Raw genomic sequence first — 53370 nt, 5'->3', positions numbered from 1 at the left:
GGAAGGCCGGTCACACGACCATCGACCGCATCATGGAGTCCGGCGCGCTCGGCGCTGAAATCGTCCTGAGCGGGAAGGTCACCGGCGCCCGCAGCCGGGTCGAGAAGTTCAACCGCGGCTACATCAAGCACAACGGTGAGCCCGCGGAGGAGATCGTCGACCACGGCCAGGGTGTCGCGGTGATGAAGCTCGGCACCATCGGCGTGAACGTGAAAATCATCCCGCCGAACGCCGAACTCCCCGACGACTTCGAAATCGCGGAGGACGCCGACATCGCGGACCTCGTCGTCGACGAGGAGGAACTCGAAGGCGAGAGCGTCGAGGAACTCCTCGAAGGCGAACCCGAAGACGAGGAACTCGGCGGTCCCGAGGGCGAAGCGCCCGGCGAGGACGCGACCGAGGACATCCCGGACGATGTCGCCGAGGAAGAAATCGACGACGCGGAGGTCGAGGCCGAGGAGGGCGCGAGCCCGACCTCGCCGCCGGACTCCGAGGAGACAATCGAGGAGGAACTCGACGAGCTCGCGGCTGACGTCGAAGCCGAGGAAGAAGACGTCGACGAGGAAGACTTCGACGACCTCGAAGCCGGTGTCGAGGAGGAAGCCGAAGAACTCCTCGAGGAAATGGACGAGGAAGAAGAAGAGGAGGGTGAGGAATAATGGCTATCCTTCACGTCGAAGAAATCCGTGACATGACGCCCGCCGAGCGCGAAGCCGAACTCGACGAGCTCGAAACCGAGCTCCTCAACGCGAAGGCCGTGCAGGCAGCGGGTGGTGCGCCGGAGAACCCCGGTCGCATCAGCGAACTGAAGAAGACGATTGCGCGGATCAAAACGATCCAGAACGAAGAAGAAGCGTAGCGGGATGCTCACGCCCGAGAACCTCCCGCGACACGAACTCGTCGGCCTCCACGTGGAGGTCGTCGATTCGACCGACCCCTCGCGGGTCGGTATCGCGGGCCGCATCGTCGACGAGACTATGCGCACGCTTCTGGTCGAGCCACGCTCGACCCAGCGGGCGAGCGCTGACCGACCGGAGGCGCGAGCCGAGGGCGAATCCGAAGGTTCTTCAGGTGTGAAGCGCGTTCCAAAAGTAGGAACGACGTTAGAGGTCAGACTCACAGATGAACCCGCAGCCGCCCCGAAGGCGGCTGGGACCGCGTCGAAACCCGCCAGTGGCGATCCAGATTCGGAGACCCAAACTACGGGCGACGGCGCGGCCTACGTTACGGTGGATGGAGTCGTTCTGCTCTCACGACCCGCGATGCGAACAGAGAAAGGAGTTAATTCACAATGGCGATAGGACTGAACGTATCCGAGCCTGAAGGCACCTGCGCTGACGAGAGCTGTCCGTTCCACGGAAACCTTTCCGTGCGCGGTCAGGTCATCGAAGGCGAGGTCGCCAGTACGGCCATGGACAAATCCGTCGTCGTCGAGCGCGAATACGACGTATTCGTGCCGAAGTACGACCGGTACATGAAGCGACGCTCCCGCGTCAGCGTTCATGCACCCGAGTGCTTCGACCTCACGGAAGGCGACACGGTTCGTATAGCTGAAACCCGACCGCTCTCGAAGACCAAATCTCACGTGGTCGTCGAACTCGTGGAGGGTGAAGACTAATGGAAGCAATCAAGGCAGACGTCACGCAGGGTCTTGAGAAGGGCTCGCTCATCCGGTGTGCGGACAACACCGGTGCGCGAGAGCTCAAGATCACGAGCGTCGCCGGCTACCAGGGGACGAAGAACCGTCACCCGAAGGCCGGCGTCGGTGACAAGGTCACCGTCTCCGTCACGAAGGGGACGCCCGAGATGCGCCGTCAGGTCCTCGAAGCCGTCATCGTGCGGCAGCGCAAGTCCATCCGGCGGCCGGACGGACAGCGCGTGAAGTTCGAGGACAACGCGGCCGTCATCATCGACGACATGGAAGAACCCCGCGGGACCGAGATCAAGGGCCCGATCACGCGCGAGGTCGCGGAGCGCTGGGGGAGCATCGCAAGCACCGCGACGATGATCGTATAGATATGTCTGAGCAACCACGCAAACAGCGAACTCGATCGGAGCGCGCGAGCCTCCACGAGCGACAGAAACAGGTCCGCGCCCACCTCGCGGAGGACCTCCGCGAGGAGTACGGGCAGCGTCACGTTCGCGTGAACGCCGGCGACACCGTCGAGGTGCAGCGCGGCGACTACGCCGGAACGGAAGGCGAAGTCACGAACGTCGACCTGCGCGACGCCTCCGTTTACGTCGAAGACGTGACGGTCGCCGCCGCGGACGGCGAGGACGTGCCGCGTCCCCTGGACGCGAGCAACCTCCTCGTCACCGAGCTCGACCTGGAGGACGACGTGCGCGCAGAACGCATCGAAGGTGACAACGAATGACGAAACACCAGAAACGACTCTCCGTTCCGAAGTCGTGGCCCGTCGAGCGGAAGACGGACACGTTCACGGCGAAGGCGACCGCCGGCCCCCACGGGGAATCCGGCGTGCCGCTCGTCGTCGTGCTTCGTGACGTGCTCGAGTACGTGAACACGAAGAAGGAAGCGAAGTACGCCATCAACAACGCGGGCGTGCTCGTCAACGGTGCGACCGTGAACGATGTCAACCGTCCCATCGGGATGTTCGACATCCTCGCGTTCCCCGACCGCGACGAGTACTACCGCGTGTTCCCCGACGAGGGCGGCCGACTCGGCCTCACGGCCATCGACGAGGACGCCGCCGGTTCGAAACTCGGGAAGATAGAGGGCAAGACGCTCGTCAGCGGTGGCGACGTCCAGCTCAACCTCCACGACGGCCAGAACATCCTGGTCGACGAGGACGAGTACAGCGGGACTGACTCGGTCGTCATCGACAACGAGACGAACGAGGTCGTCGCGCACTTCGTCTTCGAGGAGGGTGCGCTCGTCACCGCCGTCGCCGGCCAGCACGCCGGCGACATCGGCGAAATCGACGAGATTCAGGTCGCCCCCGGTAGCGCGGACAACACCATCGTGGTCGACACCGACGACGGCTCGTTCGAGACCGTGCAGGACTACGTCGTCGTCATCGACGAGAACTTCGTCGAGGGTGATGACGAATGAGTGAAGCCGAGTTCGACAACGAGATGCGCGAACCGCGCGTCGAGAAGGTCGTCGTCCACATGGGCGTCGGCCAGGGTGGCCGCGACCTCCAGAACGCCGAAGAGATTCTGGAAGAGATCGCCGGTCAGGAGTCCGTTCGCACCACCGCGAAGAGCACCGAACCCGAGTTCGGGATTCGCCAGGGCGACCCGATCGGCGCGAAGGTCACGCTCCGCGGCGACGACGCGGAGGACTTCCTCTCCCGTGCGCTCCCCCCCGCCAACCTCACCGAGTCCAAGTTCGATAAGACTGGGAACGTGAGCTTCGGCGTCGAGGAACACACGGACTTCCCGAGCCAGGAGTACGACCCGAACGTCGGGATTTACGGGCTTGACGTCACCGTCAACCTCGTCCGCGGCGGGTATCGCGTGTCGAAGCGCGATACGTGCACGCGACAAATCCCGTCGAACCACCGACTGACGCCCGAGGACGCCATCCGGTTCCTCGAAGCGAACTTCGACGTCGAGGTGGACGCATGAGCGACGAACACGAAGAAACCGGTCAGTCCCACGAGTGCCGCCGCTGCGGCCGCAATCAGGGTCTCGTCGGGAAGTACGACATCTGGCTGTGCCGACAGTGCTTCCGCGAGATCGCTCGGACGATGGGATTCAAGAAGTACAGCTAACAATGACAGGAAAAGACCCACTCGCCGACGCCCTCTCGGGACTCGATAACTCCGAGAGCGTCGGCCACCTCACATACACGGTATCGACCGCCTCGAACATGGTCGGCTCCGTCCTCGAGGTCCTCTACGACCGCGGGTACATCGACGGGTTCGAATACGTCGAAGACGGCCAGGGCGGCACGTTCGAGGTCGAACTGAAGGGTGCCATCAACGAGTGCGGCCCGGTCAAGCCCCGTTACTCCGCGGGCGTCGACGACTTCGAGAAGTGGGAGAAGCGATTCCTCCCCGCCCGTGACTACGGGACGCTCGTCGTGACGACCAGCCGCGGCATCATGAGCCACTACGACGCTCGCGAACAGGGCGTCGGTGGCCAAGTAATCGCATACGTCTACTAATGGCACGAATAGAACTCGAAATCCCGGACGACGTGACGGTCGAGGTCGACCACCTCGACGTGACGGTCGACGGCCCGGAGGGGTCCGTGACGCGACGCCTCTGGTATCCCGACGTTAGCGTGTCCGTCGATGGCGACCTCGTCGTTATCGAGAGCGACACCGAGAACCGCAAGACGACCGCGACGATGGGGACGTTCGAGAGCCACCTCTCGAACATGTTCCACGGCGTGAGCGCGGGCTGGGAGTACCGGATGGAAGTCCATTACTCTCACTTCCCGATGCAGGTGAACGTCGAGGGCGACGAAGTGGTCATCGAGAACTTCCTCGGTGAGCGCGCGCCCCGACGAACGCCTGTCCGCGGCGACACCGACGTCCAGGTGGACGGCGAGGAACTCACCCTCTCCGGCCCCAGCAAGGAGGACGTCGGGCAGACCGCCGCCGACATCGAACAGCTCACGCGGGTGACGGACAAGGACACGCGCGTCTTCCAGGACGGCGTGTACATCGTCGAGAAACCCACGGGAGGTGCCTAACGCATGGCTGACGAACCACAAGAACTCGAAGACATCTCCGGCGTCGGCCCGTCGAAGGCCGAGGCCCTCAAGGAGGCCGGCTACGAGACCATCGACGACGTGAAGGCGGCGAGCCAGAGCGAACTGGCCGACGTCGACGGCGTCGGGAACGCGCTCGCGGCCCGTATCAAGGCCGACGTCGGCGGACTCGAAGTCGAGTCCGAGACGGAGGGCGAGGTCGAGGAGGCCGAGCCGGCGGAAGAAGAAGAATCGGAGGAGGAAGTCGAGACGGAACTCGTCCCGCGCGGGCACGCGGAGAAGACGCCCGACCTGGACGAGGAGACGAAGCGCCTGCTCTCGCAGCGCGACCGTATCGGCACGCCCCAGTTCAACCGACAGGACCACCACAAGAAAAAGCGCGTCTCCACGTCGTGGCGACGCCCCCGCGGCACGCTCTCGAAGCAGCGCCGCGGCATCAAGGGCAAGGGCGACACGGTCCAGGCCGGTTTCCGGTCTCCGACCGCCGTTCGGGGCAAGCACCCGAGCGGGTTCGAGGACGTTCTCGTGCACAACGCGAGCGACCTCGACGATATCGACCCCGACACGGAAGCCGCCCGCATCGCCTCGAAGGTCGGCGGGCGCAAGCGCGAGACCATCGAGGACAAGGCGGAAGACCTCGGGATTCGCGTCCTCAACCCCACCTACGTGGAAGTCGAAGTGGAGGGAGACAATGAGTGACCTGAGCGCACAGAAGCGGCTCGCAGCCGACGTCCTCGACGTCGGTGAGAACCGCGTCTGGTTCGACCCCGAAGAACAGGGCGAAATCGTCGACGCCATCACGCGAGAGGACATCCGCGAACTCGTCGACGAGGGAATCATTCAGTCGAAGGACGCCCGCGGGAACTCCCGTGGCCGCGCACGCGAACGCAACGAGAAGCGCGCGTACGGCCATCGGAAGGGCCCCGGTACCCGGAAGGGGAAGGCGGGCGCTCGACAGAACGAGAAAGAACAGTGGGAGGCGAAGATTCGCGCGCAGCGACGGACGCTCCGCGAACTCCGCGACGACGGCGAACTCACGCCCAGCCAGTACCGCGACCTCTACAACATGGCGAACGGTGGCGAGTTCGACAGCGTCGCACGCCTCGAAACGTACATTGACGAACACTACGGTGAAAACTAATGGCAACTGGACCACGCTATAAGGTGCCGATGCGGCGACGCCGCGAGGTCCGGACCGACTACCATCAGAGGTTGCGCCTCCTCAAATCGGGGAAACCCCGGCTTGTCGCTCGCAAGAGCAACAACCACGTCACGGCGCAGCTGGTCGTTACCGGACCCAACGGCGACGAAACCGTCGCATCCGCGACGTCCGAAGACCTCGCAGAGTACGGCTGGGACGCCCCAACGGGCAACCTCCCGAGCGCGTACCTCACCGGCCTTCTGGCCGGGCAGCGAGCCGTCGACGCCGGTTTCGAGGAAGCGGTCCTCGACATCGGTCTGAACACGGCGACGCAGGGGTCGAAGGTCTTCGCGATGCAGGAAGGCGCCATCGACGCCGGCCTCGACATCCCGCACAACGACGACGTCTTTGCCGACTGGCAGCGTACTCGCGGTTCGCACATCGCGGAGTACGCGGAGTCGCTCGACGACGGCCTGTACAGCGGCGATTTCGACGCCACGGAACTGCCCGAGCACTTCGACGACGTGCTCGAAACGATTACGGAGGACTAACATGAGCTACGACAGCTGGCAACCCAAGACACGCCTCGGTCGCCTCGTCCAGGACGGCGAGATCGACACGATGTCGGACGCGCTCAACACCGGCCTCCCGCTCAAGGAGCCCGAAATCGTCGACACTCTCCTTCCGGGGATGGACGACGAAGTGCTGGACATCAACATGGTTCAGCGCATGACGGACTCCGGCCGCCGCGTGAAGTTCCGATGCTCGGTTGTCGTCGGGAACCGCGACGGCTTCGTCGGATACGCCGAGGGGCGTGACGACCAGGTCGGTGGCGCCATCGAGAAGGCGATCGGTATCGCGAAACTGAACATCATCGACGTTTCCCGCGGCTGTGGGTCGTGGGAGTGTGGCTGTGGGCGTCCGCACACGGTCGCGCTCAAGACGACCGGGAAGGCCGGGAGCGTCGAAGTCGAACTCCGTCCCGCCCCGCGCGGCCTCGGTCTCGCGGGCGGTGAGACGGTTCGGCACGTGCTCGACCTCGCCGGTATCGAGGACATCTGGACGCGCTCGTCCGGGAAGACCCGGACGACGGTGAACTTCGCGAAAGCGACGTTCAACGCGCTCCGGAACACGGCGGAGGCACGCATCCCCGAGCGCACGCGCGAGAAGCGCGAGGTGATCGAGTGATGCAGGCAGTCGTGCAGCTCCGCGGCGACGTGAACATGCGTGAGACCGTGGAGGACACGCTCGACATGCTGAACCTCCATAGCGTGAACCACTGCGCGCTCGTCCCCGAGACGGACACCTACCAGGGGATGATCGCGAAGGTCAACGACTACGTCGCGTACGGCACGCCCAGCGAGGACGTGCTCGTGACGTTGCTCTCGAAGCGCGCGGAACCCGCGGAGGGTGACGCGGACGTGGACGACGAGTGGCTCGCGGAGAACACGGAGTACGACTCCGTCGAGAACCTCGCGGCGGCGCTCCTCGACGAGGAGACGACGCTTCGCGAACAGGGTCTCTCGCCCGCCCTCCGTCTCCACCCGCCCCGCGGCGGTCACAAGGGAATCAAGCAGCCGCAGGCCGACGGCGGCCAGCTCGGCAAGCACACCACAGAGGAGCTGGACAGCCTCCTCGAGGAGATGCGATAACAATGACTGATAAGAAACGACGCCAGCGCGGCACGCGCACGCACGGCGGCGGCAGTCACAAGAACCGGCGTGGCGCCGGTCATCGTGGTGGCCGTGGGCGCGCCGGTCGCGACAAACACGAGTTCCACAACTACGAACCGCTCGGCAAACACGGGTTCACGCGCCCCGAGAAGGTCCAGGAGACCGTGCTCGAGATCTCCGTCCGCGAACTCGACGAGGACGCCGCGCTGTTCGCGGCGGACGGTCTCGCGGAGGAGACGGACTTCGGGTACCGGATTGACGCGCGCGACGTGGTCGAGGACGGTCACGAGGCCGACGCCGTGAAGGTGCTCGGCGGCGGGCAGGTCCGAAACCAGCTCGAGGTCACGGCGGACGCGTTCACCGCGTCCGCGGTCGAACTCATCGAGGAAGAGGGCGGGGACGCCGTCCTCTCCGAGCGCGCGGAAGAAGAGAACGAGGACTAACCGATGGGCTGGAAGGAGGCTGCTGAACCGGTCCTCACGCGGATGCCCGCGGTCCAGCGACCGGAAGGACACGTTCCGTTCAAGCGCAAGCTGGCGTGGACGGCTGGTATCCTCGTCCTTTACTTCTTCCTGACGAACATCCCCGTCTGGGGTGCAGGCGGTCTCGCGGGTAACGACGCCTACGGGCGGTTCCGGAGCCTGCTCGCGGGCTCGCAGGGGTCGGTGCTCCAGCTCGGTATCGGACCGATTGTCACGGCGAGCATCGTTCTCCAACTCCTGGGTGGGGCGAACCTCCTCGGGTTGGACACGAGCGACCCCCGAGACCAGGCGCTCTACCAGGGTCTCCAGAAAGTCCTCGTGATTGCGATGATCGTCCTCACCGGACTGCCGATGGTGTTCTTCGGGAACTACCTCCCACCGCAGCAAGCCGTCTACTCGGCGCTCGGCATCGGCTCGTTCGGCATGCAGGTCCTGATATTCGCCCAGATCGCCGCTGGTGGCGTCCTCATCCTGTTCATGGACGAGGTCGTCTCCAAGTGGGGTGTCGGGTCCGGTATCGGACTGTTCATCGTCGCTGGCGTCTCGCAGAGCCTCGTCACGGGCATCATCGACCCGTCCGCGGGTATCATCGCGACGTGGTTCAGCATCATCACCGGGTCGCTCTCGGTGCCGCCGCTGCTCACGTCGCAGGGCCTCGGATTCCTGCTCATCGACGCCGCACTGCTCTCCATCTTCACGACCGCGCTCATCTACGGCGTCGTCGTGTACGCGGAGAGCGTTCGCGTCGAGATTCCGCTCAGTCACGCTCGCGTGAAGGGCGCACGGGGTCGGTTCCCGGTGAAGCTCATTTACGCGAGCGTCCTGCCGATGATTCTCGTTCGCGCGGTCCAGATGAACATCAGCTTCGTCGGCCGCCTCCTGCACAATCAGCTCGGTGACGCGGGAATGCCGAACTGGCTCGGCGTCTACTCGGACGGCCAGGCGGTGAACGGGCTGTTCTACTTCTTCAGCCCGATTCAGAGCCGTGGCGAGTGGATGCCGTGGCTCGGGCAGAGCGCGGCCACCCACGAGGTGTGGGAGATCGCGCTCCGCGTCGGCGTGGACCTCACGTTCATGCTCGTCGGCGGCGCCATCTTTGCGATCTTCTGGGTGGAGACCGCCGACATGGGTCCGGAGGCGACCGCGAAACAGATCCAGAACTCGGGCATGCAGATTCCCGGGTTCCGGCAGAACGTCGGCGTCATCGAGAAGGTCATGGAGCGCTACATCCCCCAGGTGACGGTTATCGGGGGCGCGCTCGTCGGGCTGCTCGCCGTCCTGGCGAACATGCTCGGCACCATCGGCCAGGTCACCGGGACCGGCCTCCTGCTCACCATCTCCATCACGTACAAGCTGTACGAGGAGATAGCTGAAGAGCAGATGATGGACATGCACCCGATGATGCGCCAGATGTTCGGGAACGAGTAGTTCCTTTTTAACCCGTTTCCGCGATACGTAGCCTGCGGCTCGAAACTGTCTTTTGTGCGGGATTCGAGTCGACGTGTATGTACGACGTTCGGGGTGTTCGCTGAGTGCGCATCCTCGTTATCGGTGCGGGCGAAGTCGGGTCGAGTATCGCGGGGAGTCTCGCGGACGCGCACGAAATCGTCGTGTTAGACGTGGACGGCGACCGCGTGGACTCCCTGACGTTCGAGCACGACGTGCTCGCGATTCAGGGGGACGGCACTTCGCTGGACGACCTCGAAGCGGCGGATGTCGAGTCCGCAGACGTGGTTATCGCGAGTACGGACGCCGACGAGACGAACCTCGCGGCGTGCGGGACGGCGAAAACCGTCACGGACGCGTTCACCATCGCGCGCGTGGAGCAGCCCTCGTTCCTGCGGACGTGGCAGCGCTCCCGCGGCGTGTTCGGCGTGGACTTCATGGTGTGCACGGACCTCTTGACCGCGCAGGCTATCGTTCGCATCGTCGGACTGCCGACGGCGCGGGACGTGGACCCGTTCGCGAACGGCCTCGTGCAGATGGCGGAGTTCGAGGTCGACGCGGACAGCCCGATTGCGGGGCAGACGGTCGCGGAGGCGGACACGTTCGACGCGCTGACGTTCGCGGCGCTGGTGCGCGACGAGGAAGTCGTGTTACCGCGCGGCGACACCGTTATCGAGCCGAACGACCAGGTGGTCGTCATCGGGCGACCGGACCGCGTGGAGGCGTTCGCGGGCGCGGTGTCGCCGGACGCGGAGACGGATGTGGATGACGTGGTCGTGGTCGGCGGGAGCACGGCCGCCTATCAGGTGACGCGGCTGTTGGAGGAGCGCGGCCTGTCACCGACGCTCATCGAGCAGGACGAGGCGCGGGCGCGCGAACTCGCGGAGGACCTGCCGGACACGACCGTCCTCCAGCACGACGCGACGGACCGTGACTTCCTCGAACGCGAACACATCGGTGACGCGGACTTCGTGGTGTCGATGCTGGATTCGGACGAGAAGAACCTGCTCGTCTCCCTCCTCTCGAAGCGCGTCGGCGCGGCGCGTACGGTCGCGGTCGCGGACAACCCCCAGTACGTCCCACTGTTCCAGACGGTCGGCGTGGACGTGGCAGTGAACCCGCGGGAGGTGACGGCGGAGGACATCACGCGGTTCACGCGCGAGCGCCGCGCGGAGAACGTCGCCATCATCGAGCCCGAGAAGGCCGAAGTGCTCGAAGTGGAGGTCGGCCCGGACAGCGTGCTGGTCGGCCGGCCGATTCGGGAGGCGGTCGCCGACCTCCCCAAGGGGTTCGTCATCGGTGCTATCACGCGAAACGGTGAGTTCGTCACGCCGCGCGGCGACACGGTCATCGAGGCCGGCGACCACGTGATCGCGCTCGTGACGAGCGAGGCGCACGACGAGGTCGCAGACCGGCTATGAGGACGTGGGTGGAGTGGCGGGCGAGCGTCAGCCTGGTCGGCACGGTCGTGAAGTGGCTCTCGGTGCCACTCCTGTTCCCGCTCGCGCTCGCGGCCTACTACGGCGATGGCGTCACCGTGTTCGTGGCGACCATCGCGGTCGCGTTCGGCGTGGGCTGGCTTCTGGAGCGATTCGACGCCGACCCCGACATGGGGTCACGGGAGGCGTTCCTGATGGTTGCGTTGACGTGGCTCGCGGTGAGTGTCGTCGGCGCCCTCCCGTACCTCGTCGAGGCGCACGGCATCCCGGGTGTCGTCGCGGGGAGTCCGGATTCGACGCTCGCCGACCCCGTGAACGCGCTGTTCGAGTCGATGAGCGGGTTCACGACCACGGGCGCGACCGTGATGGGGCACATCTCGTTCGACCACCACTCGCGGGCGCTGATGATGTGGCGGCAGGTGACGCAGTGGCTCGGCGGCATGGGTATCGTCGTGCTCGCGCTCGCAATCCTCCCCCAGCTTTCGGTCGGCGGTGCGCAGCTGATGGAGGCGGAAGCCCCCGGCCCCGGCCTGGAGAAGCTCACGCCCCGTATCGCGCAGACCGCACGGCGGCTCTGGGCGCTCTACATCGGTATCACCGCGCTCGAAATCACCCTGCTCTACGGTGCGAACCAGCTCGGGTTCGCGCCGAACATGGGGCTCTACAACGCGGTCGCACACGGTTTTACCACGCTCCCGACGGGCGGGTTCAGCCCCGAAGCCCGCTCGATTGAGGCGTTCTCCGCGGTCGCGCAGTGGATCATCATCCCGTTCATGGTCGCGGCGGGGACGAACTTCGCGCTGTTCTGGCACGCCACCATCGGCGGCGGCCGCGAACTCCTCGACGACGCGGAGTTCCGCGCGTACGCGGGCGCGCTCGGCGTTCTCACCGCGATTGCCGCGGGGCTGCTGTTCACGGGCCAACTCACGAACGTCGAGAACGTCGGTCGCATCGCGGGCGCGGTCGAACCCGCGCTTCGGCACGCAGCCTTCCAGGTCGTCGCCATCGTCACGACCACGGGGTACGCGTCGATGGACTTCACGCTCTGGGGGGAGCCTGCGAAGTATCTCCTGTTCGCGTTGCTGTTCGTCGGCGGGAGCGCGGGCAGCACGGGCGGCGGAATCAAGATAATTCGCTGGATTGTCGTCGTGAAGTCCATCAAGCGAGAGCTGTTCAGCACCGTCCACCCGGACGCGGTGAAGCCCGTGCGGCTCGGCGGACACGCACTAGACGAGAAGTCCGTGCGGGGAATCCACGCGTTCACCCTTCTCTACCTCAGTATCGTGCTCGTCGGGACGTTCCTCGTCGCCGTGTTCGGGACGCACGGCGGCGAACCGCTCACGGTGTTCGAGTCGCTCGCCGCCACCGCCTCCACCGTCGGGAACGTCGGCCCGGCGTTCGGGTTCGCGGGACCGATGGATAGTTATCTCTCGTTCTCCGCGCCCGCGAAGCTTCTGATGGTCGTGTTCATGTGGGTTGGCCGGCTCGAAATTCTCCCCGTGCTCGTCCTCCTCACCCGGACGTACTGGTCGAGTTGAGGATAACTCAATATATAGGGAATGAATTGGTTCTTCTCGAATAATACTAGTGTTTTATGGCGAATGAGCAACAAAGGGTGGTATGGCACGAGTTGGCACGGAACGCGGTCGGCGTGTGCTCGCGCAGCGAATCGCGGACACGACCGAGACCTGCGCGGACTGCGGGTTCACGGGCACGCTCCTCGGGAGCGCGTGGCGGACCTCCGTCGGCCGGCACGCCCGCCGCGACACGACCGTCTACCGGCTCCGCTGTCCCGACTGCGGCGAGCGAACCGCGGTCGAACTCACGCTCTGAACGCCTCGAGCGTGTCCGTGGGGACGCTCGTCGAGGAGTACACCTTCACGAGGTCGTCCGCGCGCAGCGTCGTGTCCCCCTTCGGCGTGATGGTCGCGCCCTCGCGTTCGACTGCGACGACGAGCACGTTCTCACCGACGAGCCCGGCCTCGTTCGCCTCCTGGAGCGTCTTCCCGTCGAGAGGGGCGTTCGCCTCCACCGTCACCGCGATAACTTCGTCGTCGGTCCCGTGCCCGAACGGCTCCCGAGACGCGTCGTCGGCCGCGTTCGGACCGAACGGCCCGTACGGCCGGTAGTGTTCGTCCTGCAGTAGCGCCTCGTCCTCGATGTCGAGGCCGACGTTCGTCAGCTTCCGCGCGAGCCGCGAGAGGTCCTCTGTGTCCGTTCCCACCACCTTCACTGCGAGGTTCCCGCGGCCGCTCATCACCTCGCGCACCTGCACGACGCCCGGCACGTCGAGCGCCTGCTGGGCGAGGTGCGCGCGTTCCGACGCCGACGCCGTCGCCGTGATGACGTTCGTGAGGCGGCCCTCCACGCGCTCGTAGTCCACGTCGGCGTGGTAGCCGCGGATGACGCCCGCGTCCTCCAGCTTCCCGATGCGGTTCCGGACCGTCCCCGGGGAGACGTCCATTTCCTCGGCGATGTCGGGTGCGCTCGTGTTTCGAGCGTCCCGTTCGAGCGCGTGGATGATACGCCGGTCGATATCGTCGAACTCGTAACTCATACTTGTATCTCGTTCCGGATTACGGAATATCTGTCGGCGTCGGCCGCGACTTCAGTCAGTACGCTTTTTACGTGGACGGCCGTCGTCTGGCGTATGTCTGACTCTGCGGAGGTCTCCGACGACTCCCCCGACGTCGAGGCCGAACTCTCCAGGGACATGGGCCTCTGGGGAATCACGTTCATCGGTATCGGCGCGATGATTGGCGCGGGCGTGTTCGCCCTCACCGGCTTCGCCGCCGGTCTCGCCGGCCCCGCACTCCTGCTCGCGTTCCTCCTGAACGGCATTATCGCCTCTTTCACCGCGATGAGCTACGCCGAACTCGGCGCCGCATTCCCGCGGTCGGGCGGCGCGTACAACTGGGTCACCGAAGCCATCCCCCGCCCCTGGGGCTTCTTCACCGGCTGGACGAACTGGTTCGCGCAAGCCGTCGCGTGCGCGCTCTACGCCGTCACGTTCGGCTCCTTCTTCGTCGAGTTCCTCGTCATCCTCGGCCCGCTCCACCACGACTTCGTGCTGTTCGGCGTCATCACGCACTCCGTCCTGGCGAAGGCGCTCGCCGCGCTCGTCGTCGCGTTCTTCGCGTACATCAACTATCGAGGTGCGGAGGAGACCGGTCAGATCGGTATTGTCGTCACCACGATTAAGGTCATTATTCTCGGCGTGTTCGTCGTGTTCGGCTCGCTCGCGACCGTGAAGGACCCGACCTGGACGACGAAGTTCCTCGGCGAACGCGGTTTCTTCGCGAACGGCGTCACGGGCGTGCTCGCCGCGATGGGATTCACGTACGTCGCGTTCGAAGGCTACGACATCATCGTGCAGTCCGGCGAGGAAGTGAAGAACCCCGGGACGAACATCCCGAAAGCCATCTTCTACTCCATCGTCGTCGTCATCCCCATCTACATCCTCGTCGCGTTCGCCGCAATCGGCGGCATCGACATCACCGCCGACATCCTCGAAATCGCCGGCGTCTCCGGAACCCCCGCGGACTGGACGACCTGGCAACTTCTCGGCGAGATGGGTGAACTCGGCATCATTCAGGCCGCCGGCCAGTTCGTCCCCTACGGCCTCCCCCTCCTGCTCGTCGCCGGACTGACCGCGACGATGAGCGCGCTGAACGCGACGCTCTACGCGTCCTCCCGCATCGCGTTCTCGATGAGTCGGGACAAACTCCTCCCCGACCCCCTCGCGCGCATCCACGACGACACTCGCTCTCCCTACCTCTCCATCTTCGCGTCCGGCGGTATGATCGGCCTGATGGCCATCGTACTCCCCATCGAGTCCGTCGCAGCCTCCTCGTCCGTGATGTTCCTCCTGCTGTTCTCGATGGTGAACGTCGCGGTCATCGCGATGCGGAAGAACCGCCCCGACCTCGAACGTCCCTTCGAGGTGCCGTTCATGCCCGTCCTCCCGATTCTCGGCATCGTCTTCCAGCTGTTGCTCGCGCCGTTCCTCCTCACGTCGCTCGGCCTCCAGCCGGGTCTCGGCCCCGAGTCCGAGGGGTTCGTTGCGCTCGTCACGATGCTCATCTGGTTCGCGCTCGGCGTCGGCGTCTACTACAGCTACTCCCGTGAGCGCGAACTCGAACGCATGGAAGCACAGACGCCCGCGGTCGTCACGGAACGCGCGCCCGAGGACCGCGAGTACCAGGTAGTCGTCCCGGTGTCGAACCCGGAGAACGTCGAACAGTTCATGCGGACCGCCATCGACCTCGCGCAGGAGAACGACGGCGAAATCCTCGTGATGAGCGTCGTCACCGTCCCCCAGCAGACGCCCATCGCGGAAGGCCGGGCGTTCGTCGACGAGAAGCGCGAGGTTATCGACGAGGCGATGTCGTTCGCGGAGGACGAGAACGTCCCCGTCTCCGGCACCGTCCGCATCGGCCACGACGTCTCGACGGCCATCCTGAACACGCTCGAACAGCAGTCCTCGGACGCCGTCCTGCTCGGCTGGCGGGGCCGCGGCCGCCGGCGTGACGCCGTGCTCGGGAGTAACGTGGACGCCGTCGTCACCGGCGCGCCGTGCGACGTGTTCGTCGAGAAAATCGGCGCCGACGCGGACGGGTCCGTGGACTCCATCCTCGTCCCCGCAGCGGGCGGCCCGCACGGCGAACTCGCCGCCGAGGCCGCGCGCGCTGTCGCGCACTCGGAGGACGCGCCCGTCACGCTGTTCCGCGTTCTCTCTGACGGCGACGATGTTGGGGCGGACGTGCTCGACAACGTGAAGGCCGCGCTCGGCGACGTGGAGGTGACCGTGACGGAAGTCGAGGCCGATGACGTGGCGGACGCCATCGTCGAGGAGTCCGCGAACCACGACCTCACGCTCGTCGGCGCGACCCGCGAGGGACTGCTCCAGCAGCTCGTGTTCGGCGCGATTCCCGAGGAAGTCGGCCGCCGCGCTGAGTCCACGGTGGTGATGGCGAAGCGGAATCTCGGTATCACGTCCCGCGTCCGCCGCTGGCTGCGCTGGGAATAGCTTCCGCAATCGACCGCTTTATGCCCGTGCCGCGGGCACTCGAACGTATGACCGACGCCGACCCACGGATTCTCATTCTCGGCGCACCGGGCGCTGGAAAGGGAACGCAGAGCCGTCGACTCGCGGAGAACTACGGCATCGAGCACATCACCACGGGCGACGCGCTCCGCGCGAACAAGCACATGGAGACGGAGTACGGCACGCCCGCGGAGTACATGAACGCCGGCGAACTCGTTCCGGACCCCGTCGTGAACGAAATCGTGAAGGCGGCTATCGAGGACGCAGAGGGCTTCGTGCTCGACGGCTACCCCCGGAACGAGTCCCAGACCGAGTACCTCGACGACATCACCGACCTCGACGTCGTGCTCTACCTCGACGTGGCCGACGACGAGCTCGTCCGGCGGCTCACCGGCCGCCGCGTCTGCGAGGAGTGCGGCGCGACCTACCACGTCGACTTCAACCCGCCCGCGGAGGAGGGTGTCTGTGACGAATGCGGCGGCGACCTCTACCAGCGCGACGACGACACGGAGGAGACCGCGCGCGAACGCATCAGCGTCTACGAGGAGAACACACAGCCCGTCATCGACTACTTCCGTGACGCCGGCCTGCTCGTCGAAATCGACGGCGAGCAGACGCCGGACGAGGTCTGGGCGGACGTGGAGGACGTCGTCGACGACCACCTCGACGCGTAACCGCGAGCGAGTAGGGACAGGTTGATGAACGCCCGCTGCAGACGCTTTAGGTAGATGGCTCGAACCGAACAGACAGTCCGGTCGCTCGTCCGCGAGGACCCCGAACTGGCGGACGCCCTCGAGCGCCTCCTCGACCAGCAGGAGGAGGGCGACGAGGACGTTCTGAAGTGGCGGAACGTGAAGGAGGACGTGACGACCGGGCAGTGGGGTCGCCTCATCGAGAAAGGCGTGCTGGAGGACGCCGCCGACGGGTTCCGGCTCGCTGACACGGACGAAATCCGTGAGGCGCTCTCCGAGGACGTCGAAGTCGAAGACGACGAGGAGTCCAGTTGGTCGCAGTGGGATAAGATGGCGGCCGTCGGTGCCGTCGCGATGATGGCCGGCTACTCCATCAACAGCGTTCGGAACACCGTCGGCGGTGCGCTCGACGTGCTTCTCGGGCCGCTCGACGCGATGTTGCCGTTCTACCTCGTCATCCTCGTGCTCGCGACCCTCACCGGTCTCTACTCCACCATCCTCCAGGACAACCTCATGGACATGTCCGGGATGGGCGAACACCAGGAGCGCATGCAGGAGATTCAGGACGCCCAGAAGGAGGCGCGCGCGAACGACAACGACGAGCGCCTCGAACAGCTCCGGGAGGAACAGATGGATCTCATGGGCGACCAGCTCGGGATGTTCAAGCAGCAGTTCCGGCCGATGGTCTGGATTATGCTCATCACCATCCCAGTGTTCCTCTGGATGTACTGGATGCTGCTCGCGGGCCACGTCGACGGCGGTGAGGGATATCTCGTCCTCCCGATGTTCGGCAAGCTCGAACTCCTGGACGGCGTCGCCGGGTTCTTCCCGGCGTGGATCGTCTGGTACTTCTTCTGCACGATGAGTATCGGCCAAATCCTCCGGAAGGCGCTCAACGTCCAGACTGGTCCGGACACGGCCTGACGGCGGTTCACAACCTCTTTACTTCGCGCGGGCCGAGGACTGATATGTTGATTACTATCTCGGGCCCGCCGGGGGGCGGGAAGTCCACGAACGCCGCCGGGCTGGCGGACGCACTGGACTACGAGCACGTCTCCGGCGGCGATATCTTCCGGGCGCTCGCGGACGAGCGCGGGCTCTCCCTCGCGGAGTTCAACGAACTCGCGGAGTCGGACGACCAGATCGACCGCGACCTCGACCAGCAGTTGCGGGAGACGGCGCGAACGCACGACGACCTCGTGCTCGAATCCCGGTTGTCGGGCTGGATGGCGGGCGAGTACGCCGACCTGAAGTTTTGGCTGGACGCGCCGCTCGAAATTCGCGCGGAGCGCATCGCGGAGCGCGAGGACAAGCCCGTGAGCGACGCGCTCGCGGAGACGGAGGAGCGCGAGGCGTCGGAGACCGCGCGCTACCGCGAGTACTACGGTATCGACTTCGAGGACCACTCCATCTACGACCTCGCCGTGAACACGGCGCGCTGGGGGGAGGACGCGACGCTCGACCTCCTGCTCGCGGCCGCCGAGGGCTACAATCCCGACCTGGACGAGGGGTCGACACCCGTGGATGGCGTCACGTACGAGTTCTGATGCGCGCACCACCAACGGACCGGTCGGTCGAGAGCCTGCTCGAATTCGGGGTTGTGAACCTCGACAAGCCGCCGGGGCCGTCCGCGCACGAGGTGTCGGCGTGGGTGCGGGACTTCGCAGGCGTGGAGAAAGCCGCGCACGCGGGCACGCTCGACCCGAAGGTCACGGGCTGCCTCCCCGTACTCACGGGGGCTGCGCCCCGGCTCGCACCCGCCCTCCTCGAGGGGTCGAAGGAGTACGTCGCCGTGCTCGAACTGCACGACGACGCACCGGCCGACCTCCGCGACGTGGTCGCTGAGTTCGAGGGACCGCTCTACCAGAAACCCCCGCGGAAGTCGGCGGTCGCGCGCAGGCTTCGCGTCCGCGAAGTCTACGCGCTCGACGTGCTGGACGTTCAGGAACGCCAAGCGCTCCTCCGCATCGAGTGCGAGAGCGGAACGTACGTCAGGAAGCTCTGCCACGACATCGGGCTGGCGCTCGGGACGGGCGGCCACATGGGCCACCTCCGCCGCACGTCCACTGGCCCGTTCGACGACACGGACCTCGTGACGATGCACGAGTACGTGGACGCGCTCGCGGAGTGGCGCGACCGCGGCACCGAGGACTGGATTCGCGGTGTCGTCCAGCCCGCCGAAAACGCGCTCGTCCACCTCCCCCACGTCACCATTGCGCCCTCGGCCGCGCGCGAAGTCGCGAACGGTGCGCCCGTTTACGCGCCCGGCGTCATCGACCACGACGACCCTGACCCCGGCGCGCTCGTCGCCTGCTGCACCCCGAACGGGTCCGCCGTCTGCCTCGGCCGCGCCACAAGCGACATCGACGCCGATTCCGGCGAGGCCGTCACGCTCGAACGCGTTCTCGTCTAGGTGGCGCGCGAAACGAAGCCCTTAACCCCCGGCCACCCCTCGAAACACGTGTGGGGCCGTGGGGTAGCGGTATCCTCGGCGCATGGGGTGCGTCGGACCCGAGTTCGAATCTCGGCGGGCCCACTTTTCAGTATTCATTGCCACAGAGCGGCTGCGACGGATCCATGCACGCGGCCCAGAACCGTGTGTATTGGGCGTTTCGTCGGTCGTTTTACGATATTTGGTAGAAGGCTTTTATCAGTCTCGCCGGTATGTTCGGGTATCGCGTGTCCCGAAATACCGTCGCCGTTGTCGAGGACGAGCACTCCGTCCGCGACCTCTACACGGCCTGGCTCGCCGACACGTACGACGTTCGGACGGCCGACACGCTCGCTGCGGCCCGCGATATTATCGATGACACGGTGGCTGTCGTGTTGCTCGACCGCCGGCTTCCGGACGGTTCGGGTGACGACCTGCTCGCGATGATCGACGAGCGCGACCTCCCCTGTCGTGTCGCGATGGTTACGGGCGTGGAACCCGACACCGACGTGGTTTCGCTGGGGTTCGACGACTACCTCGTGAAGCCGGTCGAGCGTGACGTGCTCGTCGAAACCGTCGAGCGGCTTGTCGACCTCCACGACTACCCGGGGGACGTCCGTGCGTACTATCAGACGGCCGCGGCGAAGGCGTCCCTGGAGGCCGCGAAATCACCGGCCGAACTCGCGAGCGACGAGCGGTACGCCGCGCTCTGCGGGGAGTTCGAAGCCCTTCAGGAACGGGTGGGGCCGACTGCGGGGACGACGGATCCGAACGCGGTTCGCGTGCTGTTCCGCGACCTCGCCTAGGTGTCGCCAAAGCACTTCAGAACGAGTGCGAGGAAGCAGACTGCGCCGATAGCCGGGACGATGAGCGTCAACATCGGATGGCTCGCGATGTGCGCGGCCTTCGCCAGCCCCACCGCGAGGTAGGCGGTGATGAACACCAGCGCGGGCGCGAGGAGGAGCCACGCTGTCAGCGGGGAGCGCTGTGTCGCCGTTGTCTCTCCGGCGTCGGGTTTGACGAACGCGATGTCCGTGACGCCGAGGCCGTGGGGCGTGCAGCGTCGTTTCACCATCCACCACGCGTCCCGGGCGTCGCTCGGGAGTTCGTGCACGAACACGATGAGGTAGTCGCAGTCGCGGCCGACGGTTTCGAGGTGGCGGTGGATGCCCGCGTGGCCGTACGCGGCGAGGCCGTCAACGAGTTCGACGCCGATGGTGTTCTCTATGAGCAGGTCGCAGTCCCCGCTTCCGTTCTGCACGGTCACGGAAACGTTCCCGAGTGCTTGGCGGAGTTCTCCCCGAATCCACTGCGCGAGATGGCGGCCCTCCGGTGGGGACGCGAGCGCCTCCGCATGGAGCGCTTGCTTGACCGACTCGAACAGGACTGCGGCGTCGTCGGCCGGCCGCTGTTCGGGTGTCGGCGTGGCGCGTGCGTTCCGCGCGGACTGATTCAGGGTCATTGGTCGTCGCTCGCCTGAACATCTCTCACGGCTCGGCCAAGTGTTACTGCCGAACCATATCGAACGCGACCGCCCCTGACCCTAATCGTTTAGGTCGGCGTGCTCGCCGAACGCCTCCGCGAACACCGTGCCGAGCGCTTTCCGGAGGTGCTGGTGGAACGTCGGCGCGCTCACGCCCATCGCGTCCGCGACCTCCTCGCCCGTGTGCTCGCGCGGCCACGAGAAGAACCCGTGCTCGTACGCCGTTTTAAGCGCGGTTCGCTGTTTCTCCGTTAACGCCTCCACGAGCACCGTCGGCTGGGACGCTCGCTGGGAGCGCCGCACCAGTTCGATGCCCGGCAGGCGTTCCTCGCACGCGGCCACCAGCTCTCGCACGGACCGCGTCCGCGGCACCGTCACCGCCACCTCCAGTTCCTGGGGGGTCGCCGCGAGCGACTGCACGGACGCGCCGTGCGCCGCCAGCACGTCCACCGCCGGGAACTCCGACACCACCAGGCCGACGAGCGCGCGCTCGCGGTCCGCGTCGAACACGTCCGCCGACTCCACGGACACGAGCGCGTCCGCCGCCGCCGACACCGCCGCGGGGTCGACATCGGCCGCCGCGACGTACACGAGCCACGACCCGTCGTCCTTCGACACGACCTCCTCCAGGTCGAACGTCGCGCCCGTCCGCCGCGCCATCGCGGACACCGGCCCCGTCGCGTCCGGCACCCGGAACGCCACCTCCACGTCCCCACCCGTGACGAGGGCTTCCTTGCGTTCGGCCGCGTTTATCGCGCTCGCAACCGTCGCCGCCAGCTCGCCCAGTATCTCGCGCTCCTCGCGACCGAACTGGTTCGCGCGCCGGCCGTACACGACGAGCACGCCGTACGACCCGCCGCCGAACGACAGCGGGAACGCCGCCGCGGACGCCGCGCCCGCCGCGAGCGCGCGCCGCCGCCACCCGCCGCCCGCCGCCGCCACCAGCTCGGATACGACCACCGGTTCGTCGCGCTCGACCGCGCGCCACGCCGGCGACGCCGTCGCGTCCTCCACCGCGAGCGCGTCCAGTATCGACTCGCCCGCGCCCGCCCACGCCCGCGGCGACACCTCGCCGTCCTCCAGGGTGCCCGTCCACGCGAACACGTACTCGTCGTCCGCCGTCAGCGACTCGCACACCGACTGCTCCACGTCCTCCCGGCTCGACGCCCCCAGGAGTCCAGCCTGTGTCCGCCGCACCAGCGTGTTCGTGCGATTCACTTCCTCCAATCGTTCGGTTTTCGCCGCGAGCTCGCGCTCCTGCTCGCGCAGCGCGGCCTCCCGGTCGTGCCGGTCGAGCGCGGCCGCCGTGTTCGCCGCGAGCACCTCCAGCACCGTCACGTCCCCGTCGTCGAAGCCGTCCGCGTCCGAGCCCGCGACGAGCACGCCGTGCGACCCGACGGACACCACCAGCGTCTCGGGTCCGTCGAACACGTCCGCGGCCGCCACGGTGTGCGTCTCCTCCGCGACGAACGCCGCCCACACCGGGGAGTCGTCCCCCAGCACGGGCAGGTCGTCGGTCGACCCATCACCGGCCGCCGCGACGAGCGCGCGCTCGTCGGCGTCCCACCGATAGAACGCCGTCCGGGACAGCCCGAGCAGACTGTCCGCCGCCGCGACCGCGTGCTCGAACACGTCCATCGGCGTCTCCGCCGCGATGAGCGCGCGCGTCGTCTCGTGCAGCGTCGCCACCGCTTGCTCGCGCGCCACGCGCTCGCTCACGTCCCGCCCGACGCCCGCGACGTGCGTCACCCGGCCGTCGTCGTCCGTGATGCGGGAGAACGTGAACTCGTACGGCACCTCGCCGTTTTTCGCCCGCACCGTCGCGTCGACGCGCGCACTCCCCTCCGCTATCGCCATCTCGAACGCCTCCGCCGCGGCCGCCCGGTCGTCCGGCGCGACGAACGACTCCGGGTCCACCTCGCCCGGGTCGGAGACGCCCATCACGTCCTCCAGTCGGGAGTTCCAGTGCGTCACCGTCCCCGAGCGGTCCGCGACGAAGAACACGTCCCGCACCGCCTCCACCGCGTCCTCCACGAACGCCCGGCTCGCCGCCAACTCCCGCTGCGTCTCGTACGCCTCCGCCGCGTTCACCACCGTGTTCACGAGGATGTCGAACTGCCCCCGTCCGGGGCGCTTCTGCACGTAGTCCGTCGCGCCGAGACTGATGGCTTCGCTCGCCACGTCCTCGCTCCCCGCCCCCGTCAACAGCACGAACGGCAACTCCGGACGCTCCGCACGCACTTCCTTCAGGAGTTCGAGGCCGTCCACCTCCGGCATCTCGTAATCACTCACCACGCACGAAAACCCCTCCCCGAGCCGGTCGAGCGCAGCGCTCGCGCTCGTCTCCGCCACCACGTCCACGCCACTCCGCTCCAGGAACTCCACGGTCACCGACAGGAACGCCTCGTCGTCGTCCACGACGAGCACCCGGAGATCGTCGCTCATACCGCCCAGTACCTACCCGCCACGTAAACCCTTATTCTTCTCTGTGTGACACACACTCAGCGAAACCAACCACTCCATGGGGGCGTCGCCACTACGCCGAGTGAAAACAACGGGGAAGACTGCTGCGGGTGTGACCGCTACCGGTACTCAACACGGACCTATTCCGACCTATCCATCGCTACGTGTACGGATTGTCCGCAGTCGATAGCCGTGTAATCGTGTCGAACCGGTCGAAATCGTCGTCGAAACTGTAGACGTACTCGATTCCGACTCGGTTCATGTACGCCGCCGTTACAGCGTCCGCGAGTTCGAGATTTCGCTCTCGAAGGAATATCACCTGTCCGTCCGCCTGATCCGATTCGGTCGGATGAACGAGTTCGATGTTCTTGCTGTCTTCGAGGTACTGGAACGTTTCAACCGCTCTCCCCCAGGTCGTGTTCTTCTGAATCGACGCCAGTGCCTCCATCAGATTCTGTGAAAGCACGTGAACGAGCGGGAGGTCCCCCCGGTCGACCGCGTCCATAATCCCGCTCGCTCGGTCGTGGAACGCGTCACGGCGGCTTCGGTCCGCGAAAAGAACGTTCGCGTCGACGACAGCCCGAACCATTCAGTTCCGCGTGTACGATGCTTCAGTCTCGCCGAGCGCGTTCGTCTCCCCCATGTCGATAGGGTCGGGGCGCTCGGCGTCCCCGCGCGGCACCCACCAGAGCACGATACCGCTCGTCTTCCGCCGCCGCACCAGCCCACGCTCGTGAAGCGCGTTCAGGCGCGCCCGGGCGTCGTCCGTCGAGCAGCCGAGCACGTTCGAGATATCGCTCGTCGTCACCACCGGCGGCTCCATCGTCTCAACGACTTCGAGCACGTCCTCAGCGCTCACCGCCGTCGTCGATTCCGAGTCGGTTCCACTCATACCCGAGAGTACACCGGTATCGCGTAAAAGCATTCGCCCACCGACGGCGTTGCCACTACACCGAGTGAAAAACTGATGGGAGTGCTGCGGGTGTGACCACTATCGACTCGACTGTTAACGGGTGTCTCGTGGGTCACGGAGTGACCGCGGCGTTCAGTCGAACCATATCATCGAATCGGTCGAAATCATCATCGACTGAATAGATGTACTCGATACCCGCTCGACGCATATACGCCACAACGACTGCGTCGGGGAGCTCCAGTTCGCGGTGCCGACGAAATAGGGCGACGCCGAGTCGATAGTCCGCTTCCCGGAGGTCGATGATTGTGAACTGTGGTGCGTCTCGAAGCATCTCGATTGTTTCGAGCGCACGCTCGTAGCCGAGTTCGTTGTGAACGTGCTTGACGACCTCCAGGTAAATCACTCGGGGGACGTGAAGCGTCGGGAACCCGGGTTGTTTCGAGGCGTCAACGATAGCTGCACCCGTCCCGTGGTGTTCGTCGTTCTCGTTTCGCCACCCGTACAGAATGTTCGAATCGACGACCGCAACCATTCCTCTAACTCACTCCTCGCCGTTCGACTCGATCAGGTCGAGCGCGTTCGTCTCCGGCCCATCCACCGGACTGTATCGGTCGACCGCCTCCCGGGATTCGACAGTCTCCCGTCCCGGCTGCCACCAGAGGAGCTGCCCGCCCTTCCGCTGATTCTCCACTAGCCCCTGTTCGAGTAGTTCCGTCAGCCGCCGCCTCGCGGTATCACTCGAACACCCGAGAACGATACCGACCTCGGACGCCGTCACCGCCGGACCGTCAATCGCCGTCATCGCGTCGAGGACATCGCCGAGTGACGGCGTTCGGTCGTCGTCCGCAACCGAGGTCTCAGAACTCATTGTACCACCGATAGGTACCGTATCGACTTAGAGTTTTTCGCACTCCAAAACCCGTCTCGCGGCCAGTGCCCGAATCAGCGCTCACTCCACGCCGAGGTCGTCGGCAACCTCGTCAACCGTCAAGCCCTCCGTGTCGTCGAGTTCGTCAAGCCGTTCGACGATAGCTGCTCGCTCGTCGGGCAGCATCTCGTCGGTCGAACGCTCCGACTCGTCTTCAGTCATGCACATCGATACGCCGCATTCAGGGATAATCGTTCGGTCGGCGTCGCCACTACCCGAGTGAAAACAAAGAGAAGTGCCGCGTGAGACCGCTACCGGCGGTCAGTCGTTATTTTAGTTGTCGCGGCGGAGCGCGAGGAGCGCAGCGCCGAGGACCGCGACGAGCGCGAGACCGACGCCGAAGCCGGGCGTGCTACCGGACGAGCCGTCGTCACCTTCCGTCGTGGAGGTGTCACCGCCACTCGTCGTGGTAGTCGTCGGCTCGGACGTGGTCGTCGTGGACGTCGTCGTGGACGTCGTGGACGTCGTCGACGTGGTGGACGTCGTGGACGTCGTGCTCGTCGTCGACGTGCCCGTGGACTCGACGACGCTGCCCGTCGCCGTGGAGTCCGTCTTGGAGTTCGTCACCGTGTACTGGTCACCAGCGTCGATGCCCTCGGGCGACGTGAAGTCGTACGTACCGGACCAGCTGCCGTCAGCGCCAACCGTAACGGAGGCGCGCTTGACGAATGCCGGGTCGGTGTCCGAGGTGGACTGGAGACGCACGGTGAATTCCGTACCGGGCGCGTAGGTCGACGTACCGGAGATGGTCTGGTCCGCGGACGCGGTCACGTTGACCGAGTCAGCGAAGGAGACCGTCCCTTCCGTCAGACCGAATTCAGCGTAGACGGACTGCTCGGCGCTCGCTTCGGAGCTACCGAGGAGACGGTCGTCGGAGACCGTCGCCGTCACGTTGAAGTTGTCGTTCGTGTCGATCGAACGGTCGAAGTTCACGTTCTCGGGCTCGAAGGCCACGTAGTACGTGTCGTTCGCAGCGTCCGAGATGAAGTGAACGCCAGTCTGATCTGCGCTGAAGTTGACCGTCTTGGCGTCACGGTTGGTCTCGGGGTTGGTCTGCTCAACAACGACCGTGAGGTCGCCGTTGTCGACCGCGCTCTCGAGACCGCCGTTAGCCGAGACGACACCTTCGAGGCCCGTTGCATCGAGTTCCTGGACGAGGAAGTCCGAGGGGACGATGCTGGAGTCCTCAGTGAGCGAGCCGGCTTCCGCAGCGGCCGCGATGTCGCTCACGGTGGTGTCGCTGTCAATCGCACCGGCAGGTGCGGTCCACTGCGTGAGGCTGTTCGTGGCACGGTCCTGAATGAGGAGCGTACCGATGGAGTCCGCGTTGTCAACGGTCTCCTCGAACGTGCTGCTGTACTCGGAGGTATCGTAGTCAGTGCCGACCGTCGCGTACAGGTTGTAGTCGCCCGTGTCGAGGAGGTCGGAGAGCTGAGACTGGCTGCTACCAGCGTTGAAGGAGCTGACGAGGCTATCGTCGTCGTCCTTCACGTCAACGACCGTTCCGTTACCGCTGGAGCCGGCCGCGTACGTGTTGAAGAGAACCGTAACGACGCCGTCGTCGTTACCGTCCTCAACGGTGACGTTTGCCTGGTAACCGGACTCGTCGTCGTTACCGATAACGACAGTCGCGGTGTTGGCTGCGCCAGTGATTTCGACAGGGATCTCGACGATGTTGCCCTGTTCGACTTCGTAGCTACCGTCGTCACCGAACGCGACTTCGCCGTCAGCCGCTTCGGTGACGGTAACCGTTTCGGATTCCGCAGTTACGCCCGTGTTGACGTCAGTCGCAACGAGCGTGTAGGTACCTGCGGCGAGCGCACCGAGGTCGAAGCTAGCCTGACCGTCAGCGTCGACTTCGACAGTCTGGGTGGCAACGACGTCGTCGTCAGCGTTGACGGCTTCAACCACTACGTTACGGTTGATGTCGTCAGCGCTGACCGTACCGGTAACGTTGTTGTTCGTGTTGACCGACGTGGAGTCGGCGGTGATGCCGAGACCGAGGTCGCTCAGAACGAGCTGCTCGGTTGTGCTGTTGCCAGAGACGTTGTAGGTACCGGTCTCGAAGTCGTCCGTGTTGAGGACGTAGACGAAGCTGCCTTCGCCCGTGCTACGGGTGACATCGATGCTCGGACCATTAACATCTACGTCGGTGTTCTGGCTGTCGTTGAAGATTGCGACGTTCGCACCGGAGTACGCTTCGTTCTCGGTCACTCCGTCGCCACCGAGGTTAACGACGTTCGGGGCGAACGTGATGGACTTCTCAGTACTGGTCGGTTCGTTTTCGTCGCTGTCCTCAAAGCCGTAGACAGTGACGGTGTCAACACTGCTGTTGAGGCCACTTCCAGACACGGTGACTCGCGGGGAGTCCTCGGTCGGGGAGGAGAAGTTCTTGTGGGAACCGTCCTCGTAGGTGACCATCACTTTGTTTGCCGTGTCAATGGTCTCGCTGAACGCGAGCTCAAGCACGTTACCCGAGCCACTCTGGTTCGGGTAGACAGTTGCCTTCCGGAAGGTCGGCGCACCAGCGTCGTTCGACGGGTCGGAGTTCGAAACCGTGAACGTACCGACTTCCGCGGCGTTGATGTTGTCACCGTTGTCGTCCGTCACGGACGCCGTCACAGACACATCGGTGTCCTCGCTGACGGCCGGAGTGTTAACGTCAAAGTCAACCGTGACGTTAACTGGACCGTTCGGCGGGTTGCTGATGTTGTCAGACGTGGACCAGCTGGTGTCGAAGGTAATCTGGTTGTCTTGGACCGAGACCGTCCCGGAATCAACAGGCAGGGAGTCCCCGCTGCTGTTCACGATGACGATGTCGGATGCGCTGAGGCTGCTGCTGGCAATCTCTACACCACTGTCAAGCGTAATGGTGTGAGTGTCCGTGTTGCCATTGGCGCTGATGTTTTCGAATTCATACGATACCTCAATCGGACCTGCATTGTCCGTTGCCTCGTCCACCGGGCCACCCGAAACGTAGCCTGCGTTGAACGAGTCCGCTGCGGCTGCGCCGCCAGCGAACGCGATGGTGCCCGCGAAGACGGACATGACCATCAGCGCGCTGAGGAGCACGCCGCGAATCTTATTGTTTCCTGTCATAGTTTGTTTCTAGGGGTCGCACGTCGGCTTTCGGCTCGCTGCGTACTTGCTGACGCACATGGGTAGGGGTACACTCACTCTTTACGTAGCCTCCATTAAATGCTTTGTGTGTTTCACCATCGTTGCCGTGGGCCAGACGGCCGTCTCAGGCCGCGTAAATGCTTTGTGCAGAATCAGCGAAAATTCGTTTAAGTATGGTATTCGTTGGCGTGGGCGGGGAACACTTATTCCCGCCGTCCGAGTATCACCATGTATGAGCGCGACGACCGATGACGCGACCGATACGGGCGTCGAATTCACCTACGAGGACGCCGACGAGATGGGCGACGCCGCAACAGCGCGCGCGCCGACCGGACGTACGGGGGGCGAGTAAGACCTATGGCAGTCGTCACCAATCGCAGTAACGTGGATTCGACATCGACCGGAACCGATGAACGCGACGACGAGGCCGCCGTCCCGCTCGGGACGTTCCTCTACGAAGCACTCCCGGACTCGGACATCGACTCAGTTGAATCGGTCCGCGAACTCCGCGAGCGAGAATGACGCTCTTCGTCGACACGAATATTCTCATCGCAGCAACCGTCGGTGAACCGGAACGTGGTGAGGTGGCGCGGGACCTCCTCGATGCCGACCACGAGTTCGCGACCACGATATTGAACGTGATGGAGTACCGGACAGTCCTAACGAAAAAGAAGACGTTCGAGCAGGAGCGCGTCGAAGAGCTAATCGACGGTTTGTTCGACCGAATAGACGTCTACGCCCCGGAAACGGGAGACCTTCTCGAAGCGTACGCCATCCAGAGAGAGACGTTGCTCTACACGATGGATACCGTAATCCTCGCGACCGCGAAGGAAGTGGGCGGGCCGCTTATCACGTTCGACGGCGAACTACTCGACAACGGCGCTATCTCCCCCGAAGAAATCCTCTCCCCCTAAATCGCCTCGAATGACTGACTCCACGCCACCACTCCACCCGCTGGAACGCGAACAGCTTCGAACTGCATCGACCCTCGTCGTGACGGTGAACGCACCTGAGACGTTTCACGACACCGTCTCGGACGACATCAACACGCTCGCACACGAGGGAACAGTCGACTCGACGCCGACGCTCTCGTTCACCAGCTACGACGCCCTCATGGAGACCCTGACCCCTCGCGTCCTCGACCTCATCGAGGCCATCCGTCGGGACGAACCATCCAGCATCAACGACGCCGCACGAGTCGTCGACCGGGACGTGAAGAACGTCCACGAGGAACTCAGCCGGCTCGCCCGACTCGGCATCGTGTACTTCGAGGAAGACGGACGGAAAAAACGCCCCGTCGTCTGGTTCGACGAACTCGTCATCAACCTCCCGTTCGACACGGACACAGGCAAAACGGCGACAGCAACACCGTGACAGCCCTGAAAGAACCCCCGACCTCGTACACGACGCTCCCATGAAGACCGATGACGCGACCGATACGGGCGTCGAATTCACCTACGAGAACGGCCTCGTGACCGCACGAGACCTGGAAACCGGCGTCGCCGCGAGCGGTGACTCTAAAGCCGCCGCGCTTGCGATGCTCGCGGACGCCCTCCTCCTCCACGAAGGCGGGGGTGAACCCATCGAAGACCCGGACGCGTTCCTCCGCGAACTCGACATCGAACCCAGCGAACTCGACGAGGACGAGACGCCACCGCCCTGGCTCTGAATGACGTACGCCGACTTCTCCGGCCGCGAAATCGTGAAAGCGCTGCGCTCGAAACGATACCGGCCTATCGGGCGAACCGGGCGTCACGTCAAACTTCGATACGAGCATCCGGAGACGGACGAAGTCCGCATCGTCACCGTTCCGCTCACCGACGCGGACCACATCTCCCAGGATACCTATCGATCCATTGCCGCGCAGTGCGGCGCGGACGACTTCGACGCGTGGTGTACGTGGTTCGCGGACAACTGCTAACCTCTCGTTTCGGAACCGCCAGACGCGTGAGGTCGGTGGCTGTCCTCCTCCCCGTCGAGCTCGGTGTCCACGAGCCGAATCGCGTGTTCCAGAAGCGGCCTCGAGAAGTACAGCGACGTGTCCCGTTCCAGCGCGCGGATACGCGACTTCGTCTATCCCTCGTTACTCAGGCCCCACGAAACGTCGTCCTCGATGGCACTCGCGGCAGTATCGACATCCCGAACGATATCCGCTCCGAGTTCGTCGACGGCCTCCTCGCGGGAAATCTCACCGGTGAGGTACTTGCTAATCACAACATCCCGCCAGAGGTCGTCGACTCCTTTTTCGACCGCTTGCTGAATCACCGCCGATTCGTTCTCCTCGTTGTATCGTGCGATTTCGCGCACACGCTCGGAGACATCCGTGGACATATTTGGGGATACGTGCGCGGCCACAATAAGCAATGGCACCGTCCAGCGACAAAAACGAGTACGTCCCGCGCAGGGATACATCTCCGCCACGCCGAACGCTCGTCACGACAACTCCCGACGACGGCCGCCGAAACACCGAAGTATACGAATATGATATGAATACGTATGAGTGAGACGCGTCGCGTCGGCCAGCGCGGACAGGTGACGATACCGAAGGAACTCCGCGAACGACTGAACCTCAGCGGCGGCGACGACGTGGTCGTGCGTGAGGAGGACGGCCGCATCGTCATCGAACGCCCCGTCACGCGCGACGACCTCGCCGCCGGCTATCGCGAGCGCGCCGAACGCGACCGCCGACTCGCCGACGAACTCGACGACATCTCCACCGAAGCCGACCGCGGACTCGGCGACGCCCCCGGGTGGGAGTAGATGCGCGTCCGCCGCGGCGACATCGCCATCGTCGAACTCGACCCCACGAAGGACTCCGAACAACGCGGAACACGTCCGTGTCTCGTCCTCCAGAACGACATCGGAAACGAGAACGCCCCGACGACTATCGTCGCACCGTTCACGACCTCGTTCGGCGACCGACGCTACCCCTTCGAAGTCCTCGTGCGCGCGAGCGAGTGCGCGCTCCGCGAGGACGCCGTCGTGCTCTGCAGCCAGCTCCGCACCGTCTCAATCGACCACCGAATCACCGAGGTCGTCGGTTCCGTCCCCGACGACACGATGCGCGAGGTCGACACCGCACTCCAATACAGTCTCGGCCTCACCGCCCCCTGACCCGCCACGACCCAATCTCGTCCTGTATCGCGTCCCGCTTCAGGAGGCAGAACCCGAGGAAGATAACGGCGAACCCGGCGGCCGTTGTGGCGTCCAATGCCTCCCCGAGCACGAGGAAGCCCGACACGGCGGCGAAGATGGGCGCGACGTACGACACGAGGTTGATTTCGATGGGGCCGAGCCGGTCGAGGAGGTCGAAGTAGATGAGGAAGCCGAGTGCGGACGCGACCAGGGAGAGGTAGGCGAGCGCCGCGACGGCCTCCCACGTCCACTCCACCGCCAGCGGCTCGCCGATACTCAGACTCACGACGTGCATGAGGAGCGCGCCGAGCAGCATCGACCAGCCCTCCATCGTCTCGATGGGGAGGTCGGCGTCGAGGTACTTCGTGAGCACGCTCCCGAGCGCGAAGCACGCCGCCGCGCCGAACACCAGCGCCTCCCCCAGCAGACCGGACTCGAACGCCGCGCTTCCGGGGTTCGCCAGCACCACCACACCCACCAGTCCGAGCAGTAATCCGAGCAGGCCCGCGGGCGCGAGGCGCTCCTCCGGCAGGAACACTCGACTGAACCCCGTGGTCAAGACGGGACTCAGGCTCACCACCACGGCGGCGGACGCGCTCGTCACGTCCGGACTCGTCTCCCCGACGAACAACAGCGCGTGGTAGCCCGCGATGAGGAACACCGCACCCACCCCGACGAGCGCCCACTCCCGCCGCCCCGTCGGCCGCGGATGGTCGGTCGCGTACCACGCGTACGCGAGCATCACCACGCCCGCCACGTCGTACCGGAGCGCCGCGAACAACACGGGCGGGAAGTAACTCAGTCCGGCCTTGATAGCCATGAACGCCGCCCCCCACGCCGCGGCGAGCACGAGAAACAACGAGAGGTTCCGATACCGGGACACAGGGAGAATCGAACCGACGACAGCGTTAGGGTTTCGATGCGCGCTCGTCACGGAACGCCCGCACCACGTCCTCCCGCGTGATGATACCCACCAGCTCCCCGTCCTCCAGCACGGGCACCCGGTTCACGTTCGGGTCGTCCGTCGCGAGGATGTCGAGCACGTCGTCGATGGACGCATCCGGACTGACGGTCTCCACGTCCTGCGTCATCACCTCGCGGACAGCCTTCCCGGCGGCCGCCGCCAAATCGAGTTCCGCGTCGAGCTCGTCCCACGACAGGTCAATCGCGTACTCCACCGTCTCCAAAAACGGCGGGAGGCCGACCGGAATCCAGAGCGTGCGGTCGCTCGGCTCGAACAGGTCCACGAAGTCTCGCTGCGTCACCACGCCCACGAGCTCGCCGTCCTCCATGACGGGAAACCCGTTGAACTTCCGCCGGGAGAGCTTCCCGAGCACGTCCGCGACCTCGTCGTCGGCGTCCACAGTCTCTACGTCCGCCGTCATCACGTCCCGCGCGAGCAGTGTCATACAAGAGCGAACGCGACCCCGCTACGTAGTGGTTGCGGGGTCACCTGAGTGGTCGCTGTCACGCTTGGTACGTTCGAGACTGCCGGCTCGTATCACACCAGCCACATCCTTCCCTTCTAGATAATTATGTTTATATCCAAATCAATAAGAACATAATCTATTAATATGTGTGTCCCTATACTTCGGGTATGAGAGAAGATAGGGTCTCTCGGAGGAAGGCGCTCAAATTGTTGGGCGCAGGTACCGTGGGGACGATCAGTTCAGCTACAGCGTTCTCCGGTGTGTCTACAGCAGCTGAGACGGATCCTGTGTGGACGCGTAGCTACCACGATATGACGACTGATGAAATATACAACGGATTGCAACCTTCCGATTATCGGCGACTGGAACACTCTTGGCAGTTACGATACTACGGTCAACAAACTACTTTCGGGCAACAGTTACACAAGTATCGGGTTGTGGGCACCGCTAGATCGCGGTTTTACGATGCAACTACCGACGATTGGACGCGAGCCGGTGTTCAACAGACACCGATAACGTCACACGGGATTACTGTCGACATAGACGACTCGGATTTGACCCTGTTCGATACCGACGACAGGCGGTATCTAGGAGGCGGTCCGAAGCCGAAGTCAGAGACTGGTTGGGATCCTAATTTTCCCAGTGCTCTCGAGACGCTATTCGCCTCGGTGATTACCGCATACGAGACGGAATACGCACCGATCATTATCCCAGCGGCAGAGATTCTCTACGCGCTGACTAATACGCACGGCTCGCCCGGATCGGAGGAAAATCAGGGGGGAATCAGTTGGGACTACGACGAGAAGCTAGTCTATAATGTCGGTCACTTCATGGAGTTTTATGTTCAAGACAACACGAACTGCCAGTACGATAGCTTCAATCTTACCGTCAGTTCGGAAACAGGGCACGCAAGCACTTCGACTGGTGGGATGACTTTATCCTGGGACATCGATGTTCCAGTACCAAAGATATCGTCGGGGCTATGTTAGATATAAAATAATTATTGGCGGATCTTTTCACGCGTTGGTTTCCGACTATCTAACTCCGGCGCACGGTTTAAGTTCTATCACACCAATCACGAGGTATGGCGCACGCCGGGCGCTCAAGCCTCAGAACACTCTTCGACGACGCGCCGACCCCCCACATCGCCCACCCCCCGCACACGCACCACCGGGACTTCTACGTCGCCACCGACGGCTCGTACGTGGACGGAACGGGCGGCCTCGGCGTCATCATCGAAGCGCGGAGCGGCGAGCGCGTCGCCCGCCTCGCCGTCCCCGACCGAGTCCCCGACAACAACGTCGCCGAGTACCGCGCGCTCCACCTCGGGCTCGACGTGCTCGCCGCGCGCGCACCCCGCGACGCCCGCGTCGGCGTGCTCGTCGACCACGACGACGTCGCCGCGAACGTCAACCTCGCCGCGCTCGCCGCGAAAGGCCCCGACTACCGGCCGCTCCGCGACGTGTCCGTCCCATCGAGCGTCCGCCACCACTGGCGCGGCATCCGCGCACGCGTCGCCTCCTTCACCGAACTCCGCGCCGCCGCGCTCCCCAGCGGCCGGAACCCCGCGCACGTCCTCGCGAACGCCCCCGACCAGTACGCGCACGTCAACGACGAACGCCCGAAATGCCTCCTCCCCGGCCTCGACGAACAGGAACCCCAGATTCCGCCGCCCAGCCGCGCGAACCGCTAGCATCCCAGCGACGATCGCCGAAAACCTGTTCCCGCGAGCGAACGCCAATGAGCGAGGGGGAGCCAGTCAGCGCTTCGTGCTGACGCTGGAGGAAAAACCGCGGTTAGTCTTCCTGCGCGTCGACAACCGCAACTCCCGCGAGGTTCACGATGTCGCTTCCACTTTTTCGGCTCACTCGCGGACCCTTCGGCTCCGCGACGCTCGCCGAAAACCTGGAGGAAAAACCGCGCTTAGTCTTCTTGTGCGTCCACGACCGCGACGCCCGCCAGATTCACGATGTCCTTGACTTCGTCGCCGCGCTGGAGGATGTGGACGGGCTCGTCCATGCCGACGAGCATCGGTCCGATGGCGTCCGCGCCGCCGAGGCGCTGCAGGAGCTTGTACCCGATGTTTCCGGCTTCGAGGTTCGGGAAGATGAGGACGTTCGCGGCCTCCTCGAGCTCCGCGAAGTCGTACGTCCCGGAGAGAATGTCCTCGACAACGGCGGTGTCCGCCTGCATCTCGCCGTCCACCGGAAAGTCGATGGCGGGGTTCTCGCGCAGGGACTTCGCGGCATCCCGAACCTTCCGCGTCCCCTCGGTGTCGACACTCCCGAAGTTCGAGTAGGAGAGCATCGCGACCCGGGGGTCGACGTTGAACCGGCGCGCGAGGTTCGCGGTGTGCTCCGCGACCTCAGCCAGCACTTCCTCGGAGGGGTCCTGGTTCACGGTGGTGTCCGCGGCGAACACGACCCGGTTCTTGAACGTCAGCATATAGACGCCCGCGACGTAGTCCGCGTCCGGCGCGGTGCCGATAACCTGGAGCGGCGGTTTGAGCGCGCTCGGATAGTGGTGGGTGAGGCCGGTGAGGAGCGCGTCCGCGTCGCCCTCCTCCACCATCACGCTCCCGAGGTAGTTCGAGTCCTTCGTCACGAGTTCGCCGGCCTCGCTCCGCGTCACACCCTTGCGCTTGCGGAGTTCGTGGAGGCGGTCCGCGTACGCGTCGTGGTCGCCCTCGTCCGGGTCCACGATGTCCGGGTCGAAGTCCAATCCGAGACCGCCGACGGTGCCCTCGATGGTGCCGCGGTCGCCGAGCAGCACGGGGTCCGCGATACCCTCCTCTTGGAGCTGGTAGGCCGCGCGAATCATCTTCTCGTTGTCGCCCTCCGCGAGCGCGACGCGCTTCGGGTCGCTCTTCGCCTTGTTCAGGACGACCCGCATCATCTCCCGGCTCTTGCCGAGGCGGGCTTCGAGGCGTTCTCTGTACGCTTCGAGGTCGACGGTCTGGCGGGCGACCCCGGTCTCCATCGCGGCGTCAGCGACCGCGGGCGCGACCTCGAACAGCACGCGGGGGTCGAGCGGCTTCGGAATGATGTACTCGGGGCCGAACTGCAGGGGTTGGTCGCCGTACGCCTTCACGACCGCGTCCGGCACGTCCTGGCGCGCGAGGTCCGCGAGCGCCTCCGCCGCCGCGACCTTCATGTCCTCGTTGATGTCCGTCGCGCGCACGTCGAGCGCGCCCCGGAAGATGAACGGGAACCCGAGGACGTTGTTCACCATGTTCGGGTAGTCCGAGCGCCCGGTCGCCATGATGACCGTGTCGTCGCGCGCGGACTTCGCCGCGTCGTACCCGATTTCGGGGTCGGGGTTCGCCATCGCGAAGATGATGGGGTCCTCCGCCATCGACGCCACCATCTCCTCGCTCACGATACCGCCGACGGAGAGGCCGACGAACACGTCCGCGCCCGCCATCGCGTCCGCGAGGTCGTCCGCGTCGGTCTCCCGCGCGAACTCCTGCTTGTACTCGTTCACGTCGTCACGGTCGGGCGTAATGGGGCCGGAGGAGTCGCACATCGTGATGTTCTCCTTCCGGACGCCAAGCGAGACGTAGAACCGTGCGCTCGCGATGGCGGACGCGCCCGCACCCGAGAACACGACCTCAACGTCTTCGAGGTCCTTCCCGGAGATGTCGGCGGCGTTCAGAAGCGCCGCACCCGAGATGATGGCCGTCCCGTGCTGGTCGTCGTGGAACACCGGAATATCCATCTCTTCTCTCAATCTGTTCTCGATGACGAAGCACTCGGGGGCCTTGATGTCCTCCAGGTTGATGCCGCCGAACGTCGGCTCCATCGCCGAGACGGACGTGACGATGTCCTCCGCGTCGCTCTGGTCGAGTTCGATGTCGAACACGTCGATGTCCGCGAACCGCTTGAACAGCACGCCCTTGCCCTCCATCACGGGCTTCGACGCCTGCGCGCCGATGTCGCCCAGTCCGAGGACGGCCGAGCCGTTCGAGACGACGCCGACGAGGTTCCCCTTCGCCGTGTACTGGTAGGCGTCGTCGGGGTTCGCGGCGATGCGTTCACAGGGCGCGGCGACCCCGGGCGAGTACGCGAGCGAGAGGTCGCGCTGCGTGTTCGTCGGTTTCGTCGTCGATATCTCTATCTTCCCCGGCGGGTCTTCACGGTGGTAGTCTAACGCGTCCTCGTCGAGTCCCATACCGAACCCCCGACACCGAACGCCAAAAAACTACCCGAACCCGTCGAATCCCCATTCGACAGACGACGAAGACAGGACCTGTGTTCCTAAGTAGGACGCCGGAGAAACACCGACTATGGCTTCCCTTCGACGGGCTGTCGCGTGGCTGGACGACCACGCCCCGGAAATCGCGCTCGCCACCACCGGCGTGACGTTCTTCCTCCTCCTCCTCGGCCTCTACACGGCCGCCGTCGGCGCCGGCGCGACCTGCAACAACACCTATCCCGGCTGCGCCGGCCAGCTCTCCCCGCTCGGCCTCACGCTCCCCCAGTTCGTCGAGTGGTTCCACCGGTTCGTCGCGATGGCGGTCGGGTTCGTCATCCTCGGGAACGCGCTCGTCCTCCAGCACCGCTTCCCCGGGACGAACGCGAGCCGCGCCGGCTGGACAGCCCTCCTCGTCCTCCCGCTCCAGGTCGTGCTCGGCGGCACCACCGTCACCTTCGCCGGCCTCATAGAGGGCGGATACGCGCCGCCCGTGCAGTCCCTGCACTTCATCGCCGCGTTCGCGATCTTCGCCGCGCTGGTCGCCGCGACCGCGTGGGCGTACCAGCGCGACGACCGCATCGGCCCGAACGCCCCACGGACCGCGCTCACCGTCGGCGCGGGCGCGTTCCTCGCCCACCTCCTGCTCGCCCGCGACCTCCTCCTCACGTACACCGCAACCGTCCAGACGCTCTACCACTTCACCGCCCTCCTCGGGTTCGCCGCGCTGTTCGCCGCGCTCTGCTGGAACCGCGGACTCTCGACGCGCGCCCGCACCGCCGCCGGCGCCGCCATCGGCTTCTACCTCGGCGAGACCGCGCTCACGGTCGGATTGGTGCTCGTCACGACGCCCGTCGAACTCGCCGCCTACGCTGCCGCCGTGCTCGCGCTCGTCGCCGCCGGCGTCGCCGCACGCGCCCACCCCGGCCGCGGCGACCAAGCCCGTCCGACCGTCGAGTGACGCGACGCGGTGACGAACACGCCAACCATCGAACCAGTCCCGTCTCCGCACGGGCTCGTGAAACGGGCGCGTTCTAGAACGCCGTCACCACTTCCACGCCGGTCGTTTCGTAGTCGTCCATCGCCGCCAACCGCTCCGGAACCTCGTCCAGCGAGAGTTCGCGCGTGACGAGCGCGTCCGGGTTCACTTTTCCTGCGTCGATGAGCGCGAACAGTTCGTCGTAGCTCGTCGGTGACATCCCCCGCGACCCGAGGAAGGAGAGTTCGTGGCGCGTCATGTAGTCCGTCGGCAGGCGCACCTCGCCCTCCTCCGCGTCCGTGGTGAGGCCGAGCTGGACGTGCGTCCCGCCCGACCGCAGGCTCTCGACGGACGCCCGACAGGTCTCCGCGCTCCCGAGCGCGTCCAGCGACACGTGCGCGCCGCCGACCCGTTTCTGAATCTCCTCGGCCGCGTCCGCCTCAGCGGCGTTTACGACCTCCTCCGCGCCCATCCGCTCCGCGGCGTCGAGCGCGTCTCCGCGGATATCGACCGCGACGACCCGCGCGCCGAGCGCAGTTGCGATTTGCACCGCCGACAGCCCGACGCCACCGCAGCCGTGGACGGCGACCCAGTCGCCCGCGCCGAGCGGCGCGCGGTGCGCGAGCGCGTGAAACGCCGTCATGAACCGACACCCCAGTGCCGCGGCCGCGCGCGCCGACACGGATTCGGGGCGGTGCGTGACGTTGTAATCCGCGTGCGGCACCGCGACGTACTCCGCGAACGCGCCCGGAACCGCGGGTTCGAACCCGAGCGCGTACCCGTTCTCACAGCGATTCCCATGCCCGGACAGACACCGCGGACACGACCCGTCGCCGAGACAGAACGGTACAGCCACCTCGTCGCCCACCGCGAACTCGGACACCCGGTCGCCGACCTCGACGACCCGTCCCGCGGGTTCGTGCCCCAGAATCTGCCCTCTGGGCACGTCGTCGTCCGCCCACTCCCCGTGGCCCTTCCACGCGTGCCAGTCACTCCGACACACGCCACAGGCGTCCACCTCGACCACGACCCCGTGCGGGGCCACGGAGGGACGGTCGACTTCCGTCACGTCGAGCGGTTCCCCGTACTCGCGTAGGACTGCAGCGCGCATACTACTGGCTTCGTGCACAACGTTTTCACACTCCCGGTGTGACGCCGCCGGTATGGCGCTCGAATCGATTACCGCCGGCCCGTGGTCGCTCGTCCCGGCGCTCTTCGCGATTTCCCTCGCGTGGTACACGAAGGACGCGCTCGTCGGCCTGTTCGTCGGCGTCGCGAGCGCCGCGGCCGTCTACGGCGCGCTCCAACCGACGGCCGTCGGCGTACCCGGAACTCTCGTCTCGACCCAGCTTCTCCCGGTCGTTCGCGTCCTCGGGGTGGAACTCGGTCCCGTGAACGCCGGGAACGTCCTTGGCGCGCTCTTCGGGCTGAAAGTTCTCCCGACGCTCGTCGCCACCTCGCCGCTGTTCAGCAGCGCGTGGTACGTCGAGAACGTGCTCGTCGCCATCTTCGCCATCGGCGGTATGATGGGGTTGATGATTCGATCCGGGGCCATCCGGGGCGTCCTCGACGCGCTCGCGTCCCGCGTTGATTCGGCCGCGGACGCCGAGAAGGCGACGTTCCTCGCCGGCATCCTCGTCCACATCGACGACTACTTCAACTGTCTCGTGGTCGGCTCGATGATGCGTCCGCTCACCGACAAGTACCAGGTGTCGCGGGCGAAGCTCGCGTACTACGTCGACTCGGCCGGCAGCCCCGCCGCCCGCCTCGCGTTCTACTCCACGTGGGGCGCCGCCCTCATCTCCTTCATCGCCGCCGGCGTCAAACAAGCCGCCCAGCAGGGCCAACTCCCGGACGCGCTCTCCTCGTACGTCACCCGGAGCGGCGACGGCGTTCAGGTCGTCACGGACGCCCTCTGGCCGCTCTTCTTCAACAGCATCGCGTTCGGGTTCTACTCGTGGACGGCGCTCCTCGTCGCCGCGCTCGTCGCCTGGCAGGTGATCCCGAACGTCTTCGGCATGAAGACCGAGGAGGACCGCGCCCGCGCCGGCGAAGGCGTCGTCGGCCCCGACGCGAACCCCATGATTTCGGAGGAGATGGAGGAGTACGGCATGTACGAGGGCGCGACCCCGCGCTGGACGAACTTCGCGATTCCGCTCGCCGTGATGGTTCTCGTCGCGCTCGGCGCGATGTTCTGGACGGGCAGCGCGGTCATCGAAACCGCGGCCGGCACGTTCGCGCTCCACATCGGCGGCGTCCAACTCGGCCTCGCCGCCACCACCGCGATGGTCGTCGCGTTCGTCCTCTACCGCGTCCGCGGCGACATCCCCTCGAACGACGACGGCACCGACGCCCTCCTCACCGGATTCAAGGGCATCTTCCTCGCCGCCGTCATCCTCATGCTCGCGTCCAGCATCCAGAACAGCGTCACCGTCCTCGGCATCAGCAGCTTCGTCACCGACTGGTTCGCCGGCATCCCGCCCGCGTTCATCCCCGTCCTCGTCTTCCTCGCCACGAGCTTCATCAGCTTCAGCGACGGCTCCTCCTGGTCCACGTACGGCATCATGTTCCCCATCGCGATTCCCGTCGCCTTCGCGACCGGCGCGAACCTCCCCCTCGTCCTCGGCGCCGTCTTCTCCGGCGGCATCTTCGGCGACCACTCCAGCCCCATCAGCGACACCACCGTCCTCGCGTCCTCCACGAGCGGCAGCGACCACCTCGTCCACGTCCGCACACAGATTCCGTACGCCGTCGCCTCCGCAACCGTCGCCGCCACGCTGTTCCTCCTGCTCGGCGTGATCCTCCCCGACGGGTTCCGCGTGATACCGTACTAGAAGAAGTCCTCCAGCCCGGACTGCGCGTCGTCCGCCTCCGCCTCGTCCTCCTTCCCGGCCGTCTCTGCTTCGTCCTCGTCGACGAACACGTCCGATTCGTCGTCCGCCTCGGCGTCCGTGTCTGAGAGGTCGGCTTGCCCCTCGAACGCGCCGCCCGAGTGTTCGACCGCGCGCTCCTCGCGGAGCGATTCGGCGTCCTCGACGATGGACTGAACCTTGTTCGTGTCCTTCCCGCTGCCCGTGATGAACGCGACGTGCTCCTCGCTCAGGTCGTAGGCGGCGGTCATCGCCACCGTCAGTTCGCGGTTCTTGCAGTGATGCGTCATCGCCGCGAGGAACGGAATTAACTCCCGGCGCGCGCTCCCCATGCTCACGCCCGCGGACTCAGCGATGTGTCGCGCGACGTAATCCCGCTTCTCCCGCGTGCCGCGAGAACTCCCGAGTTTCGACCAGTACGACGGCGGGCCGTACCGCGTCCAGCCGCCGTGGTCGCCCTGCCGCGCGGCCGCCACGCCCGCGGCGACGTTGTCGGTCGCGTACCGCCAGTACGAGTAGTTCTGTGTCGCGCGCACCCGACCCAGCCACTTGTCGGCGTTCGACAGGAAGCCGTACGCGTCCGCCAACTCGCCTCCCGTGTAGTCCTTCGGAACGTTGTCCTCCACCCAGTTCAGGAGGTCGTCCGGCGTCTCGTCCACGTCGTACGCCGCCTGCAGGGACTCCTGTGCGCCCGTGTTCTTGATGACGTCGTCGAGAAAGTCGAAGATACCCTCGGTCGTGTCCCGTTCGCCCGTCACCACGTCCTCCGCCTCCAAGACCTCGTCCGTCTCCGCGAGCGCCTGCAGGTCGTTCACCGCCGAACGCAGGTCGCCCGAGTTCTTCCGCGCGAGCGCATCCAAGGCCGCGTCCTCGTACTCCACGCCCTCACGCCGACAGATGTCGCGCAGCACGGGGACGATGCTGCGACGGGAGACATCCCGGAACTCGATTTCCCGGCACGCGTTCCGGAGCGCGTTCGACATGTCGTAGTACTCGTTCGCGATGAGAACCATCGGCTGACTCGCGTCCTTCACGAGCTGCGTCACAGCGCGCGCGCCGCCGCGGTCCGCGTTCCCGTGGATGTTGTCCGCCTCGTCCATTACGACGAGCTTCCGCCCACCGGACCCGCCGGTGAGCGTCCCCGACTTCGCCGCCTCCCCCGCGACGCGCTCGATGACGTCCTTCGTCCGGCTGTCGCTCGCGTTCAACTCGATGGTATCCCAGCCCAGGTCGTTCGCGAGCGCGTGCGCCGCCGACGTCTTCCCCACGCCCGGCGACCCGTGGACGATGACCGCCTCCCGGTGGTCGTCCCACGTCTCCGCCCACTCCTTCAGTGCGTCCCGGGCCTTGTCGTTCCCCCGGACCTCCGAGAGCGACGACGGGCGGTACTTCTCCGTCCAATCAGACATTATCCGACGTAGGTGTGAGCGGCGTTTAGTGGTTGCGCTCGCCTACTCCTCACGGGACGCTACCGCTCCGTTCGTTCGTCCGGTCGCGTTACGTGCGACCTACTCTTCTCCGTCTCGCAGGTCGAGTCGCGGAGCGAAACCATCGTACGCGGCGTCGCTGGAAACGATGGTATCACCGTCGGACTCGACGAGGTGAAGCGCGTCGAACGGTGTGAATCCGTGGTCCTCGACGTACGTCGCCGCCGCGACCACCGTCTCGGCGTCGCCCCGTACGTCTACGAGTTCCGTGACGTTGGCGATGACTCGCTCGGTGTCGCGGTTCTCGCGATACGCGACCATCAGTAGTTCGATGAGCGTGAACTGCGACGTCCAGAGTTCGTCGTGATGGTCGCGATAGACGTCCTCTGCTGCCTCTCCGAGCCAGTCTTCGTCTTTGATGAGCGCGAGCAGGAAATCCGTCTCGACGTACATTCAGCGTCCGGCCTCGTCGAGTGCCGCTTCGCGCGCTACCTCCCGAAGTTCGGCCGCCGTCTCCTCGACGTCCGAGAACTCGTTCCGGAGCGAGTCGAGCGGGTCGTCCGAAACGGGGACCAACTTGATTCCGTCGTGGAGTTCGACGATGTGATAGCGGTCGCCGTATCGCTCTCGTATCTCCTTCGGGAGCGTGAGGCGACCACGGTCGTCCAGCGTCGCTTCGGACATACCCGACTGTACGGTGGGTAGTCTTATGAATATTCCCCAGATGCCAGCGAAAACCCATCCGCCGGCCGTGTGGGTCGCGCTACGGTGAAGCCGCCGTTGAACAGTCACGTTCGACTGACGCACACGATTTAGTGCACTTCTCCGCCCAATCAGACATTACCCAGAGTAGGGGCGAGCGGCGTTTAGTGGTTGCGCATACCACCGACGACGATTTAATATCGCGAAATAAGATTTATTGGTCGTAACGGCTACGGTCGCTCCCGCCCAGGCCCGACTGTGAACCGAACCCCTCTCCGCGGCGTGGTCGCCGGCGCGCTGGCGTACGGCCTCGGGTACGCGCTCACGTACGCGACCGCGAGCGGTGACATCGAGAACGAACTCGCCGGACTGAACTTTCTCCTCGGCGTGTTCGGCCAGGACGCGGTGCCGACGTGGACCGCGGTTGGCTGGCTCGCCTACAACGCGATGTACGTCCCGCTCACCTACTGGAACACCACGCGGAACCTCCTCCCCGACGCCAGCCCCGTCCACCTCGTTCCCGGTCTCCTGCTCGGGCTCGCGGGCGCTGTCGTCGCACGCTTCGGGACGGCACGCACACCGACCGCGGGTGCGCGCGCCGGCGTCACGGTCGCGCTCGGCTTCCTTCCCCTCGTCGCCCTCGGGGTCTTCGCGTTCACCGTCACGCGCGGCGACCTCACCATCCGTCCCGACCCCGCGCTCGCGGTTCTCGCCGGCGCGCTCTACCCCCTCGTCTTCGGCGCGCTCGGCGGCGCGCTCACCGGCTGGCTCAGAGGTCGCGCGCCACTAGTTCGCCCCACGAACTGAACCCGTACCGGTCGTAGAACGCCCGCGCCCGCTCGTTCGCTGGATCCACGTCTAACACCATCCGGTCGAGCGGGAGGTCCATATCGCGAGTGGCGTCCAGCGCCGCCGTCATCAGGTCGTCCGAGACGCCCGCTCCCCGATACGGCTCCGCGACGAACACCTCGTTCAACACGGCCGAATCCCAGATGTACGCGAGCGATTCGGGGAGCACGAACACGTACCCGACGAGACGGCCGTCCTCGACCGCAACCTGAACGCACTCCGGGTTCTCAGCGACGCAGTTCGCGACCCAGGACAGGTACTCCGCGCGGTACTCGTCGGTGAGTTTCGCCTCGTACGCCGCCTCCTTCGCGTCGTCACCCGTTCCCTCACCCAAGCCTGTCTCGAACGCGCGTTTCAGCCGCCAGATCCCCTCGGCATCATCGTCGTACTCGCGTACCGTGACCATACGACTCGTCTCGCCGGCCCCGAGTTAGCGCTGGCGCTCCCGGAACCGCGCCGCGAGCAGGAACCCGCTCAGTGCGACGACGAGCAACCGGAACCCCGACGTGACAACGGGGAACACGCGCTCCACGTCCTCCGGTTCGGCACCCGCGGTCGGGTCGACGCCCGTCGAGTAGTGCGTGTTCGCGGTCGTCCCGCCGACCGTGTCACCCGCCGGTGAAAGGTCGACGAACGTCTGCACGAGGCCGCGCTGATTCGAGAGGAGGAGTTCGCCGTTCACGGTGTAGAACCGGTCGTGGAGCGGGTAGAACGCGTTCACGCCGTTCACGACGAGGTCGGGAAGGACGCCGCCGAATACGAACGCCGCGAGCGCGACGAACGCCATCCGCACCCCGCGGTCGCCGTACCGTCGCCGGAGCCACGAGGTCGGCCGCCGCGTGTCGGCGGTGAGCGCGCCGAGCGCGACCGCAGGAAGCACGAGGTTGTGGAGCACGGCGCGGTGACCCCCTGCTATCCAGAACCCGATGGCGGTATCGAGGTCGGGGACGGCCGCCGCGGCGAGCACAACGAGCACGCTCCGCCTGCCGAACGCCCGCCCGAGCAGGGCGACGGCAACGATGCCGCCAACGGCGACATGCACGAGGGTCGATGGCATACCACGCGATTCGCGCTCCGACGACAAGGCTTCGTCGCCCGTCGATACGCGTTTTCGCCGTCGACCGAGGAGCGGTGTGGCAGGAACGCGCTCCCACGTCCCGGTGAGACACGTGACGAACCCAACCTATATAGGAGAATTCAGCGAACCGTCACGTATGGAGACCACTGCCGCGGTCGTCCACGAGGCCGGTGCACAGTTCGAACTCGAAACAGTCGAGCTCGACGACCCCCGGTCGAACGAGATCCTCGTCGATATGACTGCCGTCGGACTCTGCCACACGGACCTCTCCGTGAAATCCGGGGACCAACCGACCCCGCTTCCGGCAGTTCTCGGCCACGAGGGTGCCGGCGTCGTTCAGGAAGTCGGCGACGAGGTCGACCGCGTGCAACCCGGCGACAACGTCGTCCTCTCGTTCGACTACGACGACACCTGCCCGAACTGTCACACGGGCCACCCGGCGAACTGCGAGTCGTTCGGCGAACGGAACTTCAGCGGGCGACGCCCCGACGGCACCAGTCCGATCTCGCTCGACGGTGAGGAGATAAGCGGCCGGTTCTTCGGGCAGTCCTCGTTCGCGGAGCACGCCGTCGTGAGCGAACAGAGTGTCGTCCCCGTCGCCGACGACGCCCCGCTCGACCGTCTCGGGCCGCTCGGCTGCGGGATTCAGACCGGCGCGGGCGGCGTCATCAACTCACTCGACCCGGCCGCCGGCGACAGCATCGTCGTCTTCGGTGCGGGCTCCGTCGGACTCAGCGGCGTTCTCGGCGCTGAACTCTGCGGCTGCGGCGACGTCATCGTCGTCGACATCGTCGACAGCCGCCTGGAGAAAGCCCGCGACCTCGGCGCAACCGACACCGTGAACAGCGGCGACGTCGACGACCTGGACGCGGAACTCCGAGACCGCCTCGGCGGCGGCGCGGACTACACGCTCGAAACCACCGGCGTCACCGACCTCCTCCGGCAGGCCGTCGACCTCCTCCGACCCACCGGGGTCTGCGGCGTCATCGGTGCACCGCCGCGGGACGAAACCGTCGACATCGACGTGAACGGCCTGCTCTCCGGTCGGAACATTCGCGGAATCGCGGAGGGAGACTCCGTTCCGCCCGAGTTCATCCCCGACCTCGTCGACCTCCACCAGCAGGGCCGCTTCCCCTTCGACGAGTTCGTCACGTCGTACGACTTCGAGGACATCAATCAGGCCGTCGAGGACGTTCACGATGGAGGTGTCATCAAACCCGTACTCACGTTCGACTAGCGTCAGTCCCCCGGTCCGTGCGGGGCGGACGCGCGACAGGGATATTAGGCGAGCGTCTGTACGACCGGTATGGACTCACAGACGCCGATCACCGAGGGCGACGCGTCGAACGCCGCATGACTCCCGAAGACCTCCGCGCCGACATCCCCGCTCTTCACGAGGACGTCTACCTGAACTTCGGCGCACACGGGCCCAGCCCGACGCACGTCGTCGATGCGGCCACCGATTTTATCCGACGCCACGAGTACGACGCGACTGCGAGCGCTGACCCGTACGACCGAGCGTTCGACGCGTACGACCGCATGCGCGAGCGCGTCGCTGACTTCGTGGGCGCCGACGCAGACGAGATCGCGCTCACCGAGAGCACGGCCGCGGGTATCAACGCGATCTCGAACGCGATTGACTGGCAGTCCGGCGACGTCGTCGTCCGAACCGACCTGGAACACCCCGCGGGCACGCTCCCCTGGCAGCGCCTCGAACGGGAGGGCGTCGAGGTTCGTGTCGTCGAAACCGAAAACGGCCGCCTCGACCCCGACGCGTTCGCCGCGGCGGTCGAGGACGCCCGCCTCGCGTGTTTCAGCGCCGTGACGTGGACGCACGGCACCCGACTCCCGGTCGCAGATCTGGTCGATATCGCTCACGACGCGGGCGCGCTCGCGCTCGTCGACGCCGTGCAGGTGCCCGGTCACCTCCCGATGGATGTCGAGGCGTGGGGCGCGGACGCGGTCGCGGCGGCCGGCCACAAGTGGCTGCTCGGCCTCTGGGGTGGCGGGTTCCTCTACGTCGACCGCGACGTGGCTGACACGCTCACTCCCCGCATTGTCGGGTATCGAAGCGTCGAGACGCCGACTGCGGCCTCCTACGAGTTCGCTGTCGGCGCACGGCGGTTCGAGGTCGGATCGTCGAACCCCGCACCGCACGTCGCGCTCGCCGCGGCGGTCGACACGATCGCGGAGATTGGTGTCTCGGAGCTCTCGGAACGGAGTCGCTGGCTGGCGGGGCTGCTCGCTGACGGCGTTCCCGACGATCGTCTTCACAGTCCGGCGACGCCCGAGTCGGGCCTCGTGACGTTCGGCGTGGCTGACCCCGAGCGGACCGTTCAGCGGCTCGCGGCGTCGGGATTTGTCGTGCGGTCGCTCCCGAAACCGAACGCCGTGCGCGCGTCCGTTCACGCGGTCAACACGCGAGCGGAAATCGAGGGGTTGCTTCGCGCACTCGAACCTGAGTGGGACTGATCGGAACGCTCGCCTGGCGTTTCCGTTTCGAGACCGTGTCGACCTCGCCGCCAGCAGTCGTGTCGAACGCCCGCTGCCGGGCTGGTTCCGCGGCAGCGACGGTCTCAGCGTCCGCCGCGCGCGACGAGACCCCCCGCGATGCCCGCTATCGTAGTCCCGTAGACGCCGTCAAACACTCGCCGCCGCTTACGACGTCCACCCACGAGCTTACCGTGCCCGCAGCAGGCTTCGTCGCCCGTCGATACGCTTTTTCGCCGTCGGACGAACAGGAGGGTATGGACCGGGACGCGCGCGCACACCTCGCGGAACGCATCGCCGGCGAAGTCACGCTGAGCGACGACCCCGGCGCCACCCTCCGGAAGTGGCGGACGGACTTCAGCGTCTCCCAGACCGCGCTCGCCGACGAACTCGACATCTCGTCGTCCGTCATCTCGGACTACGAGAGCGGGCGCCGCGACTCTCCGGGTATCGGCCTCGTCAGTCGTCTCGTCGCGGGCCTCCTCGATATCGACGAAGCCCGGGGCGGCGACCGCATCCGCCAGTACGGCCGCGTGCTCTCCGCGGGCTTCGAGAGCGACGTGGTGCTCGACCTCCGCGAGTACGCGACCACCGTCCCGCTCGCCGACCTCTACGACGCCGTCGGTGCGACAGAAGTCGCCGCCGGGGACCGCGACCGCGTGAGCGGCCACACCGTCATCAACAGCATCGAAGCCATCACCCGGCTCTCGTCCGAGGACTTCTATCGGCTCTACGGCCAGAGCACGAACCGCGTGCTCGTGTTCACGCAGGTCTCCCGGGGCGAATCTCCCTTAGTCGCGCTCCGCGTCGTCAATCCCACGCCGAACGCCGTCCTCCTCCACGGCATCGACGAGGACGACCTCTGGGAGCACGCACCCGCGCTCGCACAGCGCGACGGCTTCTCGCTCGCCGTCACGAACCAGGACACGGACGCGATGCTGGACGAACTCCGCGAATTCCCATAGGGCTTGCACGCCGACGCCGCTCGGTCACGGGCGCTGTCGGCGGGTTTCGCTCGCGCCCGTGACGCACTCGCTACGTCACGCCACCCGCTGGCGTCGGCTTCCCTGATAAACTCTCGTCGACCGTTTACGTCGATTGTACGCTCGCGTGTCGGGCGTACGCTGGAAAACAGAACGCTGGACTACTCGACGTACGTGTACTTCCGTTCGTTCATCGGCCCCCAGCCGTCGAACACGAACTCTCCCTCGGGCTGCGTGAACGGCTCCAGTTCCACGCGCTTCTCGTGGTTGTGGCGGTCGTGCACCTGCTCGTACTCGCTGAACGAGATGTCGTAGCGGTCCTCGATTTGGTCGTAGATATCGCACGCCTGGATTTCGTCCTTCCAGCCGTCCACGACGGTTTCCGCGTGAATCTCCGCCTGCGCGCCCGAGCCGTACGAACCCACGAGGAGGGTTTCGCCCGTCATATCCGTGCCCTCCTCCGCGGCTTCGAGGAGCGCGCTCATCCGCGCGATGTGGACGGAGCCAGTGTACCAGTTCCCGACCTCGCGGCTGATGGAGAGCGTCGGGTCGATGACCTGCGCGTACCAGTCCTGGTACTGCTCGGTGTCACCGAGCGCGTCCATGTACTCCCGAATCGCCTCCTGATAGGCTTCCTCGTCGTCGAACTCGCCGGGACGCGGCTGCCGGCCGATTTCGCCAGCCAGCGCGTCCTCGTGTTCCGTGTCCCGGATGACGTGCCTGTACGCGAGCAGCGCGGCCTTCCGCACCATCCCCGGGAACGGCGTGTGGAACGGCGCGTACTCGAACCCGTCCAGTTCCACGTCGCCCGCGACGGACTCGTAGTCCTCCAGCGCTTCGCGCATCCGCGCGAGGTACACCTGCACCGAGCGCTTCCCGTCCACGCTCGGGAACTGCTGGTTCGGCTTCAGGAAGTCCGTCTCGTCCGCCGACCCGTACCCCTGCGCGTGACTGAGCTCGACGAGACTCGGGTTCTCCGTGACGTACATCGCCACCGCACCCGCGCCCTGCGTCGCCTCGCCCGCGTCGCCGCGCGCGTACAGCGCCGTGTCCGTCGCGATGACGAGCGCCCCTCGCCCGCGATTCCGTCCGGCCTTAATCCAGTTGTACGCGTCGTCGATACTCTGGGTGCCCGCGATGCACGCGAACTTCCGCTCGCCCTTGTTCGCGTGATGGAAGTCGTCCTCGTACACTTCCTCGAGGCAGCCAGCGACGTACGTCGAAACCGGCTTCGAGTTGTCGAACGCGGACTCCGTCGCCACGTCGATACGCCCGATATCGTCCGGTTCGAGGTCCTTCCGGTCCATCAGCTTGTACGCCGCGTTCGCCGCCATCGTCACGATGTCCTCGTACGCGTCCGGGAAGCTCGACGCCCGCAACCCGAGTCCCTTCGTGTACTTCGCCGGGTCGTCGCCCTTCTGCGGCGCGAACGTCTCCGGCAGGTCGAGCTTCAGTTTCCCCGTCCAGATTTCGACCGCGTCGATACCGACTGCTGTCATACTCGCGTCTATCAACACCGGCTATATGGGCTTGTCGATAGGTAGTTCGACGAACGTCGAACCTATGTGGTGTTGAAGTACAGTTCGAGTGTCTGCCCGCTTTCCGTGTACAGTGTAATTTTTATTTCCGCGAGTTCACCATTTTCGAGTCTCGACACACCGTCGAGGTTGACCGTATCACCGCTCGCTAGCTGGAAAGATCTGAAATTGACGCCAGTCCCGACATTATTCCCGATCGTCGCAGACTGTGTGAGGTCCTTCGGTGCTGCTCCGATTTGGTACTCCCCGTTCGCGAACCCGTTCACGCTGTCGAATGTCAGTATTTTACCGCCCTGATAGTAGATCCGGCTGATGTCGTCGGCACTTCCATAGGTTTCAACACTGAATCGAGTGAATGTGGAACTTCCACCGCCTGGTTCGTTAGTTAGTGTAAAGCTGAGACGACCATTGTTATTGCCTTGAACACTATCGAACGAGAAGCTATCACCGAGGTCACCGCCTGTCGAAGGGTCGCTTCCGCTCCCCTGCCTTCCGCTGTTGTCCTCTCCTCCATCCGTCTGTGGTACGCGCGGTGTCAACACGTTCGACGGGATTTCTTGCGTCCCCGGGATCTCCGGGCCGCTCCACGACACGGTGAGTTCCTGACCGTTGTAGCTCTCAAAGTATTCAACGGTGATATTATGACGGCCTTCCGAGAGTTGGATCGGGCCCTCAGTTTGTGGCCCGCTTGCTGGGTGAGTGCCGGGGTAGCTGGCGACGAGTTCCCCATCCACGTACACTTCGCTCCCATCGTCTGAGTTCGTATAGAACGTATACTCACCAGTCTGTGGAACGTCGATGTACGCCGTATAGACGAACCCAAATTGATTTTCCTGATCACGGGGCTCTATGCTGAACGTGTCTACTCTCCCGGTATATTCTGGTGTTTGTGACTCGAAGTCGGGCATATAGTTGCTCCCGCCCGAATAACTGCCATCACCGTGGTAATACCGGTAGTATACGCCGTTCTCCGCACGCTGGACGGACACCGGCAGGCTGTCGCTTCCGACGAGTCCGGACACGTAGACGGTCGTGTCTCCGGTGTCGTACGTCATCGGCACTGTCGAGTACCCGGTCGCGTTCGTATCGTCGCCGGACGAGGAACTCGGGAACGTCGCCACCGACGCGTTCTCTGTCGAGTAATCGAGGAACACACCGCTCACGCCGTTGTTTGCGGGCGTGACTGCGCGAGAAATCGCGTCTATCGGCGACGATGCCTCGCTCGGCGTGATGACGATGGTTCCGTTCACGTACTCGACGCCCGGCTGGCTCTCCATCTCGTACGGCTTCCACTCGATGCTGTACGGCGCGCTGCCGGTTCCGTTCCCGCCACCGGTCGACTCCTCTACGTCGAACACGACGCGGTCCGCGTCGTCGCTGTCGTCCCGGATGCTCGCCGTGACGCCCGAATCGATTTCGCTGAACTCGTAGGTGACGCGGCCGTCCCCGTTCGTCGACTGGGTCGCGGACCCGACGACCGTCCCGCCGGACACCGTGACGTCGGCGTTCGACACGGGATTGTTGTACTCGTCTCTGACCTCGAACGTCGCCGTCTCACTCACCCGAACCGGATTGCTTCCGACGCGCGTGATGTACGCGGGTTCGGTGTCCACGGTCTGCGACCCGACGCCGATTTTTGCCGCGCGTAGCGAGTACTCAACGCCGCCTTCGAGGACGACTCGCACCTCGTTCTCACCGGCCTGCGTGACGCTCACGACGTGTGCCTGTGACTCGGGATTGAGCGAAGTGCGATTGCGCCACTCGGACGCCGGCATCCGCGAACTGAACGTTATCGTGACGTTCCCCGAGGTGTTCATCACGTCCACGGGATTGTACGGTCCGCTCAGCACGCTCGGGTCGATTCCGGACGCAGTGACGCCGTTCTGGGAGTAGCTCCCGTTCAGTGCAACGAGCGTGATTGTCTCCCCGTCGACGAGCACCTGATTCGACGCGGACGGTACCGTGTGCACGTCCGAGAAGTCGTTGTAGAGCAGGCCGTTCTCCAGAATCCGAGAGGGTGCGCCGTCGTAGACGTTGTACCGGGCGTTATAGACCAGCGACTTCGCCGGATACGTCAATGTGCCGTTCTGTCGCTCGAAGAACTCCTTCGTCTCCTGGTCGTCCGTCACCGTGACGTTCGAAATCGAGAGCGTCGCGTTCCCGACCGTGTCCGTCTGGAGCGTCCCCGTCGCTGGTGGCGGGTTCACGAAGAACGCTCGCACGGGATACTGCACGCCGAGGCCCACTGATTCCGGCCGCCCGCTACCAGAGCCCGCGGCGCTGAGAATCGAGTTCCGTACCGCCACGAGGTCGGACTCGACTTGCTGGCTGTGCTGGAACTCGATGGCTTCGTTCTCCTGGGGGACGACGTACGCCTGGTAGGTGGAGAGGAGGATGACGAGGATGGCGAACAGCAGGATGGCGCCGATCTGCACGGTCACCCCGCGCTCGTCCTCCAGGAGTCGCATTAGGTCTCCTTCCCACCGCAGACGCAAAAACCCTTACTCGTCTTCTTCGACGACTTCGGGTTGTGCGAGCGCGCTCTGGAGGCTGTCGAGGCCGTTCACCCACTCGACGACCAATCCGTATTCGAGGTCGTCCGCGAGCTCCATCGGGAGGTCGTCGCCGTCGATGATGCGGGTGCCGGCGCAGGCGGCGAGGCCGAGCGCGCGGTCGAAGTCCTCCTCGTCCTCCGCGGCGGCGGCGGCCTGCACGTACTCCTCCACGCTCGTTTCGTCCGCGACGCCGTCCGCGACGTACTGCTCCGCCGAGTAGAACACGGCGACGAGACTCGTCTGCACGCCGTCCACGAGCATCAGCGTGTCCTCGTCCGCGATGTCGGGCTCGGCGAGCACGGTGTCCCGAATCGTCGCGAGTTCGTCCATCGTCTCCTCCTCGTCCAGGTCGCCGTCCTGATAGTCGGTGACGATTTTCGCGACCGCGATAGCCACGTCGTCCTGGAGGTTCAGGAGGAGGCGGGCGGAGTCCTCCTCCTCGGGGTCGAGGTCCTCGTCCCGCAACCGGTCGAGCCAGTTCTGCCAGCGTTCGTCCGAGTAGTACTCTTCTTCGTTCTCACTCATACCCACAACGCCGGCCGCCCGGGTGAAAGTCCTTTCTTTTAGGCCAGGGTCGCGTGCGTGTCGATACCGTAGACCGCTCGCGGCGTCTCCACGTGCGCGTTCTCCACTGCGTCCTCGAACCCGTTTTCGAGCAGCCAGTTCACTCGACGCGGAACGGTCTTCGGCCCCATCACCATCCCCGGCCGGTCGGGGTCGTCCACGAAATCCGTCTCCATCAGGAACCGCCCTCCTCCTTCTGCGGCGCGCTCCAGACGGTCCTTCTCGCTCATCACGCTCGGCGTCACGCCCGCCAGTTCGCCCGCCGCGTAGTGCTTCACCACGCGCTCCGCTGGGAGGCCTTCGGCTTCCGCCCACTCCCCGACCGCGGTGAGGTCTTCGGTCGCCTCGGTGTGGAGCTGGACGGCGAGGTCGCGCTCCGCCGCGAGCGAGAACGCGTGCCGCATCACGTCGTTCGACGCCGCCCATACCTCATCAGACACGTCGTAGTGCGGTCGCCCCGACTTCAGCGCCACCGCGTCGCTCGACTCTGCGTACTCCGCCGCTACCTCCAGTCCCGCCCGCATCAGGTCGCCCGCCTCCGCGGCGCCGTACCCCGCATCGACTAACTGCGACACCAGGCCGGGATGCACGCCGAGCACGGGCCACGCCCGCCCCCGGAGTTCCGCGCTCGCGCGCTC

At 65.5% G+C, this 53370-nt stretch carries 65 protein-coding genes and 1 tRNA gene (2 of these 66 only partly in view); 43 read left to right on the top strand and 23 right to left on the bottom strand.

Annotated features, from left to right (window positions below; genetic code table 11):
* The 21 genes from U3A55_RS08185 to U3A55_RS08085 all read left to right on the top strand — a co-directional run.
* A protein-coding gene (locus tag U3A55_RS08185; protein ID WP_330990999.1) for a 30S ribosomal protein S3 crosses the window boundary here: on the top strand, nucleotides 1–659 show its 3' portion. It extends 328 nt beyond the left edge of the window; 659 of the gene's 987 nt are visible here — the last part of the coding sequence; its start codon lies beyond the left edge, outside the window; it ends in the stop codon at nucleotides 657–659.
* Nucleotides 659–859 carry a 50S ribosomal protein L29 gene (gene rpmC, locus U3A55_RS08180; RefSeq protein ID WP_330990998.1) on the top strand — a complete coding sequence of 67 codons (201 nt, stop codon included), beginning with the start codon at nucleotides 659–661 and terminating at the stop codon, nucleotides 857–859. The genes U3A55_RS08185 and rpmC overlap by 1 nt, the downstream gene beginning before the upstream one ends.
* Nucleotides 860–863: 4 nt before the next feature.
* Nucleotides 864–1301 carry a ribonuclease P protein component 1 gene (locus U3A55_RS08175; RefSeq protein WP_330990997.1) on the top strand — a complete coding sequence of 146 codons (438 nt, stop codon included), beginning with the start codon at nucleotides 864–866 and terminating at the stop codon, nucleotides 1299–1301.
* Nucleotides 1292–1618 (top strand): 30S ribosomal protein S17, encoded by a 327-nt coding sequence (locus U3A55_RS08170; RefSeq protein ID WP_330990995.1) that lies wholly within the window; start codon nucleotides 1292–1294, stop codon nucleotides 1616–1618. The genes U3A55_RS08175 and U3A55_RS08170 overlap by 10 nt, the downstream gene beginning before the upstream one ends.
* Nucleotides 1618–2016 (top strand): 50S ribosomal protein L14, encoded by a 399-nt coding sequence (locus U3A55_RS08165; protein ID WP_145846457.1) that lies wholly within the window; start codon nucleotides 1618–1620, stop codon nucleotides 2014–2016. Before U3A55_RS08170 ends, U3A55_RS08165 begins: the two co-directional genes overlap by 1 nt.
* Nucleotides 2017–2018: 2 nt before the next feature.
* Complete coding sequence (gene rplX / locus U3A55_RS08160) at nucleotides 2019–2375, top strand: 50S ribosomal protein L24 (protein WP_330990994.1); 357 nt, start codon at nucleotides 2019–2021, stop codon at nucleotides 2373–2375.
* Complete coding sequence (locus U3A55_RS08155) at nucleotides 2372–3073, top strand: 30S ribosomal protein S4e (protein ID WP_330990993.1); 702 nt, start codon at nucleotides 2372–2374, stop codon at nucleotides 3071–3073. Before rplX ends, U3A55_RS08155 begins: the two co-directional genes overlap by 4 nt.
* Nucleotides 3070–3591 carry a 50S ribosomal protein L5 gene (locus U3A55_RS08150; protein WP_330990992.1) on the top strand — a complete coding sequence of 174 codons (522 nt, stop codon included), beginning with the start codon at nucleotides 3070–3072 and terminating at the stop codon, nucleotides 3589–3591. Before U3A55_RS08155 ends, U3A55_RS08150 begins: the two co-directional genes overlap by 4 nt.
* Nucleotides 3588–3737 (top strand): 30S ribosomal protein S14, encoded by a 150-nt coding sequence (locus U3A55_RS08145; protein WP_145846467.1) that lies wholly within the window; start codon nucleotides 3588–3590, stop codon nucleotides 3735–3737. Before U3A55_RS08150 ends, U3A55_RS08145 begins: the two co-directional genes overlap by 4 nt.
* Nucleotides 3738–3739: 2 nt before the next feature.
* Entirely contained in the window at nucleotides 3740–4132 is a 393-nt protein-coding gene (locus tag U3A55_RS08140; protein WP_330990991.1) for a 30S ribosomal protein S8, read from the top strand.
* Complete coding sequence (locus U3A55_RS08135) at nucleotides 4132–4665, top strand: 50S ribosomal protein L6 (RefSeq protein WP_330990990.1); 534 nt, start codon at nucleotides 4132–4134, stop codon at nucleotides 4663–4665. Before U3A55_RS08140 ends, U3A55_RS08135 begins: the two co-directional genes overlap by 1 nt.
* 3 nt (nucleotides 4666–4668) lie before the next feature.
* Complete coding sequence (locus U3A55_RS08130; protein ID WP_330990989.1) at nucleotides 4669–5382, top strand: 50S ribosomal protein L32e; 714 nt, start codon at nucleotides 4669–4671, stop codon at nucleotides 5380–5382.
* Complete coding sequence (locus U3A55_RS08125) at nucleotides 5375–5824, top strand: 50S ribosomal protein L19e (protein ID WP_330990988.1); 450 nt, start codon at nucleotides 5375–5377, stop codon at nucleotides 5822–5824. The genes U3A55_RS08130 and U3A55_RS08125 overlap by 8 nt, the downstream gene beginning before the upstream one ends.
* A complete protein-coding gene (locus U3A55_RS08120; protein WP_330990987.1) occupies nucleotides 5824–6375 on the top strand; it encodes a 50S ribosomal protein L18 in 552 nt (183 codons plus the stop codon). Before U3A55_RS08125 ends, U3A55_RS08120 begins: the two co-directional genes overlap by 1 nt.
* Nucleotide 6376: 1 nt before the next feature.
* The gene (locus U3A55_RS08115) at nucleotides 6377–7012 is read left to right on the top strand and encodes a 30S ribosomal protein S5 (RefSeq protein ID WP_330990986.1); all 636 of its coding nucleotides are present in this window, start codon (nucleotides 6377–6379) and stop codon (nucleotides 7010–7012) included.
* Entirely contained in the window at nucleotides 7012–7476 is a 465-nt protein-coding gene (rpmD, locus tag U3A55_RS08110) for a 50S ribosomal protein L30 (RefSeq protein ID WP_330990985.1), read from the top strand. The genes U3A55_RS08115 and rpmD overlap by 1 nt, the downstream gene beginning before the upstream one ends.
* Before the next feature lie 2 nt (nucleotides 7477–7478).
* Nucleotides 7479–7940: an uL15m family ribosomal protein gene (locus tag U3A55_RS08105; protein WP_330990984.1), complete on the top strand. Its 462-nt coding sequence runs from the start codon at nucleotides 7479–7481 to the stop codon at nucleotides 7938–7940.
* 3 nt (nucleotides 7941–7943) lie between these two features.
* Entirely contained in the window at nucleotides 7944–9407 is a 1464-nt protein-coding gene (gene secY / locus U3A55_RS08100) for a preprotein translocase subunit SecY (protein ID WP_330990983.1), read from the top strand.
* Nucleotides 9408–9511: 104 nt separating this feature from the next.
* Nucleotides 9512–10846 (top strand): Trk system potassium transporter TrkA, encoded by a 1335-nt coding sequence (gene trkA, locus U3A55_RS08095; protein ID WP_330990982.1) that lies wholly within the window; start codon nucleotides 9512–9514, stop codon nucleotides 10844–10846.
* Nucleotides 10843–12402 carry a TrkH family potassium uptake protein gene (locus U3A55_RS08090; RefSeq protein ID WP_330990981.1) on the top strand — a complete coding sequence of 520 codons (1560 nt, stop codon included), beginning with the start codon at nucleotides 10843–10845 and terminating at the stop codon, nucleotides 12400–12402. Before trkA ends, U3A55_RS08090 begins: the two co-directional genes overlap by 4 nt.
* Nucleotides 12403–12484: 82 nt before the next feature.
* Nucleotides 12485–12697, top strand: coding sequence for a hypothetical protein (locus U3A55_RS08085; RefSeq protein WP_330990980.1), 213 nt, complete (start codon nucleotides 12485–12487; stop codon nucleotides 12695–12697).
* On the opposite strand, the gene U3A55_RS08080 is transcribed toward U3A55_RS08085, so the two are convergent.
* Nucleotides 12687–13421 carry an Lrp/AsnC family transcriptional regulator gene (locus tag U3A55_RS08080; protein ID WP_330990979.1) on the bottom strand — a complete coding sequence of 245 codons (735 nt, stop codon included), beginning with the start codon at nucleotides 13419–13421 and terminating at the stop codon, nucleotides 12687–12689. The genes U3A55_RS08085 and U3A55_RS08080 overlap by 11 nt on opposite strands.
* Nucleotides 13422–13514: 93 nt before the next feature.
* Here U3A55_RS08080 and U3A55_RS08075 point away from each other — a divergent pair, with 93 nt between their 5' ends.
* The 7 genes from U3A55_RS08075 to U3A55_RS08045 all read left to right on the top strand — a co-directional run bounded on the left by U3A55_RS08075 (nucleotide 13515) and on the right by U3A55_RS08045 (nucleotide 19840).
* Nucleotides 13515–15893 (top strand): amino acid permease, encoded by a 2379-nt coding sequence (locus U3A55_RS08075; RefSeq protein ID WP_330990978.1) that lies wholly within the window; start codon nucleotides 13515–13517, stop codon nucleotides 15891–15893.
* A 47-nt stretch (nucleotides 15894–15940) separates the two neighbouring features.
* Nucleotides 15941–16585 (top strand): adenylate kinase, encoded by a 645-nt coding sequence (locus U3A55_RS08070; RefSeq protein ID WP_330990977.1) that lies wholly within the window; start codon nucleotides 15941–15943, stop codon nucleotides 16583–16585.
* A gap of 54 nt (nucleotides 16586–16639) precedes the next feature.
* Nucleotides 16640–17527 carry a DUF106 domain-containing protein gene (locus U3A55_RS08065; RefSeq protein WP_330990976.1) on the top strand — a complete coding sequence of 296 codons (888 nt, stop codon included), beginning with the start codon at nucleotides 16640–16642 and terminating at the stop codon, nucleotides 17525–17527.
* 44 nt (nucleotides 17528–17571) lie between these two features.
* Nucleotides 17572–18150: a (d)CMP kinase gene (gene cmk / locus U3A55_RS08060; RefSeq protein ID WP_330990975.1), complete on the top strand. Its 579-nt coding sequence runs from the start codon at nucleotides 17572–17574 to the stop codon at nucleotides 18148–18150.
* Entirely contained in the window at nucleotides 18147–19016 is an 870-nt protein-coding gene (locus U3A55_RS08055; protein ID WP_442978291.1) for an RNA-guided pseudouridylation complex pseudouridine synthase subunit Cbf5, read from the top strand. The genes cmk and U3A55_RS08055 overlap by 4 nt, the downstream gene beginning before the upstream one ends.
* Before the next feature lie 53 nt (nucleotides 19017–19069).
* Nucleotides 19070–19139 (top strand) — tRNA-Pro (locus U3A55_RS08050).
* A gap of 143 nt (nucleotides 19140–19282) precedes the next feature.
* Entirely contained in the window at nucleotides 19283–19840 is a 558-nt protein-coding gene (locus U3A55_RS08045; RefSeq protein ID WP_330990973.1) for a response regulator, read from the top strand.
* Here the strand turns inward: U3A55_RS08045 and U3A55_RS08040 are convergent.
* The 8 genes from U3A55_RS08040 to U3A55_RS08005 form a co-directional block, all read right to left on the bottom strand.
* Nucleotides 19837–20496, bottom strand: coding sequence for a hypothetical protein (locus U3A55_RS08040; protein WP_330990972.1), 660 nt, complete (start codon nucleotides 20494–20496; stop codon nucleotides 19837–19839). The genes U3A55_RS08045 and U3A55_RS08040 overlap by 4 nt on opposite strands.
* Nucleotides 20497–20577: 81 nt before the next feature.
* Nucleotides 20578–22962 (bottom strand): bacterio-opsin activator domain-containing protein, encoded by a 2385-nt coding sequence (locus U3A55_RS08035; RefSeq protein WP_330990971.1) that lies wholly within the window; start codon nucleotides 22960–22962, stop codon nucleotides 20578–20580.
* 178 nt (nucleotides 22963–23140) lie between these two features.
* Nucleotides 23141–23569, bottom strand: a complete 429-nt coding sequence (locus U3A55_RS08030) for a type II toxin-antitoxin system VapC family toxin (RefSeq protein WP_330990970.1) — start codon at nucleotides 23567–23569, stop codon at nucleotides 23141–23143.
* Nucleotides 23570–23872, bottom strand: coding sequence for a hypothetical protein (locus U3A55_RS08025; RefSeq protein ID WP_330990969.1), 303 nt, complete (start codon nucleotides 23870–23872; stop codon nucleotides 23570–23572).
* 133 nt (nucleotides 23873–24005) lie between these two features.
* Entirely contained in the window at nucleotides 24006–24425 is a 420-nt protein-coding gene (locus U3A55_RS08020; RefSeq protein ID WP_330990968.1) for a type II toxin-antitoxin system VapC family toxin, read from the bottom strand.
* 9 nt (nucleotides 24426–24434) lie between these two features.
* Nucleotides 24435–24761, bottom strand: coding sequence for a hypothetical protein (locus U3A55_RS08015; protein ID WP_330990967.1), 327 nt, complete (start codon nucleotides 24759–24761; stop codon nucleotides 24435–24437).
* A gap of 81 nt (nucleotides 24762–24842) precedes the next feature.
* Nucleotides 24843–24983, bottom strand: coding sequence for a hypothetical protein (locus U3A55_RS08010; RefSeq protein WP_330990966.1), 141 nt, complete (start codon nucleotides 24981–24983; stop codon nucleotides 24843–24845).
* 111 nt (nucleotides 24984–25094) lie between these two features.
* A complete protein-coding gene (locus U3A55_RS08005; RefSeq protein WP_330990965.1) occupies nucleotides 25095–27920 on the bottom strand; it encodes a DUF7827 domain-containing protein in 2826 nt (941 codons plus the stop codon).
* A gap of 378 nt (nucleotides 27921–28298) precedes the next feature.
* On the opposite strand from U3A55_RS08005, the gene U3A55_RS08000 reads away from it, so the two are divergent.
* Genes U3A55_RS08000 through U3A55_RS07980 form a run of 5 tightly spaced genes read left to right on the top strand, consistent with a single transcriptional unit; the run spans nucleotide 28299 to nucleotide 29862 of the window.
* Nucleotides 28299–28463, top strand: a complete 165-nt coding sequence (locus U3A55_RS08000) for a hypothetical protein (protein WP_330990964.1) — start codon at nucleotides 28299–28301, stop codon at nucleotides 28461–28463.
* Complete coding sequence (locus tag U3A55_RS07995) at nucleotides 28460–28855, top strand: type II toxin-antitoxin system VapC family toxin (RefSeq protein WP_330990963.1); 396 nt, start codon at nucleotides 28460–28462, stop codon at nucleotides 28853–28855. The genes U3A55_RS08000 and U3A55_RS07995 overlap by 4 nt, the downstream gene beginning before the upstream one ends.
* A 10-nt stretch (nucleotides 28856–28865) precedes the next feature.
* The gene (locus tag U3A55_RS07990) at nucleotides 28866–29315 is read left to right on the top strand and encodes an HVO_A0114 family putative DNA-binding protein (RefSeq protein ID WP_330990962.1); all 450 of its coding nucleotides are present in this window, start codon (nucleotides 28866–28868) and stop codon (nucleotides 29313–29315) included.
* 40 nt (nucleotides 29316–29355) lie between these two features.
* Nucleotides 29356–29610, top strand: coding sequence for a type II toxin-antitoxin system HicB family antitoxin (locus U3A55_RS07985; protein ID WP_330990961.1), 255 nt, complete (start codon nucleotides 29356–29358; stop codon nucleotides 29608–29610).
* The gene (locus U3A55_RS07980; protein WP_330990960.1) at nucleotides 29611–29862 is read left to right on the top strand and encodes a type II toxin-antitoxin system HicA family toxin; all 252 of its coding nucleotides are present in this window, start codon (nucleotides 29611–29613) and stop codon (nucleotides 29860–29862) included.
* A gap of 152 nt (nucleotides 29863–30014) precedes the next feature.
* Here the strand turns inward: U3A55_RS07980 and U3A55_RS07975 are convergent, their stop codons facing one another.
* Nucleotides 30015–30272, bottom strand: coding sequence for a hypothetical protein (locus U3A55_RS07975; RefSeq protein ID WP_227261874.1), 258 nt, complete (start codon nucleotides 30270–30272; stop codon nucleotides 30015–30017).
* A gap of 165 nt (nucleotides 30273–30437) precedes the next feature.
* Here U3A55_RS07975 and U3A55_RS07970 point away from each other — a divergent pair, with 165 nt between their 5' ends.
* Complete coding sequence (locus U3A55_RS07970; RefSeq protein ID WP_330990959.1) at nucleotides 30438–30701, top strand: AbrB/MazE/SpoVT family DNA-binding domain-containing protein; 264 nt, start codon at nucleotides 30438–30440, stop codon at nucleotides 30699–30701.
* Nucleotides 30702–31055 carry a type II toxin-antitoxin system PemK/MazF family toxin gene (locus tag U3A55_RS07965; protein WP_330990957.1) on the top strand — a complete coding sequence of 118 codons (354 nt, stop codon included), beginning with the start codon at nucleotides 30702–30704 and terminating at the stop codon, nucleotides 31053–31055.
* Here U3A55_RS07965 and U3A55_RS07960 read toward each other — a convergent pair.
* Nucleotides 31042–31959 (bottom strand): DMT family transporter, encoded by a 918-nt coding sequence (locus U3A55_RS07960; RefSeq protein WP_330990956.1) that lies wholly within the window; start codon nucleotides 31957–31959, stop codon nucleotides 31042–31044. The two genes, U3A55_RS07965 and U3A55_RS07960, sit on opposite strands and share 14 nt — an antisense overlap.
* A 25-nt stretch (nucleotides 31960–31984) precedes the next feature.
* Nucleotides 31985–32485, bottom strand: a complete 501-nt coding sequence (locus U3A55_RS07955; protein WP_330990955.1) for a CBS domain-containing protein — start codon at nucleotides 32483–32485, stop codon at nucleotides 31985–31987.
* Nucleotides 32486–32673: 188 nt separating this feature from the next.
* On the opposite strand from U3A55_RS07955, the gene U3A55_RS07950 reads away from it, so the two are divergent.
* A complete protein-coding gene (locus tag U3A55_RS07950) occupies nucleotides 32674–33495 on the top strand; it encodes a hypothetical protein (protein ID WP_330990954.1) in 822 nt (273 codons plus the stop codon).
* Between the two features lie 95 nt (nucleotides 33496–33590).
* Complete coding sequence (locus U3A55_RS07945; RefSeq protein WP_330990953.1) at nucleotides 33591–34199, top strand: ribonuclease H; 609 nt, start codon at nucleotides 33591–33593, stop codon at nucleotides 34197–34199.
* Nucleotides 34200–34429: 230 nt separating this feature from the next.
* On the opposite strand, the gene U3A55_RS07940 is transcribed toward U3A55_RS07945, so the two are convergent.
* Entirely contained in the window at nucleotides 34430–36676 is a 2247-nt protein-coding gene (locus U3A55_RS07940; protein WP_330990952.1) for an NADP-dependent malic enzyme, read from the bottom strand.
* A gap of 115 nt (nucleotides 36677–36791) precedes the next feature.
* Here U3A55_RS07940 and U3A55_RS07935 point away from each other — a divergent pair, with 115 nt between their 5' ends.
* Complete coding sequence (locus tag U3A55_RS07935) at nucleotides 36792–37658, top strand: COX15/CtaA family protein (protein ID WP_330990951.1); 867 nt, start codon at nucleotides 36792–36794, stop codon at nucleotides 37656–37658.
* 73 nt (nucleotides 37659–37731) lie between these two features.
* Here the strand turns inward: U3A55_RS07935 and U3A55_RS07930 are convergent, their stop codons facing one another.
* Entirely contained in the window at nucleotides 37732–38787 is a 1056-nt protein-coding gene (locus U3A55_RS07930) for a zinc-dependent alcohol dehydrogenase family protein (RefSeq protein ID WP_330990950.1), read from the bottom strand.
* A gap of 52 nt (nucleotides 38788–38839) precedes the next feature.
* Between U3A55_RS07930 and U3A55_RS07925 the strand changes: the two genes are divergently transcribed.
* Nucleotides 38840–40510, top strand: coding sequence for a Na+/H+ antiporter NhaC family protein (locus tag U3A55_RS07925; protein ID WP_330990949.1), 1671 nt, complete (start codon nucleotides 38840–38842; stop codon nucleotides 40508–40510).
* On the opposite strand, the gene U3A55_RS07920 is transcribed toward U3A55_RS07925, so the two are convergent.
* The 3 genes from U3A55_RS07920 to U3A55_RS07910 form a co-directional block, all read right to left on the bottom strand.
* Entirely contained in the window at nucleotides 40507–41955 is a 1449-nt protein-coding gene (locus U3A55_RS07920) for a replication factor C large subunit (protein ID WP_330990948.1), read from the bottom strand. The genes U3A55_RS07925 and U3A55_RS07920 overlap by 4 nt on opposite strands.
* Nucleotides 41956–42054: 99 nt before the next feature.
* Nucleotides 42055–42426 carry a type II toxin-antitoxin system VapC family toxin gene (locus tag U3A55_RS07915; protein WP_330990947.1) on the bottom strand — a complete coding sequence of 124 codons (372 nt, stop codon included), beginning with the start codon at nucleotides 42424–42426 and terminating at the stop codon, nucleotides 42055–42057.
* Nucleotides 42427–42657 carry an AbrB/MazE/SpoVT family DNA-binding domain-containing protein gene (locus tag U3A55_RS07910; RefSeq protein ID WP_330990946.1) on the bottom strand — a complete coding sequence of 77 codons (231 nt, stop codon included), beginning with the start codon at nucleotides 42655–42657 and terminating at the stop codon, nucleotides 42427–42429.
* Nucleotides 42658–42933: 276 nt separating this feature from the next.
* On the opposite strand from U3A55_RS07910, the gene U3A55_RS07905 reads away from it, so the two are divergent.
* Complete coding sequence (locus U3A55_RS07905; RefSeq protein ID WP_330990945.1) at nucleotides 42934–43482, top strand: transporter; 549 nt, start codon at nucleotides 42934–42936, stop codon at nucleotides 43480–43482.
* On the opposite strand, the gene U3A55_RS07900 is transcribed toward U3A55_RS07905, so the two are convergent.
* Together U3A55_RS07900 and U3A55_RS07895 are read right to left on the bottom strand one after the other, a co-directional pair.
* Nucleotides 43445–43930 (bottom strand): GNAT family N-acetyltransferase, encoded by a 486-nt coding sequence (locus U3A55_RS07900; protein ID WP_330990944.1) that lies wholly within the window; start codon nucleotides 43928–43930, stop codon nucleotides 43445–43447. The genes U3A55_RS07905 and U3A55_RS07900 overlap by 38 nt on opposite strands.
* 24 nt (nucleotides 43931–43954) lie before the next feature.
* Complete coding sequence (locus tag U3A55_RS07895; protein ID WP_330990942.1) at nucleotides 43955–44581, bottom strand: metal-dependent hydrolase; 627 nt, start codon at nucleotides 44579–44581, stop codon at nucleotides 43955–43957.
* Nucleotides 44582–44738: 157 nt separating this feature from the next.
* Here U3A55_RS07895 and U3A55_RS07890 point away from each other — a divergent pair, with 157 nt between their 5' ends.
* From U3A55_RS07890 to U3A55_RS07880, 3 genes are all read left to right on the top strand, one after another.
* Nucleotides 44739–45839: an NAD(P)-dependent alcohol dehydrogenase gene (locus U3A55_RS07890; protein ID WP_330990941.1), complete on the top strand. Its 1101-nt coding sequence runs from the start codon at nucleotides 44739–44741 to the stop codon at nucleotides 45837–45839.
* 116 nt (nucleotides 45840–45955) lie between these two features.
* Nucleotides 45956–47074, top strand: coding sequence for an aminotransferase class V-fold PLP-dependent enzyme (locus U3A55_RS07885; RefSeq protein ID WP_330990940.1), 1119 nt, complete (start codon nucleotides 45956–45958; stop codon nucleotides 47072–47074).
* Nucleotides 47075–47349: 275 nt separating this feature from the next.
* Entirely contained in the window at nucleotides 47350–48057 is a 708-nt protein-coding gene (locus tag U3A55_RS07880) for a helix-turn-helix domain-containing protein (RefSeq protein WP_330990939.1), read from the top strand.
* Nucleotides 48058–48236: 179 nt separating this feature from the next.
* Here the strand turns inward: U3A55_RS07880 and hmgB are convergent, their stop codons facing one another.
* The 4 genes from hmgB to U3A55_RS07860 all read right to left on the bottom strand — a co-directional run.
* Nucleotides 48237–49574 (bottom strand): hydroxymethylglutaryl-CoA synthase, encoded by a 1338-nt coding sequence (hmgB, locus tag U3A55_RS07875; RefSeq protein WP_330990938.1) that lies wholly within the window; start codon nucleotides 49572–49574, stop codon nucleotides 48237–48239.
* Nucleotides 49575–49636: 62 nt separating this feature from the next.
* Nucleotides 49637–52081 (bottom strand): PA14 domain-containing protein, encoded by a 2445-nt coding sequence (locus U3A55_RS07870; protein WP_330990937.1) that lies wholly within the window; start codon nucleotides 52079–52081, stop codon nucleotides 49637–49639.
* A gap of 33 nt (nucleotides 52082–52114) precedes the next feature.
* A complete protein-coding gene (locus U3A55_RS07865; protein ID WP_330990936.1) occupies nucleotides 52115–52693 on the bottom strand; it encodes a DUF2150 family protein in 579 nt (192 codons plus the stop codon).
* A gap of 38 nt (nucleotides 52694–52731) precedes the next feature.
* Nucleotides 52732–53370 carry the 3' portion of a TatD family hydrolase gene (locus U3A55_RS07860; protein ID WP_330990935.1) on the bottom strand. Its footprint extends 204 nt past the window's final position, so only the last 639 of its 843 coding nucleotides appear in the window; its start codon lies beyond the right edge, outside the window; its stop codon occupies nucleotides 52732–52734.

The organism is Salarchaeum sp. III (assembly GCF_036418315.1).
GTDB lineage: Archaea > Halobacteriota > Halobacteria > Halobacteriales > Halobacteriaceae > Salarchaeum.
Note: the sequence above shows the minus strand (reverse complement) of the source record. Positions and strands in the feature narration are given on the sequence as shown.

What these genes read in the sequence shown, in the direction of transcription:
- U3A55_RS08070 (WP_330990977.1), top strand. Translation starts at nt 15,941, where the DNA reads ATGACCGACGCCGACCCACGGATTCTCATTCTCGGCGCACCGGGCGCT.
- U3A55_RS08035 (WP_330990971.1), bottom strand. Translation starts at nt 22,962, where the DNA reads ATGAGCGACGATCTCCGGGTGCTCGTCGTGGACGACGACGAGGCGTTC.
- U3A55_RS08085 (WP_330990980.1), top strand. Translation starts at nt 12,485, where the DNA reads ATGGCACGAGTTGGCACGGAACGCGGTCGGCGTGTGCTCGCGCAGCGA.
- U3A55_RS08145 (WP_145846467.1), top strand. Translation starts at nt 3,588, where the DNA reads ATGAGCGACGAACACGAAGAAACCGGTCAGTCCCACGAGTGCCGCCGC.
- U3A55_RS08025 (WP_330990969.1), bottom strand. Translation starts at nt 23,872, where the DNA reads ATGAGTGGAACCGACTCGGAATCGACGACGGCGGTGAGCGCTGAGGAC.
- U3A55_RS08065 (WP_330990976.1), top strand. Translation starts at nt 16,640, where the DNA reads ATGGCTCGAACCGAACAGACAGTCCGGTCGCTCGTCCGCGAGGACCCC.
- U3A55_RS08040 (WP_330990972.1), bottom strand. Translation starts at nt 20,496, where the DNA reads ATGACCCTGAATCAGTCCGCGCGGAACGCACGCGCCACGCCGACACCC.
- U3A55_RS07915 (WP_330990947.1), bottom strand. Translation starts at nt 42,426, where the DNA reads ATGTACGTCGAGACGGATTTCCTGCTCGCGCTCATCAAAGACGAAGAC.
- U3A55_RS07995 (WP_330990963.1), top strand. Translation starts at nt 28,460, where the DNA reads ATGACGCTCTTCGTCGACACGAATATTCTCATCGCAGCAACCGTCGGT.
- U3A55_RS07975 (WP_227261874.1), bottom strand. Translation starts at nt 30,272, where the DNA reads ATGTCCACGGATGTCTCCGAGCGTGTGCGCGAAATCGCACGATACAAC.
- U3A55_RS07895 (WP_330990942.1), bottom strand. Translation starts at nt 44,581, where the DNA reads ATGCCATCGACCCTCGTGCATGTCGCCGTTGGCGGCATCGTTGCCGTC.
- U3A55_RS08155 (WP_330990993.1), top strand. Translation starts at nt 2,372, where the DNA reads ATGACGAAACACCAGAAACGACTCTCCGTTCCGAAGTCGTGGCCCGTC.
- secY (WP_330990983.1), top strand. Translation starts at nt 7,944, where the DNA reads ATGGGCTGGAAGGAGGCTGCTGAACCGGTCCTCACGCGGATGCCCGCG.
- U3A55_RS08115 (WP_330990986.1), top strand. Translation starts at nt 6,377, where the DNA reads ATGAGCTACGACAGCTGGCAACCCAAGACACGCCTCGGTCGCCTCGTC.
- U3A55_RS08020 (WP_330990968.1), bottom strand. Translation starts at nt 24,425, where the DNA reads ATGGTTGCGGTCGTCGATTCGAACATTCTGTACGGGTGGCGAAACGAG.
- U3A55_RS07970 (WP_330990959.1), top strand. Translation starts at nt 30,438, where the DNA reads ATGAGTGAGACGCGTCGCGTCGGCCAGCGCGGACAGGTGACGATACCG.
- U3A55_RS07965 (WP_330990957.1), top strand. Translation starts at nt 30,702, where the DNA reads ATGCGCGTCCGCCGCGGCGACATCGCCATCGTCGAACTCGACCCCACG.
- U3A55_RS07920 (WP_330990948.1), bottom strand. Translation starts at nt 41,955, where the DNA reads ATGTCTGATTGGACGGAGAAGTACCGCCCGTCGTCGCTCTCGGAGGTC.
- U3A55_RS07980 (WP_330990960.1), top strand. Translation starts at nt 29,611, where the DNA reads ATGACGTACGCCGACTTCTCCGGCCGCGAAATCGTGAAAGCGCTGCGC.
- U3A55_RS08150 (WP_330990992.1), top strand. Translation starts at nt 3,070, where the DNA reads ATGAGTGAAGCCGAGTTCGACAACGAGATGCGCGAACCGCGCGTCGAG.
- U3A55_RS08135 (WP_330990990.1), top strand. Translation starts at nt 4,132, where the DNA reads ATGGCACGAATAGAACTCGAAATCCCGGACGACGTGACGGTCGAGGTC.
- U3A55_RS07865 (WP_330990936.1), bottom strand. Translation starts at nt 52,693, where the DNA reads ATGAGTGAGAACGAAGAAGAGTACTACTCGGACGAACGCTGGCAGAAC.
- U3A55_RS08080 (WP_330990979.1), bottom strand. Translation starts at nt 13,421, where the DNA reads ATGAGTTACGAGTTCGACGATATCGACCGGCGTATCATCCACGCGCTC.
- U3A55_RS07990 (WP_330990962.1), top strand. Translation starts at nt 28,866, where the DNA reads ATGACTGACTCCACGCCACCACTCCACCCGCTGGAACGCGAACAGCTT.
- U3A55_RS07880 (WP_330990939.1), top strand. Translation starts at nt 47,350, where the DNA reads ATGGACCGGGACGCGCGCGCACACCTCGCGGAACGCATCGCCGGCGAA.
- U3A55_RS07950 (WP_330990954.1), top strand. Translation starts at nt 32,674, where the DNA reads ATGAGAGAAGATAGGGTCTCTCGGAGGAAGGCGCTCAAATTGTTGGGC.
- U3A55_RS07935 (WP_330990951.1), top strand. Translation starts at nt 36,792, where the DNA reads ATGGCTTCCCTTCGACGGGCTGTCGCGTGGCTGGACGACCACGCCCCG.
- U3A55_RS08030 (WP_330990970.1), bottom strand. Translation starts at nt 23,569, where the DNA reads ATGGTTCGGGCTGTCGTCGACGCGAACGTTCTTTTCGCGGACCGAAGC.
- U3A55_RS07900 (WP_330990944.1), bottom strand. Translation starts at nt 43,930, where the DNA reads ATGGTCACGGTACGCGAGTACGACGATGATGCCGAGGGGATCTGGCGG.
- U3A55_RS07925 (WP_330990949.1), top strand. Translation starts at nt 38,840, where the DNA reads ATGGCGCTCGAATCGATTACCGCCGGCCCGTGGTCGCTCGTCCCGGCG.
- hmgB (WP_330990938.1), bottom strand. Translation starts at nt 49,574, where the DNA reads ATGACAGCAGTCGGTATCGACGCGGTCGAAATCTGGACGGGGAAACTG.
- rpmD (WP_330990985.1), top strand. Translation starts at nt 7,012, where the DNA reads ATGCAGGCAGTCGTGCAGCTCCGCGGCGACGTGAACATGCGTGAGACC.
- U3A55_RS08010 (WP_330990966.1), bottom strand. Translation starts at nt 24,983, where the DNA reads ATGACTGAAGACGAGTCGGAGCGTTCGACCGACGAGATGCTGCCCGAC.
- U3A55_RS08165 (WP_145846457.1), top strand. Translation starts at nt 1,618, where the DNA reads ATGGAAGCAATCAAGGCAGACGTCACGCAGGGTCTTGAGAAGGGCTCG.
- cmk (WP_330990975.1), top strand. Translation starts at nt 17,572, where the DNA reads ATGTTGATTACTATCTCGGGCCCGCCGGGGGGCGGGAAGTCCACGAAC.
- U3A55_RS08120 (WP_330990987.1), top strand. Translation starts at nt 5,824, where the DNA reads ATGGCAACTGGACCACGCTATAAGGTGCCGATGCGGCGACGCCGCGAG.
- rpmC (WP_330990998.1), top strand. Translation starts at nt 659, where the DNA reads ATGGCTATCCTTCACGTCGAAGAAATCCGTGACATGACGCCCGCCGAG.
- U3A55_RS08170 (WP_330990995.1), top strand. Translation starts at nt 1,292, where the DNA reads ATGGCGATAGGACTGAACGTATCCGAGCCTGAAGGCACCTGCGCTGAC.
- rplX (WP_330990994.1), top strand. Translation starts at nt 2,019, where the DNA reads ATGTCTGAGCAACCACGCAAACAGCGAACTCGATCGGAGCGCGCGAGC.
- U3A55_RS07930 (WP_330990950.1), bottom strand. Translation starts at nt 38,787, where the DNA reads ATGCGCGCTGCAGTCCTACGCGAGTACGGGGAACCGCTCGACGTGACG.
- U3A55_RS07890 (WP_330990941.1), top strand. Translation starts at nt 44,739, where the DNA reads ATGGAGACCACTGCCGCGGTCGTCCACGAGGCCGGTGCACAGTTCGAA.
- U3A55_RS08125 (WP_330990988.1), top strand. Translation starts at nt 5,375, where the DNA reads ATGAGTGACCTGAGCGCACAGAAGCGGCTCGCAGCCGACGTCCTCGAC.
- U3A55_RS07885 (WP_330990940.1), top strand. Translation starts at nt 45,956, where the DNA reads ATGACTCCCGAAGACCTCCGCGCCGACATCCCCGCTCTTCACGAGGAC.
- U3A55_RS08140 (WP_330990991.1), top strand. Translation starts at nt 3,740, where the DNA reads ATGACAGGAAAAGACCCACTCGCCGACGCCCTCTCGGGACTCGATAAC.
- U3A55_RS07985 (WP_330990961.1), top strand. Translation starts at nt 29,356, where the DNA reads ATGAAGACCGATGACGCGACCGATACGGGCGTCGAATTCACCTACGAG.
- U3A55_RS08005 (WP_330990965.1), bottom strand. Translation starts at nt 27,920, where the DNA reads ATGACAGGAAACAATAAGATTCGCGGCGTGCTCCTCAGCGCGCTGATG.
- U3A55_RS08000 (WP_330990964.1), top strand. Translation starts at nt 28,299, where the DNA reads ATGGCAGTCGTCACCAATCGCAGTAACGTGGATTCGACATCGACCGGA.
- U3A55_RS08015 (WP_330990967.1), bottom strand. Translation starts at nt 24,761, where the DNA reads ATGAGTTCTGAGACCTCGGTTGCGGACGACGACCGAACGCCGTCACTC.
- U3A55_RS07955 (WP_330990955.1), bottom strand. Translation starts at nt 32,485, where the DNA reads ATGACACTGCTCGCGCGGGACGTGATGACGGCGGACGTAGAGACTGTG.
- U3A55_RS08130 (WP_330990989.1), top strand. Translation starts at nt 4,669, where the DNA reads ATGGCTGACGAACCACAAGAACTCGAAGACATCTCCGGCGTCGGCCCG.
- U3A55_RS08090 (WP_330990981.1), top strand. Translation starts at nt 10,843, where the DNA reads ATGAGGACGTGGGTGGAGTGGCGGGCGAGCGTCAGCCTGGTCGGCACG.
- U3A55_RS07945 (WP_330990953.1), top strand. Translation starts at nt 33,591, where the DNA reads ATGGCGCACGCCGGGCGCTCAAGCCTCAGAACACTCTTCGACGACGCG.
- U3A55_RS08075 (WP_330990978.1), top strand. Translation starts at nt 13,515, where the DNA reads ATGTCTGACTCTGCGGAGGTCTCCGACGACTCCCCCGACGTCGAGGCC.
- U3A55_RS07870 (WP_330990937.1), bottom strand. Translation starts at nt 52,081, where the DNA reads ATGCGACTCCTGGAGGACGAGCGCGGGGTGACCGTGCAGATCGGCGCC.
- U3A55_RS07940 (WP_330990952.1), bottom strand. Translation starts at nt 36,676, where the DNA reads ATGGGACTCGACGAGGACGCGTTAGACTACCACCGTGAAGACCCGCCG.
- U3A55_RS07910 (WP_330990946.1), bottom strand. Translation starts at nt 42,657, where the DNA reads ATGTCCGAAGCGACGCTGGACGACCGTGGTCGCCTCACGCTCCCGAAG.
- U3A55_RS08175 (WP_330990997.1), top strand. Translation starts at nt 864, where the DNA reads ATGCTCACGCCCGAGAACCTCCCGCGACACGAACTCGTCGGCCTCCAC.
- U3A55_RS08105 (WP_330990984.1), top strand. Translation starts at nt 7,479, where the DNA reads ATGACTGATAAGAAACGACGCCAGCGCGGCACGCGCACGCACGGCGGC.